Below are 55,498 nucleotides of genomic sequence, written 5' to 3' on the forward strand. Positions count from 1 at the left end.
TGATATTTTGCCAAATATCCACTTCAGAGTGGTCTACTTATTGGGGAAGCTTACGCGTGCATGTGGCATCTCCTTCTGATTGCGGTTGGTGAGAGGGCTGGCGAGGCACGCCGGTGGCGGGCCGTGGCTGGCGGGATGATTTCGGACCAAAGCAAATGATAACCATTCGCATTAAAAATGCAAGCGGCCTGCTGCCGGGCATGAAAAACGCGCCTGATGAGGCGCGTTTCGGTGTATCCCGGGTTGTGGCCGCTGACTAGAGCTGCGACTGGAGGTAGTTCTGCAGCCCCAGCTTCTCGATGAGGCCGAGCTGCTGCTCCAGCCAGTAGGCGTGGTCTTCCTCGGTGTCCTTGAGCAGTACCTCGAGGATCTCGCGGGTCTGGTAGTCCCGTTCGTCCTCGCAGATGGCGATGGCCTGCTTGAGGGCGGCATCCACGGCATATTCCACGTCGAGATCGCATTGCAGCATCTCCGGGACGGTCTTGCCGATGCGCAGGGGATCGATGCGGGACAGGTCGGGCGTTCCTTCCAGGAAGAGCATGCGGCGGATCAGCGCGTCGGCATGCTGGCCTTCCTCCACGGACTCGTGGCCGATGCGTTCGGCCAGCCGGGTGAGCCCCCAGTCTTCGTACATGCGGGCATGGGTCAGATACTGGTCGCGGGCGGCAAGCTCGTTGCGCAGCAGGATGGCGAGCTGTTCGAGTACTTTGGCACTGCCTTTCATGATTCCGGTCCTCCCTCGTTCTGTATCCGGCTCAGCTCTGGGACTGCAGGTAGTTCTGCATCCCCAGGTGTTCCATCGACCACTGCTGGGTCTCCAGCCAGTCGATATGCTCTTCGGTCTCTTCCAGGAGGTCTTCCACCAGCTCGCGGCTGATGTAGTCCTGCGCGGCCTCGCACTGGGCGATGATCTCCACGAGTTCGCCGCGGATGGCCCGCTGCAGGGCCAGGTCGTGGGCGATGATCTCGGGGACGTCCTCGCCGATCAGCAGCTTGCCGAGGTCCTGCAGGTTGGGCAGCCCCTCCAGGAAGAGGATGCGCTCGATGAGATGGTCGGCCTGTTTCATGGCCTTGATCGACTGGTGGTAGTCGCGCTCGTCCAGTCGGCCGAGCCCCCAGTTCCGGGCCATGCGGGCATGGAGGAAGAACTGGTTGATCGCCGTGAGCTGGGAACGCAGGGCCCGGTTCAGGGCGCGTACGATTTCCGCATCACCTTTCATTTGCAGACTCCTGTTATTAGGGCGGGGCAGGTCTGAGTCTGGTTCATCGGGCCAGTACTCGCCACCCCGCCATCGGGGATGGGTATGTTGACATGGCCGCGGACTGGATTATAATGAGAATCGTTCTTGTTCGCGTTATCTGTGGGGTGTCTTATGTATGTCTGCGTCTGCAATGCCGTGACCGACCGCCAGATCCGCAGGGCCGCCGCCCGCGGCGCGACCACGGTCGAGGACCTGAGCCGCGAGCTCAAGGTGGCCACCTGCTGTGGACGTTGCCGCGACTGCGCACGGGGTGTGCTCGAAGAGGCCCTGGACGCGCAGGACGTCCTGCCGATTGGCGCCCTGGCGGGCATGGCCCCTGCCTGAGGCCGGCCGCATGTCCCGTGTGATACGTCTGCTCTGCCGCATCTGCGCGGCATCCCCGAATGCCCGTCAGGCGCGCTGGCGTGAGCTGCGCCGGCACGCACACATGGCACGGCGCTAGTCGCGGCTGTTGCGCATCACTGCTGCGGTCGGTCCTGTGGCCTGACTCACGGGTCGGCGACCGCGCCGCTTCTTCCTGTCCTCACCCGCTGCTGTTGCCGGGGCCGCAGGCCTTCTCCCGACCGGTACACCGCCTTTTCAGAACTTCCAAGACACGTTGAAGGCCCCGAACGCGTCGCTCTCGTCCTGGGTCTCGAATTCGCGCGTGCGCAGGACGTGGGTATAGCTGAGGCGGATGCGCTGCCAGTCCACGACCAGGCCGAACTGGAAGTCGTTGACCACGGGTTTCCTGTCCACGCTGCGGCTGTCGTCCCAGGTGTTGCCGTCGAGGAAGATGTTGCGGGCGACGGCCCGTGCCTCGTAGCCGGCGAACAGGTACCAGCGGAAGTCGGTGGCGGGGGAGAAGTCGCCCGAACCCGGCAGGCCGGGCTGGATGCGCGGCGGGCCGTAGTCGTTGGGCAGGCGTTCTCCATAGCGCAGGGTGAGGCCGGCGTTGGCGTAGGTGAAGACGTTGCCGAGGGTGGCGCCGAAGTGGGGTGTGAAGTCGAGCTGGTTGCCGGAGAAGGTCTGGGTGACGAGGCCGCGCCAGCTGCGCTGGTAGAGCAGCACGACGCCGAGCTCGTTCTGCAGCTGGGTATCCCAGCCCTGGGGGTCGTCGCCGGCGATGTTGTCGTGCACGAATTTCTGCGTCTGTTCGGCGAAGGAGGCGGGGCCGACCATGCCGACGGTGAGACCGAACTGGTCGAGCTGCCGGCCCTGTTCCAGACCGAGACCGATGGTGCCGTAGAGCCAGCCGGCGTAGGGCCGGTCGTCGGGCGACGGGTCGGGGGTGCTGATGTCGCGCGGCGTGAACATGCTCTGGCCGAAGGCGTAGCCGTGTTCGATCCGCCCGTTGGCGGTGGAGAACCAGGGCGCCATCCCGGCCAGTTTCACGGCCCACTCGGGGGTGGGCGTATCCGAACCCGGCACCCAGAGGAAGCGCACGCCGTTGGTGTAGTGTCGGTCTACATCGTAGAAGACGTCGTTCTCCAGCACGAAGCTGAAGGTGCCGGTGCGCCCCGGCAGCTCCTCGGCCAGGGTAACGGCAGGGCTGGCGAGGGCGAGCAGCAGGATCAGGCGGGCCGGTTTCATCATATATACAGTGGAAGGGTTGCCCGGATCAGGCCGGTGGGGGAATGGGGAGCAGTGTACCGTCGTCTTCCGGTCGGCGCATGTCTGTCCGGGCCGACCGGGGCGATGGTATTCAGGATGAACAGCATTTTCATTTGCGGTGTACGGGATTAGTCTGTAATGAAACCGGTCTGCGATTCATTGCAGGCTGAGCCCGGGTGGCAGGAAGGCCGTGCCCTGCGTGCAGCGTTAGGATCTGAATGGCTTTCCGGATGCTCCCGATGAAGTTTGGTGATACCCCCGCCGAGATCGAGAACCGTCGCAAGACGCTCCTGATCTATACCTTCGCCACCCTTGGCAGTGTGTTTCTCATGACCTTCGCCCTGGCCTCGCTGCTCAGCGGCCGGCTCGAACTGGGCGGTATCCTGGTGCTCACCAGCGCGGCGGTACTGTCGCTGGCCTACGTGGCGCGCCGCCTGCGCTCGGCGCAGCCGGTGAGCCTGGCGCTGGCGGCCATCCTGCTCTTTCTCTCTTCCTATCTGGTGCTCACCGGCGGCGTAGGCGGCACGGGCTTCTACTGGTCCTACCCGTTTGTGATGCTGATGGTGCTGCTGGTCGGCCCCCGGGCCGGCACGGTGTATCTGCTGCTGTACCTGGCGATCATCGCCGCGGGGCTGGCGAGCGGCATGCCCTGGATCCATGACTACGAGCCACACCATGTGGTGCGCTTCATGGCCGCCCTGCTGGCGCTGTCCATCCTGCTGCTCGGCAGCGAGTGGATCCGGGTGCTCTCCTACGGGGCCATTACCGTGACCGCGGAGAACCATCGCCAGCTGGCCCACCGCGATGCCCTCACGGGCACGCTGAATCGCGCGGGCGTGGACCACGTGATGGCGGACTGGCCGGCGGATACGGACGCCGTGGTGGCGCTGGTGGACATGGATCACTTCAAGGCGGTGAACGACAGCCATGGACATGACGTGGGCGACAGGGCGCTGGTGAAGCTCGTCCGGTTGCTCAAGGGCAATACCAAGGGCCGTGACCTGGTGGTGCGCTGGGGCGGCGAGGAGTTTCTTCTGCTGTTGCCCCATACGTCGCTCGCCGCGGCCTGGCAGCTGGTGGACTCGATACGCCAGCAGCTGGAAAGGGAGCCGCTGCGTGCCGGCCGGCGGCAGGTGGCGCTCAGTTTCAGTGCCGGGCTCGCGGTCATGCAGGGGATCGACGGCTTCGAGGCCGCCGTGAAGGCGGCCGATGAGCAGTTGTATGCGGCCAAGCATGCCGGTCGCAACCGGGTGCTGGCCGGGGGGCTGCCGGCACCGGCCTGATCGTCGCGGGCCGTCCCGACTGCCCGGGGCTTGCCTGCCCCGCGTCGGCCGCCGATGATCGTCCTGTGAGCATGACCTTTCCCGACATCGCGGCGCTGGCCGCGGCCATGGCGCTGCTGGCGGCCGTGCCCAGCGTGAGCGTGCTGGCCGTCTCTTCCCGGGCGCTGGCCTTCGGCTTCTGGCAGGGGGCGGCCACCGCCCTCGGGGTGGTGGCCGGCGACCTCGTCTTCATCCTGCTGGCCCTGTCCGGCCTGGCCCTGCTGGCCGAGACGCTGGGCGGGCTGTTCTTCCTGGTGGAGTGGCTGGCCGGGGCCTGGCTCGTCGGGCTGGGGGTCGTCCTGTGGCGCCTGCCGCTGCGCACGCGGCGGGCCGATGCGCCGGCCGATGCCTCGCCGGGGTCGGGCCTGGCGCTGGGGTTCCTGCTCACCCTGGGCGACCAGAAGGCGGTACTCTTTTATCTCGGCTTCCTGCCGGCCTTCGTCGACCTGTCCGCGGCCGGCTGGGGCGATGCGGGCGTGATCGCGCTGGTGACCCTGCTTGCCGTGGGCGGGGTGAAGCTCGGCTACGCGGCCCTGGCCGCGCGGGCGGGGCGGGTGGTCGGCGCGCGGGCGGCGCGGGGCATGAACCGGCTGGCGGCCTGTGTCATGATCGCCGTCGGTGGCTACCTGCTGCTCGGCGCCTGGCCGCCGCCTGCCTGACGAGGATGATGGAAGACGATGCAGATCTGGGTCGATGCCGATGCCTGCCCCGCGGTGATCAAGGAGATCCTGTTCCGTGCCGCCGAGCGCGCCGGGGTGCTGGTGACGCTGGTGGCCAACCATGCCCTGCGCATCCCGCGCTCGCCGCAGATCCGGTTTCTGCAGGTGGCCTCGGGCTTCGACGTGGCGGACGACGAGATCGCGCGGCGCGTGGCGCCGGGTGACCTGGTGATCACCGGCGACATCCCGCTGGCCGCCGAGGTGATCGAGAAGGGCGGTCACGCCCTGAGCCCGCGCGGCGAGCGCTACACGCCGGACACCATCCGCGCCAAGCTCACCATGCGCGACTTCATGGAGACCATGCGGGCCAGCGGGGTGCAGACCGGCGGTCCGCCGGCCCTGAACCAGACCGACCGCAAGGCCTTCGCCGACCAGCTCGACCGCCTGCTGGCGGCGGCCGCGAAATCCTGAGTCGCCGCGGGGCCTTTCGCTCGCCGCGCAACCGGTTTGCTAAGCTCAGGCCGTCGCATTACCCATAGAGGAGAGCCCCATGCCGAATCCCGTGATTGCCGCCAACCAGCCGGCCAAGGTCTCGCTGACGAAAGGCAAGGAGTACTGGTTCTGCCGCTGCGGTCGTTCGAAGAGCCAGCCGTTCTGCGATGGTTCCCACGAGGGCACGGGGTTCGAGCCGCTGGCCTTCACCGCCCAGAAGGATGGCGACGCCTTCCTCTGCCAGTGCAAGCACACGGGCAATCCCCCGTACTGCGACGGCACGCACCAGCAGTTCACCGACGACCAGGTCGGCCAGGCGGGCCCGGGCGTCTGACGCCCGTCCCTCAATCACCCCTCACACCATAACGGAGTCCCCATGCCCGCCTGGCTCGTTCCCGCCCTGAAGGCCGTGCTGCCCCACGTCGGTTCCATCGTGGCCGCGGCCGCGCCGGTGTTCACGCAAAAGCGCGCGGGCGAGGCCTCGGCGGGGCAGGCCGCCGTGGTGCAGCAGCAGATCGCGGAGCTGCAGCAGGCCGCCTCGCAGAACGCGGTGCACGTGCGCGAGCTGGCCGAGCAGCTGGGCCAGACGGTGACGGCGCTGGAGCGTGCGGCCGAGCAGGCGGAGGCGCGCATGCGCCGCGCGGTCGGCCTCAGCCTGGTGGCGGTCGGCCTGGCGGGCGTGGCGCTGCTGCTCGCCCTGGTGGTGCTGCTGCGCGGCTGAGGACTGAACGATCCGCCGCCCGGCGGGTCCCAAGCCTGGATGGCCGCCCTGCCAGGAGCGTATACCGGCTGTGCATTTGCACGGCGACGACGAGGATCTTCTTCATGCTTGCTGCATTCCCAACGGGTGGTCGCGCCGCCCCCGCCGGCGCGACCACCCGTTGGGAATGCAGCAAGCATGAAGAAGATCCTCGTCGTCGCCGTGGTGCTGATCATCGGCGCAGGGGCCTGGTACTACCAGGCGACCTCAAGGCAGCCGGCCGGCGGCAAGCGCGGCGGCCCCATCCCCGTGGTGGTGGCGCCAGTGGTGCGCGACAGCTTCGCCACCACGGTGCAGGCGGTGGGCACGGCCCGGGCCAACGAGTCGGTGGACATCACCGCCAAGGTCACAGAGACGGTGGCGCGCATCAACTTCGAGGACCGCCAGCAGGTGCAGGCCGGCGACCTGCTGGTGCAGCTGTCCACCGACCGCCAGCTCGCCGAGCTCGAGATCGCCAAGGTGAACCTCGCCGAGCAGGAGCGGGAATACCGGCGGCTCTCCGGTCTGGTGCAGCAGCGCGCCATCCCCCAGTCCCAGCTCGATGCCCAGCTCTCGCGCCTGGAGTCGGCGCGCGCGCAGCTGGCCGCCGCCCAGACCAGCGTGGCCGACCGCCGCATCGTCGCCCCCTTCGACGGCGTGCTCGGCCTGCGCCGCGTGAGCCCGGGGGCGCTGGTCTCGCCCGGCACCGTGCTGGTGACGCTGGACGACATCGATCCCATCAAGCTGGACTTCACGATCTCCGAGGTCTTCCTGCCGGCGCTGCACCCGGGGCTGGCGATCGTGGCACGCAGCGCGGCCTATCGCGACGCCCCCTTTGCCGGCGAGGTGATGAGCGTGGACTCGCGCGTGGACCCGGTGACCCGCGCCGTGGCCGTGCGCGCCCATCTGCCCAATCCCGATGGCCGCCTGAGCCCCGGCATGCTCATGACCGTGCGCCTTCAGACCGACGCGCGCGAGGCCCTGGTGATCCCCGAGGCGGCCCTGGTGCCGCTGGAGGATCGCCAGTACGTGTTCGTGGTCGACGAGGCGGGCAAGGCCCAGCGCGTGGAAGTGGAGATCGGCCGGCGCCGGCCCGGCGAGGTGGAGATCCTCTCCGGCCTGGAGGAAGGCCAGCGCGTGGTGGTGGAGGGCACCATCCGCCTGCGTCCCGGTACCGAGGTGCGCATCGCGCGGGAGACCGGCAACGCCGGTTGATGCACCATGCTGATCACCGATGTCGCCGTCAAGCGCCCCGTCTTCGCGACGGTCATCAGCCTGCTGCTGGTGGCCTTCGGCCTGATCAGCTTCGACCGCCTGCCGCTGCGTGAATACCCGGACGTGGATCCGCCCATCGTCTCCATCGAGACGACCTATCCCGGCGCCTCGGCGGCGGTGGTGGAGACCAAGATCACCCAGCTCATCGAGGACCGCGTGAGCGGCATCGAGGGCATCCGCACCATCACCTCGCAAAGTCGCGACGGCCAGTCGTCCACCACCATCGAGTTCACCCTGGACCGCGACATCGACGCGGCCGCCAACGACGTGCGCGAACGCCTCTCGCGGGTGATCGACAACATCCCGGACGAGGCCGACCCGCCCGAGATATTCAAGGTGGATTCCAACACCGGCGTGATCATGTGGCTCAACCTGTCGAGCCCGGTGCTCAACCGCCTGGAGCTCACCGACTACGCCGAGCGCTACCTGGTCGACCGCCTCTCCGTGCTGCCGGGCGTGGCGCGGGTGCGCGTGGGCGGGCAGCAGCGCTACGCCATGCGCATCTGGCTGAATCGCGAGCAGCTCGCCGCCCACCAGCTCACCGTGGCCGACGTGGAGGCCGCCCTGCGCGAGCAGAACGTGGAGCTGCCGGCCGGACGGCTGGAGTCGGTGGACCGCGAGTTCACCGTGCGCACCGAGCGCGTATACAACAATGTGGACGACTTCCGCGGCCTGGTGCTGGCCCGCGGTGCGGACGGGCACCAGGTGCGGCTGGCCGACGTGGCGCGCGTGGAGCGGGCGGCCGAGGACCTGCGCAACGAGCTGCGCGGCAACGGCGTGAACATGGTGGGCCTGGGCATCACCCGCCAGTCCACCGCCAACACCCTGGAGGTGGCGCAGGCGGTGAAGGCCGAGGCCGAGCGCATCCGCGCCGAGCTGCCCGAGGCCATCACGCTCAGCCAGAGCTACGACACCTCGGTGTTCATCCAGGAGGCCATCGACGAGGTGTACAAGACCCTGGGCATCGCCACGGCGCTGGTGGTGCTGGTGATCTATCTCTTCCTCGGCAACCTGCGCGCCATGTTCGTGCCGGCGGTGACGGTGCCGGTCTCGCTCATCGCCGCCTCCATCGTGCTCTACGCCCTGGGCTTTTCCATCAACCTGCTCACGCTGCTCGCCCTGGTGCTGGCCATCGGCCTGGTGGTGGACGACGCCATCATCATGCTGGAGAACATCCACCGGCGCATCGAGCAGGGCGAGCCGCCGCTGCTGGCCGCCTATCGCGGTGCGCGCCAGGTGGGCTTCGCCATCGTCGCCACCACCCTGGTGCTGATCTCGGTGTTCGTGCCCATCGCCTTCCTCGAGGGCAGTACCGGTCGGCTCTTCACCGAGTTCGCGCTGGCCATCGCCGGGGCCGTGGCCTTCTCCAGCATCGTCGCGCTCACGCTCTCGCCGGTGATGTGCTCCAAACTGCTCAAGCCGCATGCCGCACCGGCCGGTTTCTACGGCTGGCTGGAGCGGGGCTTCGACCGGCTGGCCGCCGTGTATCGGGGCAGCCTCGAGGCGGTGCTCGACCGGCCGCTGTGGGTGGGGCTCACGCTGGTACTGATCCTGGCCAGCGTGCTGGGCCTGCTGCGCCTGGTGCCCACCGAGTTCACGCCCAAGGAGGACCGCGGGGCCTTCTTCGTGCTGGTCACGGCGCCCGAGGGCACCAGCTACGAGAAGACCGTGAGCTACATGCGCGAGATCGAGGCGCGCATGATGCCGATGCTCGAGAGCGGCGAGGCCACCCGCGTGCTGGCGCGGGTGCCCGGCAGCTTCGGTTCCACCGAGGTGGTGAACACGGCGCGCGGCATCGTGGTGCTCGCGCCCTTCGGCGAGCGGCGCAACGGCTACGAGATCATGGCCGAGCTGTCGGGCCGCTTCGCCGACGTGCCCGGCGTGCGCGCCATCCCGGTGATGCGCCGAGGCATCGGCGGCGGTGGCGAGAGCCAGGCCGTGCAGTTCGTCATCGGCGGCCCCTCCTACGACGTGCTCGCCGGCTGGCGCGACATCATCCTCGATGCGGCCGCGCAGAATCCGGGCCTCACGGCGCTGGATGCCGACTACAAGGAGACCCGTCCGCAGGTGCTGGTCACCATCGACAAGACGCGTGCCGCCGATCTCGGCATCTCGCTGGAGCAGATCGGCCGCACCCTGGAGACCATGCTCGGTTCGCGGCGCGTGACCACCTATATCGAGCGCGGCGAGGAATACGACGTGATCGTCGAGGGCGAGGAGGCCCAGCACCGCACGGTCGAGGACATGAGCAACATCTACGTGCGTTCCGAGCGCAGCGGGGAGCTGATCCCGCTGGCCAACCTCGTGACCACGGCGGAGACGGCGGCCTCGTCCACGCTCAACCGCTACAACCGCATCCGCGCCGTCACCATCACCGCCAACCTGGTGGGCGACTACACCCTGGGCGAGGCGGTGACCTTCCTCGAGGACCTGGTGCGCGAGGAGTTGCCGCCGGAGGCCCAGGTGGACTACAAGGGCGATGCCCTGGAGCTGAAGGAGTCCGGTGGCTCGGTGCTGTTCATCTTCGCCCTGGCCCTGCTGGTGGCCTACCTGGTGCTGGCGGCGCAGTTCGAGAGCTTCGTCCATCCCTTCGTCATCATGCTCTCGGTGCCGCTGGCGGTGGCGGGCGGCCTGTTCGGGCTGTATGTCACCGGGCAGAGTCTCAACATCTACAGCCAGATCGGGCTGATCATGCTCATCGGCCTGGCGGCGAAGAACGGCATCCTCATCGTGGAGTTCGCCAACCAGCTGCGTGACGAGGGCCGGGCCTTCCGCGAGGCGCTGGTGGAGGCCTCCGCCCTGCGCCTGCGCCCCATCCTGATGACGGCCATCACCACGGTGATGGGGGCGGTGCCGCTGATCCTGGCCAGCGGGGCCGGGGCGGAGAGCCGGGTGGTGATCGGCGTGGTGGTCTTCGCCGGCGTGCTGTTCTCCACCCTGTTCACGCTGTACGTGATCCCGGCCGCCTACCTCCTGCTCGCGCGCAATACCGGCTCGCCGGAGGACACGGCGCATGCCCTCGAACACCTGCAGAAGACCTCCGAGCACCGGGTCTGACCCGGTGCCCGCGCGGGTCGCAGACAATGCCCCGCCCGCGGGGTATGCTTGCCCCCCATGACCGCGACCCTCTCCCCCGATACCCTGCGCCGCTTCCGGCAGCTGACCTGGACGATCTACGTCGTACTGGTGCTCGGCTACATCTCCGTGTACTTCCACCGCATGGCCCCCGGCGTGGTGGCCTCGGACCTGATGGCGGCCTTTTCCACCACCGGCGCGGCGCTGGGCTCGCTGGCGGCCATGTATTACTACATCTATACCGCCATGCAGATCCCGGCCGGCGTACTGGCCGACACCATCGGCATCCGCGGCGCGGTGAGCGTGGGCAACCTGGTGGCGGGGGTGGGCTCCATCCTCTTCGGCCTGGCCGAGAGCTTCGAGGTGGCCGCGGTCGGCCGCTTCCTGGTGGGGCTGGGCGTGTCCGTGATCTTCGTCAGCCTGATGAAGAGCAACGCCGTGTGGTTCTCCGAGCGCATCTACGGGCGGGTGAGCGGGGTGACCCTGCTCATCGGCAACCTCGGCTCGGTGCTGGCCGCCGGCCCGCTGGCGGCGCTGCTCGGCTACCTCAGCTGGCGCACGGTGTTCGTCGCCACCGGCCTGTTTTCGCTGCTGCTGGCCGTGCTCTCCGTCTGGCTGGTACGCAACCGCCCCGAGGACGTGGGCCTGCCCTCCGTGCGCGAGCTGGAGGGCCGCGTCGCGCATGCCCCGCGCCGGCACCACTGGCTGCGCGAGCTGCGCTCGCTGTTGTTCAACCCCCGCATCTGGCCGGGCTTTTTCGCCAACTTCGGCCTGGCCGGCGGCCTGTTCGCCTTCGCCGGGCTGTGGGGCGTGCCACTGTTGCGCGACGTCTTCGGCCTGTCGCGGGGCGACGCCTCGCTCTACACCACGCTGAGCCTGCTGGGGCTCGCCTTCGGCGCGTTGGCCGCGGGCTGGTTCTCGGACCACCTGGGTCGGCGCAAGCCGGTGCTGGTCGGCAGCGCGCTCATCTACGGGGCCTGCTGGCTGGCCATGCTGTTCCTGCCCTGGGGGCCGGGCTGGTCGGGGATGCTGCTGTTCGCGCTGCTGGGCTTCACCGGTGCGGGCTTCGTGGTGACCTACCCCTGCGCCCGCGAGGTGAGCCCGCCGCCCTCGGCCGGCATGGCCATCAGCATCGTCAACACCGGCCTGTTCCTCGGCGCGGCGCTGATGCAGCCGCTGTTCGGCTGGGCGCTGGACCTGGCCTGGGACGGGGTGCTCGTCGACGGCGTGCGCGTGTACGGCGCGACGGCCTACGACGCCGGCCTGTGGCTGATGTTCGGCTTCGCCGTCATCGCGCTCGTCGCCACCCTGCGCATCACCGAGACGCGCGGGCGCAACATCACGGTGGCCGACTGAGATGACCACGCGTTGCGGCTGGTGCGGGGACGATCCGCTGTATGTGGCCTATCATGACCGGGAATGGGGCGTGCCCTCGCGCGACGATGCGCACCTGTTCGAGATGCTGCTGCTGGAGGGGGCGCAGGCGGGCCTGAGCTGGATCACCATCCTGCGCAAGCGCGAGAACTACCGCCAGGCCCTGCATGGCTTCGACCCGGAGCGCATCGCCCGCTACACGGCGCGCGACATCGAGCGCCTGATGGGCGACGCCGGCCTGGTGCGCAACCGTCTCAAGCTGGAGTCGGCGGTGCGCAACGCCCGTGCCTTTCTCGCGATGCAGGAGCGGCACGGCAGCTTCGCCGACTTCCTGTGGGGCTACGTGGACGGTACCCCGGTACAGAACCGCTGGCGCTCGCTGGCCGAGGTGCCGGCGCGTACGCCGCTCTCGGACCGCCTGGCCCGCGACCTGAAGAAGCTCGGCTTCAACTTCGTGGGCTCCACCATCTGCTATGCCTACCTGCAGTCGGTGGGTCTGGTCAACGACCACCTAACCACCTGCTTTCGCCACCGCGAGCTGCGCCGCGAACAGCCATAGGCCCGTCCGGCCGGACGGGCGTGTCGCATCGCCCGCCGGATGGTCCGACGGGCCTGATAGGAGGAATGACGTGAACAGCAAACCCAAGATCATCGTCTCGGAACAGGACTACGAGCGCCTGGACCGGCTGCTCGACTCCCTGCCGCCGGACGGTTTTCCCGGCAAGGCGGCCCTGCGGGCCGAGCTCGAGCGCGCGGAGATCGTGGACCCGAAGGACGTGCCGCCGGACGTGGTCACCATGAACTCCACGGTCCGCTTCCGGGTGTCCTCCTCCAACGAGGAGTTCCGCCTGACGCTGGTCTACCCGAAGGACCTGGACGCCAGCGGGGAGAAGATCTCCATCCTCGCCCCGGTGGGCAGCGCGCTGCTGGGGCTCGCCCAGGGCGACGAGATCGAGTGGCCGAGCCCGGGCGGCGGCATGCTGAAGGTGTGCATCGAGGAGGTGGTCTACCAGCCGGAGCGGGCGGGGGAGTACCACCGCTAGGCCCGGGGAGGGACGGAGCGGACGGGGTCTGGCGGCCCCGTTTGCCGTTGTGGAGCGACCGGCCCGCGTGGCGAGACCCGCCGGCAGGGCGCGCTGGGCCGCCATATCGGGCCCCCGCGGCAGGGCGCCGGGGGCTTTCTTGACAAAGCGCTGTGGGTGGACGAGAGTTACCCACCCTCAGTCTGCGCGGGGGCGCGCTGTGGCGACCTATAGATTTAAATCTATCCATTGTAAATAAAAGATCGATTGGATTAATGGATAGATCCTTACCTATGATTCATTCAACTATCAAAAGTTATTAACTGAACTGTCCATTCCAGCAACCGAACAGGAGTTGACCATGGCTCAAAAAAAGTATGACGCGGGTGTAAAAGAATACCGCGACATGTATTGGACGCCGGACTACGTTCCGCTCGACACCGACCTCCTGGCCTGCTTCAAGTGCACTGGTCAGCCGGGCGTCCCGCGCGAGGAAGTCGCCGCTGCTGTGGCCGCTGAGTCCTCCACGGGTACCTGGAGCACCGTGTGGTCCGAACTCCTGACGGACATGGAGTTCTACAAGGGCCGCGCCTACCGCATCGAAGACGTGCCGGGCGACTCCGAGTCCTTCTATGCCTTCATCGCCTACCCGATCGACCTGTTCGAAGAAGGTTCGGTTGTGAACGTGCTGACCTCCCTGGTCGGTAACGTGTTCGGCTTCAAGGCCCTCAAGCACCTGCGTCTGGAAGACATCCGCTTCCCGATCGCCTACATCAAGACCTGCGGTGGCCCGCCGGCCGGTATCACCGTCGAGCGCGACCGTCTGAACAAGTACGGCCGTCCGATGCTGGGTGCCACCATCAAGCCGAAGCTGGGTCTGTCCGCCAAGAACTACGGCCGTGCCGTGTACGAATGTCTGCGCGGCGGTCTGGACCTGACCAAGGACGACGAAAACGTCAACTCCCAGCCGTTCATGCGCTGGCGCGACCGTTTCGAATTCGTCGCCGAGGCCATCCAGAAGGCCGAGGCCGAAACCGGCGAGCGCAAGGGTCACTACCTGAACGTGACCGCTTCCACCCCGGAAGAGATGTACAAGCGCGCCGAGTTCGCCAAGGAATGTGGCGTGCCGATCATCATGCACGACTTCCTGACCGGTGGCTTCACCGCCAACACCGGCCTGGCCAACTGGTGCCGCGACAACGGCATGCTGCTGCACATCCACCGCGCCATGCACGCCGTTATCGACCGTCATCCGAAGCACGGTATCCACTTCCGCGTCCTGGCCAAGTGCCTGCGTCTGTCCGGTGGTGACCACCTGCATACCGGTACCGTCGTCGGCAAGCTGGAAGGCGACCGCGCCTCCACCCTGGGCTTCGTCGACCAGCTGCGCGAATCCTTCGTGCCGGAAGACCGCTCCCGCGGTGTGTTCTTCGACCAGGATTGGGGTTCCCTGCCGGGCGTGTTCGCCGTGGCCTCCGGTGGTATCCACGTGTGGCACATGCCGGCGCTGGTCACCATCTTCGGTGACGACTCCGTCCTGCAGTTCGGTGGTGGTACCCAGGGTCATCCGTGGGGCAACGCCGCTGGCGCCGCCGCCAACCGCGTCGCGCTGGAAGCCTGCGTCAAGGCCCGCAACGAAGGCCGTGAGCTCGAGCGCGAAGCGCGCGACATCATGACCGAGGCCGCCGCGCACAGCCCCGAGCTGGCCATCGCGATGGAAACCTGGAAGGAAATCAAGTTCGAGTTCGAGACCGTCGACAAGCTGGACGTGGCCTAAGGCCGCGTCCGCTCCCGGTCCGTAACCGCAACCGAATTCTTACGAGGAATAGAACATGGCAAACTTTGAAATGGGTGATTACCAGACCGCCCAGACGCTGGAAACCTTCGGCTTCCTGCCCAAGCTGAACCCGGAAGAGATCCAGGCCCAGATCGCCTACATCATCGCCCAGGGCTGGACCCCGGCCATCGAGCACGAGCATCCGAGCCAGTCCGGTAACCACTACTGGACCATGTGGAAGCTGCCGTTCTTCGGCCAGACCGACGTCAACTCCGTGCTGGCTGAGCTGGACGCCTGCCGTCGCAAGTATCCGGATCACCATGTCCGTCTGCTTGGCTACGACAACTACTCGCAGAGCCAGGGCTCCTGCTTCGTGGTTTACGAAGGTCGCAGCTAATCGATGAGTGGATTCACGGTCGCCCCGTTCTCGGGGCGGCCGCCACGATCAGAAACGAATTTCGACGCGACGGGGTTAACGATGACAGCAAATACCAACAGCAACAGTGCACGCGAGGCGTCTCTCGCCCGGCGCCGTGCCTTGTCGACCAAGGGCAAGGCTGCGCTTGGCGCTAGCTCCGCCACGGCCGGTCGCAGTACGCCTGCTTCGAGCGCGACTGCGGCTAGTGGTAGCAGTGCTCCGGTGGCTCGTCCGACGACGACTCCCGGCGGTTCGGCCCGTGCTGCCTCCCGGGCGCGTCGCCAGGCGATGTCCGTGCGTGGCAAGGCGGGTCTTGGCAACCGCGACCGCGTACGCAATCCCTCGGCCCCCAAGTCCGGTCCGACCCCGACGGCTGCCCCGGCGGCGAAGGGCGACTGTGGCTGCGGCTGCAAGGGTGAAGGCAAGGATCGCGCCACGGCGCGTGACAGTCAGCCTGCTGTCAGCACGACGAAGCCGCGGTTGAACCCGGCCGTGCTGAGCAAGGCCCCCAGGAACATCAATCCCACGCGTGCCGCCTCCCTGGCCCGTCGCCAGGCGATGTCCACGCGCGGGAAGGCTGGTATCAGCAAGAACGGTATGAGCGCCGCGCAGACCGCGCGTGCTGCCAACCCGAACATGACCAGCCGTGAACTGGCACAGGAGCTGCGCGCGCAGCGCAGCAAGAACGGCAAGACCGGCCAGCGTCAGCAGAAGAGTGAACCGGTCGGGCGCCGTCGCAGCAAGGCCGGTCAGGCCGGTGCGGCCGCCGATCAGCCCTGGAAGGTGGGTGTCAGCGAGACCGTGCGCGGTCAGGCCGTCACCGGCACCATGGTCGGTCGCAGCGCGAAGACCACCGGCGACGAGCCGAGCACCTGCCGTGCCGTGACCGGCACCGAATACATGGGTGCGGACATCTTCCGCCAGTTCTGCCAGAGCGAACCGGCCAAGACGCCGCGCAAGGTGCGGGTGAGCCCGACCAGTCACGGCAACCGCGTGACCGGTAACGAAGTGGGTCGCAGCGGCAAGGTGACCGGTGACGAGCCCGGTACCTGCAAGCGCGTGACCGGCTCCGAATACCTGAGCCCGAACCAGGTCGAGAAGTTCTGCGGCACCAAGCCCGAGGCCGGCCCGAGCAAGATCACGGGCGCCGAGACCCGCAAGGGCAAGGGCGTGACCGGCAACAACGTGGGCCGTTCCGCGAAGGTGACCGGCGACGAGACCGGTGCGGGTCGCGAACTGACCGGTACCCAGTACATGCAGAAGGGTGACGGCAAGGCCCCGGCCAAGGTCGGCACCAGCCAGACCCTGCGCGGTGGTGCCGTCACCGGCACCATGGTCGGCCGTGGCAAGAGCGTGACCGGCGACGAGCCGGGCAGCTGCCGCAACATCACCGGCGACGACTATGTCGGCCAGGAACAGTACAGCGGCTTCTGCGCCAAGACCCCGGCCCCGGCCCCGCAGGATCGCAAGGTGGGTATGTCCCAGACCCTGAAGGGTCGTCCGGTGAGCGGCACGCTGACCGGTCGTTCCGACAAGGTCACCGGTGACGAGCCCGGCACCTGCAAGGCCATCACCGGCACGCCCTACGCCGGCGCCGAGCAGTACCGCAGCTACTGCAAGCCGGAAGAGGCGACCATGGCCTCGGCGCGCACCCGCGTGCAGCGTTCCACGCCCGGCCCCGTGATGACCGGTATCCAGCCCGGTATCAACGGTCGCCTGACCGGTGCCGGCAGGGGTGCCTGCGAACCGGTGAGCGGCACGCCCTACGTGGGTGCCGACCAGTTCGCCGCCGCCTGCCCGTCGGTGCCGGCCGAGCCCGGCAGCCCGGACTACCCGCAGCCGCTGGGCGGCACCCCCTGGGGTCAGTTCAGCGTCGAGGCGCCGGTGCATGCCGCGCAGCCCGAGGCCCGTCGCAGCAGCGTGACCGGCAGCTCCTATGAAAAGGGCACCATCACCGGCCCGTTCGGCATGGCCAGCGGCAAGGTGACCGGTACCGAGGAAGCGCGCTTTGGTCGCGGCAACGGCAGCCAGGAGATGGCCGCGCCGATGCCGGAGACGGTGGAAGAGATCGATGGCCGCGTGAAGGGCCGCATCACCGGTGAAGGCATGGTGGCCGGTCTGAAGATCACCGGCGACGACTGGGATCGCGGCGACCGCGTGACCGGTACCGAGGGCATGTCCGCCGTGCGTCGCAATCCGACGCGTCGCGGTGCGCCGGTGGTGAGCGCCATGCAGCCGCCCAAGCGCAACGAAGACGTGCCGGCCCCGGTGAGCAAGGTGACGGGTGGCAGCGGTAACACCGAGAAGGGTTCGCTGATCACCTATTCCGGCGGCGCCCGCGGCTAAGCCGATAGCGCCCGATGCTGAATCGACGTCGCAATCAGTCGCGCACGCCGACCCGGCCCGCCGCGCCGATGCGCCGCCCCGGGGCGGTGGGTGGCGGGACGCAGCCGGTGGCCACGGCCACCCCGCGGCCCCCGGCCCCCGGCGCCGGCCGGCATCCGCTGGTGCGCAGCGACGAGAACGCCCGGCTGTTCGATTACGAGCAGCGTGTGAAGACGTCCTTCGATGCGATCGTGCCCGTGCTCAAGCGCATCTCGGGATTGCAGCACGAGCAGGACTTCGAGCTGCGCGCACAGCGCATCGCCCGCGACGAGCTCGGTTTCGAGCTGCCGCAGACGATCCTGGCGGACGCCTGGGTGGAACAGCTGGACATGCGTCGCCTGTTTGCCTGGTGCGTGTTCGAGACGTACCGGCGCTACTGCGACGACTTTTTCACCGCCGACCCCCTGCGCTCTACGGGCAGCGGGCCGACGGACGAGGCGGGCTTCGCGGCCTTCCTGCAGGACTGCGGCTTCCATACCCTGGATGTCTCGCCCTGTGCCGATGGCCGGCTGGCCCACGTGATCCGCTACGTGCTGCGCCTGCCCTATCGCCAGGTGCGTCGCAAGTCCTACGCGGGGGCGATGTTCGACATCGAGGACAGCCTCGAGAAGTGGATCGAGACCGAGATGCTGCGGTATCGCGAAGGCCGGCCGAACGCCGCCGACGCACCGACGCGCTACCTGAAGGCGGTGGTCTACCACCACAGCTCGGTGGATCCGCATCACGAGGGCTGCGCCGCGCACGGTTCCGACACCCGGCGTGCGGCCGAGGGTGGACTGGAGAAGCTGCTGGATTTTCAGCAGGCCGTCGAGAACAGCTTCTGCTGCGGCGCCTCCATCGACCTGCTGCTGATCGGGCTGGACACGGACACGGATGCGATTCGCGTGCACGTGCCGAACGGCCAGGGTGCAATCGACCTGGAGCGTTATGTCGACACGCAGGCGCTGTACGACGCCACGCGCGGCCTGAGTGCCGCCGAGGCGCAGGCGCGGATCGCCCAGGCAGTGCAGGAAGTGGCGCCTGACGCGCAGCCGGGCATGGCCCGACTGGTGGGGCAGCTGCTGGAGAACAACCTGTCGCAGGTCGAGTACGTGCGCCGGTTCCACAACGGCCACTACAGCGACATCGGGCACGCCGAGCGTTTCATCGGGGCGGGCATCGGGTTCGAGGAAGTGCAGCTGCGCAACCTCACCTACTTCGCCTACCTGGACACGGTGGAAGAGGCGACGCAGCACCTGGATGTCGGTGTGAAGATCTTTTCGGGACTGAACGTGGCGCATGGCCTGCCCATTCCGGTGGTGGTGCGCTACGACTATCACGGCCAGGTGCCGGGTGCCCGCGAGCGAGCCATCGAGCATTGCGAGCGTGTCACCAACGCCCTGAGCTCGCGTTACGCAGAACTCGCGGAACGCGGATTGCTGCACACGCTGCAGGTGGTACGTGACTGTAACGCCGGTGGCAGGATTGAGACGCTGGGCTGTTCCGCCAGCGGTGAGAACAACGCGCAGGAGGCTCACTGATGAAGATTTGCCAGGTTGAACGCCCGCTGGTGTCAACCAATCGCATCCCGGGCCTGGAGCACAAACACCTCCAGGTGGTGCGTGACGGCAGTTCCAAGGTGGTGGCGGTCGACGCGGTCGGCTGCATCCCGGGTGACTGGGTCATCTGCGTCGGCAGCTCCGCGGCACGCGAGGCGGCCGGCAGCAAGGAATACCCGAGCGATCTGACCATCGTCGGGATCATCGACCGCTGGCCCCCGGAAGGGGAGCAGGCCTGATGGAGATCCTGCAGGTCGAGATGCCGCTGGTGTGCACCCGTCGCATCGACGGACTGAAGCAGACCAGCCTGCGTGTCCTGCGGGATGGGAATGGCAAGCGCCAGGTGGCGGTCGACCCGGTGGGTGCCCGTGAAGGCAACTGGGTGTTCACCGTCAGCGGTTCGGCCGCGCGCTATGCCGCCGGTGACTTCGAGGTGCTGACCGATCTGACGATCGGCGGGATCATCGATCACTGGGAAGCCGACGCCTGACGCGGCCGGCTGGATTGGACAACGGTTTAGAAATCAACAAACGAGTCAGCAGGAGACATTGAGATGGCAGACGAAAACTACGGCATCGCACTGGGCATGATCGAAACGCGCGGGCTGGTGCCCGCCATCGAGGCGGCCGACGCCATGACCAAGGCCGCTGAAGTCCGCCTCATCGGGCGTGAATTCGTGGGCGGCGGTTATGTCACCGTGCTGGTCCGCGGCGAAACGGGTGCGGTCAACGCCGCCGTTCGCGCCGGTGCAGATGCCTGTGAACGTGTTGGTGACGGCCTGGTCGCCGCCCACATTATTGCTCGCCCGCATCGCGAGGTTGAGCCGGTTCTCAGCAAGAAGTAAGGCTAACTGAAAGACTTTTATTTCCGACGACGGAGACACGACGATGGCAAGCGAAAACTACGGTATTGCTCTGGGTATGATCGAAACCCGCGGTCTGGTGCCCGCGATCGAAGCGGCTGACGCCATGACCAAGGCGGCTGAAGTGCGCCTGATCGGCCGCGAATTTGTGGGTGGTGGTTACGTGACCGTGCTGGTCCGTGGCGAAACCGGCGCCGTTAACGCCGCGGTTCGCGCCGGTGCCGACGCCTGCGAACGCGTGGGTGACGGTCTGGTTGCTGCCCACATCATTGCTCGCCCGCACCGCGAAGTTGAGCCGGTTCTTCCGGCTGGCGGCCCGGCTGTTGAGTAACGAGCGCTTCAACACGAAATCCATTTGACAGGAGTTTCAACAATGGCCAACGACAATTATGGTATCGCGCTCGGCATGATCGAGACCCGTGGTCTGGTTCCGGCTATCGAAGCCGCTGACGCCATGACCAAGGCCGCCGAAGTGCGCCTGATCGGCCGCGAGTTCGTCGGCGGTGGCTACGTGACCGTGCTGGTCCGTGGCGAAACCGGCGCCGTGAACGCTGCCGTTCGTGCCGGTGCCGATGCCTGCGAACGCGTGGGTGACGGTCTGGTTGCTGCTCACATCATTGCCCGCCCGCATCGCGAAGTGGAGCCTGTGCTCTCTTCCACGGGCAATGGTCCGGCGCGCAGCTAAGTGGGTCTGGTCGGCCTGATCTAGGCCGGCCTGCCGACTGATCCGTCGTCTATGTTGTTTGCCAGCGCCGATCAGCGTGTATTCGGTTACCTCGGGCGGGCTCTGAGTCTGGAGCTCACTGCTGTACAGCAGTACAGCACCCAGGCGCGACTCGTCGCGACCTGGGGGCTGCCCGAGGCCGCCGAACACCTGCACAAGGAGGCAGGCGAAGAGATGGGCCATGTGGACCGTATCATCGGTCGCATGCTGGCCCTGGGCGTGGCGCCTAACGCCTCGCAGCTTCGTCCTGTACGCCTGGGCAGGAACCTGCGCGAACTGCTGCTGGAAAACCATGCGTTCGAGCTCGAGCTCGTGCGTCTGTATGACGATGCGACAAGGCATTGCGCCCGTATGGGTGATCACGACAATCGAATCTTTTTCGAGACCCTTCTCGAGGAAGAGCGCGCCCATGGCCGCGAACTGGCCGAATGGATCGCGCGTCTCGAAACACCACAGCAGAACGCCGCACAGCCCGCATCGCCGGGTCGCGCGACGTTTTAAGCGAGGTTGGCCATGGCCGCAACGGAATGGCAGGAACGTAATCGCCCGGTTCGACTGGAAAAACGCTACGAGTTTCCGGATTACGGCACGTTACGGGATTTTCTCGATCGTGCAGCCGAACTCTCCGAACGTGTGGGACTGTTCCCCGACATGGGCTTTGGTCGAGACTATGTGAATGTCACCATTCACCTCGACGAAGGTGCCGAGGAGATCAGCCCGGAACAACGCGAATTCGCCGAGCAGCTCGACGCGCTGTCTACGGCGGACAACGAACTCAATAACTGAGGATACCGCCATGCCCGTCATCGCTGTGGTGGGCAACAAGGGTGGTGCGGGTAAGACAACGCTGGCGGTGAATCTCGCCGCGGCATTGGCTCGTCGCGCATCCACCGTGGTGCTCGATGCCGATCCGCAGGGTTCTGCCCTTCAGTGGCGTGCCTTTGCCGACGGCCGTGCTGCCGTGGATGTCCTGTGTGCCACGGCGGGTATCGAGTCCCTGGTGCGCAACGCAGCATCGCGTCATTCCCACGTCATCATTGATTGCCCCCCTTCCGTACATTCCCCGCAAATGAATGCGGCACTGCGTATCGCGGATCTTGCCCTGATCCCGGTGCAGCCATCGCCGGTCGACCTGTGGGCCACGGTCCATGTCGAGGAGGCCGTCGCGCGGGCGCGCGAGTCGAATCCCGAACTGGACGCCCTGGTCGTCATCAATCAGCTGGAGGCACGCACCGTGCTGTCCCGACTGATGCGTGATGCGGTGTCCGAACTGGCGCTGCCGGTGGCGGATACGGCCATCCGGCGCCGTGCGGTGTTCCGCACCAGTGCGCTGGAAGGCAAGAGCGTGATGGACATGGGCAAGCGGGGCGAGGAAGCCGTCGCGGAACTCGACCAACTGATCAACGAGGTACTCAAGTCATGAGCGATACCGAAAAGACCCGACAGAAGCTGATGGACACCATTCGCCGCACCAAGGCGGGCGCCACCGGCGCGCCGGAAGAGGCCCCGCAGGCGGCCGCCGCGGCGGAAAAGCCGGCGCCTGCCGCCAGGCCCAAGACGGCGAAACCGAAGGCCAAGCCGAGCCCGAAGCCGGCTGCCAGCAAGAGCACCCCGGCGAAAAAGTCTGCGGGCGGCAGCCAGGGCGATGCCTATCAGAGCGGTCGCCGCGTCTGGCCGGACTGAGATTTAATCATTTATAATCGTCGATATATTCGTTTCATATAATCGATTTGAAGCAAAGAGTCAGGCACCGCATACTCAATCCATTGACGTAACGACAGGTCAATTCGGAGGAAGGCACCGATGTCCGCCCTCAGTAACCTGCTCATACCTGCGGTCCTGTTCTTCGCCCTGGGTTTTCTGGCCCGGGTCATCAAGTCGGACCTGCGCCTGCCGCAGGACCTGGCGAAGATGCTCTCGATCTACCTGCTGGTGGCCATCGGGCTGCATGGCGGGTACGAGCTGGGCCAGTCGGATCTCGGGGCGGCATTCAATGCCGTACTGTGGGCGGTGATCCTGGGTTTCGGATTGCCGCTCATCGGTTACGCCCTTCTCCTGTTCACCCGTCGTGTCGACCGGATGAATGCTGCGGCGATTGCAGCGCACTACGGTTCGGTGAGCGCCGGTACCTTTCTTACCGCCATCGCCTACCTGGACAGTGCCGGCATCACGTACGAGAGCTATCCGGTCATCATGCTGGCGGTGATGGAGTCGCCCGCCATCATCGTCGGCCTGTTGCTGGCCTCCTGGTCGCGACGCCAGCTCGTCGATGCGGGCGATGCCGACCCGGCGAACGGCAATGGCAGCGGCCGGCGGCAGTGGAAGACGCTGGCGCACGAGGCGCTGACCAATGGCAGCGTGGTGCTGCTGCTCGGTTCGATGGTGATCGGCGCTGTTTCGCGACCGGGCTCCATGGAAAAGCTCTCGCCGTTCATCGACGAGATCTTCATGGGGGTGCTCTGCCTGTTCCTGTTCGAGATGGGCATGGAGGCGGCGCGCCGCATACGCGAGTTTCGCAAGGTGGGCCCGGTGCTGATCGGCTTCGGCCTGATCATGCCGCTCATCGGTGGCGCCATCGGTATTGCGGTGGGTCACCTGGCGCTGGATCTGAGCATCGGCGGGACCACGCTGGTCGGTGTGCTCGGCGCGAGTGCCTCCTATATCGCGGTACCGCCGGCCATGCGCCTGGCCGTGCCCGAGGCGAATCCATCCTATTATCTAACGCTCGCACTCGGTATTACCTTTCCGTTTAATGTCGTCATCGGTATTCCTCTCTATCACCAATTGGCCATCATAGTGGGTGCCTGATACAGGACATAGATGCCATGCACGAGCTTTCGTCCGAGAAATTGATCACGATCATTACGACCGATGTTCTTGAAGACCGTCTGATCACAATCGTCAAGGCGCATGGGGCAAGCGGCTATACGATTCAGCGGGCTCGTGGTGGTGGTTCGAGCGGAGAGCAAAGCGGGATGCTGGATGTGGATACGAATATCACCTTCCACGTCGTGTTGCCGCCTGATAGGCTCTCGGGAGTACTTGCAGACTTGCATCGATTGATTCGGAAACATTATCACCTGACGGTTTGGGTGTCCGATGTTTCGGTGCTGCGACCAGAGAAGTTTTCTGACCCACTTGCCTGACCCGGTTATTACTCGTGTAGAGGCCTATAATTGATGCGGCGACTAAGCTCAAGGCTGTTCCCGTTTGTTGGTTGGTTTCCTGTCACGGCGGGTGGTTTGCGTGCAGATCTGATGGCGGGACTCGCCGTTGCGCTAGTGCTTATACCCCAGTCCATGGCATATGCGCAGCTTGCGCAGTTGCCGCCCATCTATGGCCTGTACGCAGCCTTTCTGCCGGTTATGGTTGCTGCGCTATGGGGCTCGTCAAGCCAGTTGGCCACCGGGCCAGTTGCTGTCGTATCGTTGCTTACGGGGACTGCGCTATTACCCTTTGCGGCAGCAGGCTCACCAGAGTTCATAGCGTTGGCTATTGCACTTGCAGCGCTTATCGGGGTGATTCAGCTGCTGCTCGGGCTCTTGCGCATGGGTGTGCTCGTCAGCTTCATTTCTCATCCGGTGGTGATTGGGTTCACGAATGCTGCGGCGCTTATCATCGCGCTCTCACAGCTTAATAAGCTGCTAGGCCTTCAGCGCGATACCGAAAGTGCTTTCCTGGTGGGTATCTGGGACATGCTGTTGAGGATCGGTGACTCACATGTTCCTACTGTGATGATGGGCGTGGGTGCAATAGCCCTGATGTGGTTGCTGAAGAAGTATCTCCCGAGGGCTCCGGGTGTTCTCATTGCCGTTGTGCTGTCCATCCTGATCAGCTGGTTGGCTGGTTTTGAACGCAAGACAAGCGTGTCAATGGATGCGATCGCAACTGAAGAAGTTCGCGCCTTGATCGAGGAGAAGCACGCTGTAAAGCTGGCTGCCGAGACGCGCGAAGAGGTAGTGCGTGATATCGATGAGCGACTTGTCGATATCACTGATGGTGAGGCGCTGATGCTGCAGCATCAGCGTAACGTCGCTGCCCATGAGGCCGAGGAGTTGCGGGAGAAAGCCAGGCTGATCGCTTCAGAGATACGCAGGATTGGCTTGCAACAGGCTGCCGGAGGTGTGGGTGTCTTCTACGCCGTCGATGTATCGCCGACAGATGTGGAGCTTGACAAGGGCATATGGCGATTCGTCGGTACCTCTGAGAACGAGGTGACGCTGAGCAGTGGCGGGGCTGTTGTCGGTACGGTTCCCAGGGGTTTGCCTGATCTCGCCTGGCCAAGCCTTGACTGGCAGGTGGTTACGTCGTTGATCACGTCGGCCTTCATTATTGCAATGGTCGGGTTCACTGAGGCGATTGCCATTGCCAAGGCGATGGCGGCGAAAACCGGTCAGCGCATCGACCCGAATCAGGAGTTGATAGGGCAGGGACTGGCGAATATGGTCGGCAGTATCAGTCAGGCTTATCCGGTGAGTGGTTCGTTCTCGCGTTCGGCTGTCAACCTGAGCAATGGTGCGCGCACGGGACTTTCGTCTGTGTTTACCGCGCTGATTGTGCTCGTGACATTGCTCTTCCTGACATCTCTGCTTTATCACCTTCCCCAGGCAGTGCTTGCGGCCATCATCATGATGGCGGTCTCGGGCCTGGTGAATGTCAAGGCAGTCAAGCATGCCTGGCAGGCAAGTCGACACGACGGGCTGGCCGCCATCGTGACCTTCGTTGTCACTCTGGTGCTTGCGCCCAATCTCGAATTCGGGATTCTCGCCGGCGTAGGCCTTGCCGTGGCGCTGTATCTTTATCGAACGATGCGGCCTCGTGTAGCCGAGCTTGCGCGCTACCAGGATGGCACCTTGCGTGATGCCAGGCTGTATGGGCTGGCGCCATTCAAGAGTGCCTGCATCATTCGTTTCGACGGCGGACTGTTCTTTGCCAATGTTCCCTATTTCGAAGATGCTGTGCTGAATGCCGTTGCGCGCAATCCCGAGGCCAAGTATGTCGTGATCGTCGGCAAGGGAATCAATGAGGTCGACGCGTCCGGCGAGGAGGTTATACGTCATCTCGTACGGCGCCTGCGCGAACGGGATGTCACGTTGGTATTTGCCGGCATCAAGGCGCAGGTGCTCGATGTGATGCAGCGTACCGGTCTTTACGAGGAGATTGGCGAGAAGTACGTTTTTCGCTCGACCCAGGGTGCACTGGATGCCGTGGCGGAATGGACGGGCGACGACTCCTTGCGAGACGCAAAGTCGGAGAAATCCGGCAGTGGACACCCAGTCGCAGATCCTGCCTGAGGGTTGGGGTGGAGAGCGGGTCGTGACGCATGTGGCGAATCGCCGCACCACGAGCCTGCTGCCATGGGTTCTCGTCCTGAGAACGAGGCAAGAATTATACATTTATAATGGTCTATAGTTTATTTAAAAAATATCAATTAGAATAAATCACTTGTTGTGGCCATACTCCGGTGTCCTGAAGGTTTACCCAATGACGCGACTGGTAAATTGCCCGGCACTGGGCCGCTGCCTGATTCACAGCGATATGCCGTGTCGCGGCGTCGTCGACTCTCGACTGACAACGACAGTCTGAAAGACCCGGAGTAACCCGATGCACTCGCTTCTTTACACGCTGTTCCCTTTCCTGCGCTGGTTCCCCATGAATTCGGCCGGAATACGTGCCGATTTCCTCGCTGGTCTCACTGTGGCATTGGTACTTGTTCCGCAAAGCATGGCCTATGCACAGCTTGCCGGATTGCCAGTGGTATACGGCCTGTATGCCTCCTTTATCCCCGTCATCGTCGCATCGCTGTGGGGGTCGTCCAGTCAGCTGCATACGGGTCCGGTGGCAATGCTGTCCCTGATGTCAGCAGCAGCACTTATCCCATTCGCAAGTCCAGAGAGCCCCAGTTTCATCGAGTTGTCGGTAATGCTGGCATTGATGGTTGGTGTGCTGCGTCTGGCGCTGGGTGTGTTCCGCCTTGGGGCGATCGTCAATCTGCTGTCGAGCCCCGTGATCGTGGGTTTCACGAATGCTGCAGCGCTCATTATCGGTTTGTCGCAGCTGAGTAAGGTTCTCGGTGTGCCATTTCCTCGCACGGATAATTACCTGGCTGACCTGTGGCGTGTTCTCGAACAGATTCCAGAGTTGCATTGGCCGACCCTGATATTCGGTGTGGGTGCATGGTTGGTGATATCTCTGATGCGCCGCGTAATGCCCTCTCTCCCAGGCGTACTCGTTGCCGTTGTGCTGGCCACTCTGGTGAGTGCGGTGGTCGGCTACGAGAACAAGAAGACGGTGTCTCTGGAACAGATTGAGGACCCGGTCATTGCTGAGGCGATAGATGCCTTCGGCAAGGTGCACATGCGTATCGGTGAGCTCACAAACGAGATTGCTGAGGTCAACCGTTATGCTGAAGAACTGAAGAAGCGTGGCAACGAGAAGGATTTCGCTGAGGCTGCCATGCTGGAGGCCAGTGCGGCGGTTTATTCGCAAAAGCTGGATAAGCTGAAATCGGAGAATACAGTGCGCCGCGTTGAACTGCATGCAATGCGGTTGACGCAGATCGCAGGTGATGACGGGGTGTCACGTTTCGTACCCGTCGCTGCTGTGGAGTCGACCGAGGGAGGTGTATGGCGTTTCCATGGTGTCGACAAAGATGGTGTCGTACTCTCATCGGGTGGTGCCGTTGTGGGCAATATTCCGGAAGGGTTGCCGAGTTTCGAAGTGCCTACTATCCAGTGGGAGCTCGTGATTGCGTTGCTGCCCGCCGCGCTGGTCATGGCACTGATCGGTTTCATGGAGGCAACCTCCATTTCCAAGGCCATCGCCACCAACACGGGTGAGCGAGTGGACACCAGCAAGGAGCTGGTGGGACAGGGTCTGGCGAACATCGCCGGCAGCTTCTTCGGCTCCTATACCGTTAGCGGCTCCTTCTCGCGCTCGGCCGTGGCTGCGCGTACGGGTGCGAAAACCGGTTTGTTCGCCATCATCAGTGCATTGGCCGTGATGCTGGTGCTGCTGTTCTTCACCGAGTATCTGTATCACCTGCCGCAGGCGGTGCTGGCGGTGATCGTGATGATGGCGGTGTTCAGCCTGATCCGTATCTCGCCGCTGGTGAACGCCTGGAAGTTCGATCGCATCGGCGCACTCATCGGCGTCATCACCTTTGTTGCCACCCTGTTAATGGCGCCATCGATTGCCAACGGAATCCTGCTTGGCGTGGCTCTGACCGTGCTTTACCACCTGGTGCGGATCATGAAGCCGCGTACCGAGATCGTCGGTCGCAAGGATGATGGCACCCTGGGCGGGATGCTCACGCATGGGCTCGAGCCGATCAGCGAGAACTTCGTACCGGTTCGTTTCGATGGCTCGCTCACCTTCATCAACGTGGCCTATTTCGAAGATGTGATCCTCGAGGCGCATAGCGATTTCCCGGATGCCAAGGCGATCCTCGTGATCGGCAGCAGCATCAACGAGATCGATGCCTCCGGTGAGGAGAAGGTACGCGAGGTGGCACAGCGCCTGCGCGAGGTGGGTGTGAAACTTGCCTTCAGCGGTCTCAAGCACCAGGTCATGCGAGTGATGGAGCGCAGTGGGCTGGTCAAAGAGCTGGGGGCAGATGCCTTCTATCCCGACAAGCAAAGTGCACTCGATGCAATGATCAAGCAATACGGTGCCGGCCCCGCGCCGGCGCGCAGCCCTGCCGCCGGCTAAGGCCGGGGCGGGCGACTGCCCAGGCAACCGGCGATGGCCAGGAAGGGGGAATACATGGGGGACGAGTCGTCCAGCCGCTCCAGACAGGGCTATCTGCCTGCCGTGGCCATGCCCGAGCACCTGATCCGGCATGCCACCCTGCGCCAGCTGCAGGTCTTCGAGGCGATTGTCCGCCTCGGCAGTTTCACGCGCGCGGCCGAGGAGCTGTTCCTGACCCAGCCCACGGTGTCCATGCAGATCAAGAAGCTCACGGATGCCGTGGGTCTGCCGCTGTTCGAGCATGTGGGGCGCAACGTGCAGCCCACCGAGGCCGGGCGCGAGCTGTACGATGCCGGCCGGCGCATGTTCGAGACCCTGGCCAACCTCGAGATGAAGATGGCCGATCTGCAGGGCATGAAGCGTGGTCGCCTGCGCCTGGGGGTTATCACCACGGCGCAGTATTTTGCGCCGGAGATCCTCGGTGAGTTCAGTGCGCTCTACCCGGGTATCGAAGTCGCCCTGAAGGTATCCAACCGCGACAGCATCATCGAACGCCTGCAGGGCAACGAGGACGACCTCTACATCATGGGCCAGGCCCCCGAGGGCGAGGTCGAGGTGGAGGCCTTTCCCTTCGCGCCCAACCCGCTGGTCGTGATCGCCCCGCGCAACCACCCGCTGGTCGGCGAGCGTGACATCCCCCTGTCCCGTCTGGCGGAAGAGCCCTTCATCCTGCGCGAACCCGGTTCCGGTATCCGCGATGCCATCACGCGCTACTTCGACGCCGAAGGCGTGCGGCCCAAGGTGCGCATGGAACTCGGCAGTAACGAGGCCATCAAGCACGCGGTGGTCGGCGGGCTCGGGCTGTCGGTGCTGTCCCTGCACACGCTGGCGCTGGAGGGCACCAGCGGTCCCGTGGCGATTCTCGACATCGAGGGTTTCCCGATCCTGCGGCGCTGGTACCTGGTGTATCCGAAGGGCAAGGAGCTCTCGCTACTGGCCAGCACCTTCCTCGAGTTTGCCAAGGAGAGCGAGACCAAGATCCGCGAACGCCTGTTCCGTATCTGGCCGCCGCTCAAGGAGTACGACCTCGACAAGGTCGAGCCCGCCACGCGGGTGAAGAAAAAGGCGGCGAGAAAGGGCTAGCGCACCGCTAGCCGAAGCAGGCCTGGATCGCGGCCTCCAGCGTATCGCGCATGTCCGCATCGTCTGTGAGCGGGCGCGCCAGGGTCATGCTGCAGGCGGACAGCGGTTCGATGCCCTGGGCGATGAGCCGGCCCGCATAGACCAGCAGCCGCGTCGAGATCCCTTCTTCCAGTCCATGTCCCTTCAGATGGCGTGCGCGTTCTGCGATGTGCACCAGTCGCGCCGCCGTATCTTCGTCCACGCCGCTTTCGGCAGCGACGATCTCCGTCTCGATGGCGGCCTCAGGGTAGTCGAAATCCAGCGCCGCGAAGCGCTGCCGGGTCGAGGGTTTCAGGTCCTTCATCAGGCTCTGGTAGCCCGGGTTGTAGGAGATCACCAGCTGAAAGTCCGGGTGGGCCTGAACCAGCTCGCCCTTCCTGTCCAGTGGCAGCGTACGGCGATGGTCGGTGAGCGGGTGGATCACCACGGTGGTGTCCTGTCGTGCCTCCACCACCTCGTCGAGGTAGCAGATGGCGCCGATGCGTGCGGCCGTGGTCAGGGGACCGTCCTGCCAGACCGTGCCGTGACGATCGAGCAGATAGCGGCCCACCAGATCGGCCGCCGTCATGTCCTCGTTGCAGGCGACGGTGACCAGCGGCCGACCGAGCCGGTGCGCCATGTACTCGACGAAGCGCGACTTGCCGCAGCCGGTCGGCCCCTTGAGCATCACCGGCAGGCGTGCGGCATAGGCGGCCTCGTAAAGCGCCACCTCGTCACCGACCGGGCGGTAATAGGGTGGGCTGGCAATGCGATGGGCTGTGGCAGGTGTGTCGCTCATGAACGCTCTCCCGGGGGTTTGGAACGACAACGCAAGTTCTGTTCCAGTTGCCCGGCCGGCGTGTACCGGCAAGGCGAGCCGCGCCGCATGCACTGCCACGGTGCAGGCGGTCTGTCGTGCCGTTCGGCGTGCACGGTTGGGAGTCATGCCGGCGGCGGGGGTTATATTCACGACCGGCCCCTTTTATAGTGGTGGGCGAATCCCTGCAGTTTCATCAATGGAAAGGCGGCGATGACCCGGATGATGCCCAAAGACTCCGTCTGGCTGGAACGCGAGAGTGCGGCCTCGCTACAACGGCTGCTGCCGCGCATCGAGGCGCGGTTTCGCGAGCGTACCGAGGCCGGTGACTGGGAGGCCTATGTCGAGCGTCTCACGCGGCACTTCCCGCGGCTCTTCAGTCGCCTGCATGCGCTGTATGGCGGCAACTACGATTTCTTCTATCACCTGGAGAGCATCCTCGCCTCCGCCACGCAGATGTGGCTGGAACGTCCGCAGGAGCTCAAGGCGCTGGATGCCATGCGCGAGGTGGACCCGCGCTGGTATCAGTCCAGCCGCATGGTCGGGGCGATGTGCTATGTCGACCGCTTTGCCGGCGACCTAGAGGGACTGCGCGAGCGTATTCCCTATCTCACCGAGCTGGGGATCACCTATCTGCACCTGATGCCGGTGTTCCGCACGCCGAAGGGCGACAACGACGGCGGCTATGCGGTGAGCAGCTACCGCGAGATCAACCCCGGGCTCGGCACCATGGACGACCTCGCGGCGCTGGCCACCGAGCTGCGGCACCATGGCATCTCGCTGGTGCTCGACTTCATCTTCAATCACACCTCCGACGAGCATGAATGGGCGCAACGCGCGCTCGCGGGCGAGGAGCCCTTCCGCGACTACTACCGCATGTATCCGGATCGCGAGATGCCGGATGCCTTCGAGCGCAGCATGGGGGAGATCTTCCCGGAGGATCACCCGGGCTCCTTTACCTACGTCAACCGCATCAAGAAATGGGTGTGGACGACCTTCAACACCTTCCAGTGGGATCTCAACTACGAGAACCCCGAGGTGTTCAACCGCATGCTGGAGGAGATGCTGTTCCTCGCCAACCAGGGGGTGGAGGTGCTGCGCCTGGATGCGGTGGCCTTTCTCTGGAAGCGGCTCGGTACCGACTGCCAGAACCTGCCCGAGGCGCACTGGCTGATCCAGGCCTTCAATGCCATCGCGAGCATCGTGGCACCGGCGGTGGTCTTCAAGTCCGAGGCCATCGTGCATCCGGATGAGGTGACCAAGTACGTGAGCCTGGATGAATGCCCCCTGTCCTACAACCCCGAGTTCATGGCCCTGATGTGGGAGGCCATGGCCACCCGCGACGTGCGCGTGCTGAATCATGCCCTGCACCGGCGCTTCGTCCTGCCGGAGGGCTGCGCCTGGGTGAACTATGCACGTTGTCACGACGACATCGGCTGGGCGTTCTCCAACAGCGACGTGCAGGCGGTGGGTTTCGATGCCGACGAACACCGGCGCTTTCTCACGCGTTTCTACACGGGACGTTACGAGGGCAGTTTCGCGCGCGGCCAGCCCTTCCAGGAAAACCCGCTGACCGGCGATGCGCGCGTCTCCGGGACCTGTGCCTCGCTCTGCGGTCTCGAGCAGGCACTGGCGGAGGACAGCGCGGAGTCGGTCGAACTGGCGATCCGTCGCATCCTGCTGTTGCACGGGCTGATCGTGACCATGGGCGGGGTGCCGCTCATCTATCTGGGCGACGAGATCGGCATGCTCAATGACGACGGCTACGACCAGGACCCGGGCAAGGCCGGCGACAGCCGCTGGCTGCATCGCCCGGTCTTCGACTGGGCACGCGCCGCCGATCGCAGCAACGCGGGCACCCCGGTCGGGCAGGTGTACCAGGGCATCCTGCGGCTGATCCAGCTGCGCCAGCAGAACCCCGCCTTCCAGCGCGCCGAGACCGATATCGCGGATACCGGCAATGCGCAGGTCTTCGGCTTCTTCCGCACCCACGACCAGCACAGCGTGTTCGTGCTCGCCAACTTCAGCGACCAGCCCCAGCGCTTGGAGGCGCGCCGTCTGCGCCAGATGGGCCTGCGCAAGACCATGGTCGATCTCTTCGCCGGCCGCACCCTCACCGCCACCCAGGAACTGGTGATGGAGCCCTACCAGTTCATGGTGCTGACCCGGGCGGTGTGAGAATGCCCGGGGTGATCCGGGCATGCCGTCGTGGCAGAAACTCTGCCTTGCCTCAGTCCTCGTCGCAGGCCACCAGCGCGGTGACGGTGACGGTCTTCCCCTCCACCCGCCAGCGAAGATCAAAATCGTACAGCCGCATGCCGTAGTCGGCCGCCGCGGTCTCCCCGCCGCGATAGGCGGGGCGCGGGTCCAGCTGCAGGAGCTCGGTGATCAGGGCGCGCAGGTCCGCCAGCCCGGCGGCCTCGCGCGCGGTGATCTCCCGGTCGGCGCTGTCCGTGAAGGCGATACCGAGTGTCCGGTCGGGCGGGGTGGGGGCGAAGCCGCCGCGGGCCTCGGGCAGGGCGTCGGCGTAGGGGAGGTAGGGCTTGATGTCGACGACCGGGGTGCCGTCCAGCAGGTCGATGCCGCTGACATGCAGGCTGACGGCATCGCCTGCGATCTCGATGCGGTCGAGCCGCACCACCGACAGACCCAGCGGGTTGGGCCGGTAGGTGGAGCGGGTGGCGAAGACGCCGACGCGCTCGTTGCCGCCGAGGCGCGGCGGGCGCACGGTGGCCCGCCAGGCGGCGCCGAGGTGGCGGTGGAAGAGGAAGCTGATCCACAGGTGCGAGAAGTCCTCGATGCCGCGAAAGGCCTCGGGCCGGTTGTAGGGCGCGAGGATCTCGATGCGCGCGCGGGCATGCGGCACGAGCCCCGGCTGGCGCGGGATGCCGAACTTCTCCCGGAAGCAGGAATGCACGTAGCCGATGGGCTGCAGGGTGATGGCGTGTCTGTTCCCGCCCATGTTGTCAGAGCCTGCCGCTGCGCTTGATGTCGAGGTAGCTGTTCACCAGCGCCACCGAGAGCCGGTCGGGCGGCACGTCGAGGCTGAGGATGCCGCTGGCCTGGACGTTCTCGAAGGTGCGGCGGCGCGAGGCGAGGTAGCGGTGGGTGCTGGCCACGCGGATGGCGTCGTCGAAGTCCTCGACCTCGTCCTGCAGCACGTCCTCCAGCGCGCGCTCCTGCATGCTGGCGAGCAGCACCAGGTGGCGCTTCTTCAGCAGGTGCAGGGCGGGCAGCAGGTCCTCGCTGTCCTCGTCGCGCAGGTTGGTGATCACGATCACCAGGGCGCGCTTCTTCTGCCGGGCGAGGAACTGGGTGACGGCCTGGGCGTAGTCCGGCGCCTGGGTGGTGGGCTGCAGGTCGTAGACGGTGTTGAGGATGTGGTTGAGCTGGGCCTGGCCCTTGGCCGGGCGCAGCCAGCGCTGTTCGCCGCTGAAGGTGCCCAGGCCCACGGCATCGCCCTGGCGCAGGGCGACGTAGCCGAGCAGCAGCAGGGCATTGAGGGTGTGGTCGAAGTGCGAGAGGGCGTCGTCGCGGGTGAACATGCGGTGTCCGCAGTCCACCAGGAACACCACCTCCTGGTCGCGCTCGTCCTGGTATTCGCGGGCGATGAGCTTGCGCATGCGCGAGCTGGCCTTCCAGTCGATCTGGCGCGGGGAGTCGCCGCGCCGGTATTCGCGCAGCTGGTGGAAGTCCTGGCCCTCGCCGCGGCGGCGGCGCTTGAGGATGCCCATCTGGCTCAGGCGGTTGTCCATGGCCAGCAGGATGTACTTGCTCACGGCGGCGAAGTTCGGATAGACCTGCGCGCGTCCCTCCAGCGGCACCCGCAGGCTGCGCTGCCACAGGCCCAGCGGCGAGGTGAGGCGCAGCTGCACGCCGGGAAAGACCAGCTCGCCCCGTTCGACGGGGCGGATCTGGTAGCCGAGCTCGACGTGCTGGTCCGGGGCCAGCGTCGCGCCCTGTGGCAGGCCCTCGGCCGTCACCGCCTCGGGGTGGTGGTCGTAGATCTCAAGACGCAGCCGCCGCCGGCCCGGGTTGTGCACCCGCAGGGTGACCGGCCGCCTCACCCCCAGCGGCAGCGAGCCGGCCAGCTCGCGCGTCACCGGCGGCGGGCGCATGCGCCAGGCGGCCAGGGCGTCGACGAGGACCACCCCCGCCAGGGCGGCCAGGGCCCAGCCCCAGGCAGGGGCGAGCACCGGCCACAGGGCGGCGGCCAGTCCCAGGGCGGCCAGCAGCCAGAGGGCGAGGAAGAGGCGGCGGGCGGGGATCATGTGCGCGGGGCGTCGACCCGGTCGATGAGGGCGGCGAGCACCTGGTCGGGGGTCTGGCCTTCCAGCTCCAGTTCCGGCGAGAGCACGATGCGGTGGCGCAGCGCGGGCCGGGCGATCTGCTTCACGTCGTCCGGCGTGACGAAGTCGCGCCCGGCCAGCAGGGCGGCGGCACGGGCCGCGCGCACCAGGCTGATGCCGCCGCGCGGGCCGGCGCCGACGGCGATGCCCTGCCAGTCGCGGGTGGTGCGGGCGATGCGCACGGCATAGTCGTTCACCTGCCGGTCGACGCGCACCTGGGCGGTGAGGCGCTGCAGGGTCTGGATGGCCTCGGGCCGGACCAGGGTCTGCACGGCGCTGACGTCGAGCACATCGCCGACGTGACCGCCGGTGATGCTCGCCACCATCTCCTGCTCCTCCGTTTCTCCCGGATAGTCGATCTGCACCTTGAAGAGGAAGCGGTCGAGCTGGGCCTCGGGCAGGGGATAGGTGCCTTCCTGCTCGATGGGGTTCTGGGTGGCCAGGGTCATGAAGGGCCGCGGCACCGGCATGGCCTGGCCCTCGATGGTGACCTGCTGTTCCTGCATCACCTCGAGCAGGGCGGACTGGGTCTTGGCCGGGGCGCGGTTGATCTCGTCGGCCAGCAGCAGGTGGGTGAAGACCGGGCCCTGGCGCACGTTGAAGCGCTCGCTCTTCATGTCGTAGATGACGTGGCCGGTGACGTCGCTGGGCATCAGGTCGGGCGTGAACTGGATGCGGGCGAAGCTGCCGTCGAAGGTGCGGGCCAGGGCCTGCACCAGCAGGGTCTTGCCCAGTCCGGGCACGCCCTCGATGAGCACGTGGCCGGCGGCGAACAGGGCGATGAGCACCTCGTCGATCACCTCGCGCTGGCCGACCACGGCCTTGCCGATCTCCTCGCGCATGCGCCGGGCGAGCTGGCTGGCCTTCATGAGCTGCTCGTCGGCGGCGGGCTGGCGAGCGGCGTTGCTGTCGTCGTGGATGTTGTCGTCCGTCATAGCTGCTTCCTGATGGTTTCGAGCGTTCGGATGAGGCGGGTGAAGTCCTGCGCCTGGCTGTGGTCGCGACGATGCAGGAGTTCGTGGATCTCGGCCGGCGGCAGGCCGGTGAGTCTTGCCAGGTGCTGCTGACGTTCCTCGACGGGCAGCTCGGCCCAGCCCGGGTGCACCCGGCACAGGCGCGCGTCCAGCGCCTGGCGCACGTCGTCCACCAGGGCCTGGCGGCGGTCGTGGCGCCACAGGTAATGGCCGGCGGCCTCGATGTGCTCGAGCAGGCGTCGGCGGGTCGGCGGCGGCACCGGTACCAGCGGGCCGAAGCGCTGGCCGGCGGCCAGCAGCCAGGCGAGGAACAGCAGCCCCAGGCTGAGGATGAGCGCGGGGGCGTGACGCCACAGCCAGACCGGCAGGCCCGGCATCTCGTCGAAGCGCACCAGCCAGACCTGCGAGGGGACGTGTTGCAGGTGCACGAGATGCCAGAGGAATTCGGCGTGGTCGTGGTCGCCGATGTACCAGTTGTTGATGAACTGCATGGGCCCGAGCAGGGTGATGCCGCCCTCGCCCAGGTGCCGGTGGACGAGGTGGGTACGGGCATCGCTCTGGATGACGCGGTCGTCGGCCTGTGCGCCGGTGAAGTGGATCCAGTTGTCGAAGTCGACCGCCAGCGGCTCGTCGGCGGCCTGCAGCGGCACCTCGACGGGGCCGGTGAGGTAGTCCGTGTGCTCGATGCCCAGGTCGAGGCGCGCGAGCAGCGGGTCCTGGCCACCCTGCAGCTGCCAGTCCTCCGCATCGCTGTCCCATGTGAAGTCGCGGCTGCGCACCACCAGGTGGCCGCCGGCGCGCACCCAGTCGAACAGGCGGTCGTAGTGGCTCTCCACCAGGGTGAGGCGCTCGGTGGTGATGACCAGCACCGCGTCGGTGGCCGGCAGCTGCTCGAGCTGCTGCAGCGAATCGACGTCCTCTGCCGGCACGCCCATGGCGCGCAGGAAGCGGCCGGCGGCCAGCAGCGGGTTGTGCCGGGCCTCGGCGCTGGGCCTGACCCATTCCTTCTCCGGCACCTGCTCGTAGTTTTTCAGGAACAGGGCGACGCCGCCGGCGACCAGCAGGATGAAGACGAGCCCGATCACCATGCCGAGACGGCTCATGCCGCGGCCTCCCCGTCGTCCCCGGCGAAGTGCGTCTGCCATTGCGCCAGCAGGCGCTGGCTTTGCGTGGACTCCGGCTCGCGGTGGGCGTAGGCGATGAGCTGCCAGACACCGGTGAGCTCGGCCAGGTACTGGTGGCGCGGGGCGGAGATGGCCTGGCGGGCCAGGGCGAGGATGTCGCCCTCGGTGTGGCTGTCGTGCAGGGCCAGGCCCTCGCGGTGGACCAGCGCCGCCAGGGCGCCGCGATACAGCAGGCTCATGGCCTCGCGGTGGCGGCCGGCCTGCCACAGGGCCCGGGCGGCGGCCGCGATGTCCTCGGGCAGCGAGTCGGCGCGCAGGTCCAGGCCGAACAGGGTGTCGGGCGGACGATAACCCGGCTGCCGGCGGCGACGCCCCGTGATCAGGCCCAGCCAGCGGTCACGGTAGACGATGAGCAGCAGGACGGCGAGGCCCAGCAGGAACCATAGCGAGGCCCGGGTGAGGGTGGCCAGGAGCTCGGCCAGGTCCTCGAAGAACTCGCCGAATTCGGGGCCGTCCTCCCGGGTGTTCTTGCCGTCGTCCTCGCGCGGCTTGAAGCGCCAGCGCAGCACTTCGCGCTGGTGACCGAAGTCCTTCGCGGCCAGCACGGCCTCGATGGTCCCGGCGGCGCGGTCCGCCGACAGGCGGGTGGGGTTGACGGTCTCGCCGACGGCGGCCGGTTCCTCACCCGGTTCCTCCCGGGTCGGCAGCTCCTGGGTCTGTTGCTCCTCGGCCTGTTGCTCCTGCGCCTGTCCCTCCTGGGCCTGGACCGGGGCCGGCAGGCCGAGGGTGAGCAGGGCGGCCAGCAGCAGGGCGGCCAGGGGGGCGAGGAACAGGGCCGCGGCCTGTGCGCGCAGGGCGGCCAGGCGCTGCGCCAGCCGGCGGAAGACGATCTCGATGTCCCAGCCCTCGAGCTGGGTGCGGCGATTGAGGTAGAGGGTGAAGCCGCCGGCCACGAACAGGGGCTCGATCAGGCTGACCACCAGGAAGTACATGCCGGCCTGCACCGCGCTCACCCAGTAGGCCGGGTCGTCGCGAAACAGCAGGTCCGGCAGGTCGAAGTCCAGGTGCGCCGGCAGCAGCAGCCAGATCAGGCCGTACAGTCCCAGCCAGACGATGAACTCGAAGCCCACGCAGACCAGGGTGAGCCACACGGCGTAGGGACGTGCCCGGATCTGCAGGACGCCCTGGCGGCGCCGGCGTATCCGGCCGCGCAGCCCCTCGAGCTGCCAGACGGGCAGGGTGAAGCTGCGCGTGAAGCTCGGGATGCGCAGCAGGGTGAGCTGGCTCAGCAGCCCGGTGCGCAGCAGGCCGGGCACGGCGCCGAGGGCCTGGCGGGCGGTCGTGCGCTCGTCGAAGATGGCCCGGCTGAGCACGAACAGCACCACGCGGTCGTAGAAGGGCTTGCACCACCAGAACAGGAGGGGCACCAGCCAGGGGTGGTCCTGGAGCGCGACGCTGAGGAACAGGAACAGCGGCAGGACGGTGAGAAACCAGGCGGTATAGATGTCGCGCGCGTGGCGGCGTACCAGGCCGAAGCCCAGGTCGATAGCCTCCCAGGGGCTGCGGCTGCGCAGGGCGATGTTGAGCGCCTCAAGCTGCACGGCGGCGCCCCAGGAAGAGGAAGTAGGCGATGACCAGCACCCAGAGGGCGATACCCACGCCCCACTTGATCGTCACCGGCGTGGCGGCGATGGACGACCAGAAGGCCTCGATGAAGGCGGCGATGAAGAACATGGTGGCGGCGCCGAAGACCAGGGTGACGGCGACGCGGCCGTTGTCCAGCAGGGCCCGCAGCCGGCTTTTGCGACCCGGCCGCACCAGGCCGGCGGCCAGCTTGAGCCCCGCCGCCCCGGAGATGACGATGGCGGTGAGCTCCATGGCGCTGTGGCCGGCGACGAAGCCCCAGAAGGTCTCGATGTAGCCGATGTGGGTGAGGTGGCCGGCCACGGCGCCGATCACCAGGCCGTTGTAGATGAGATAGAACAGCGTGCCCAGGCCGAAGACCAGGCCGCCGGCGAAGGTCTGGAAGCCGATGCTGGTGTTGTTGCGGATGTAGTAGCCGAACATCAGCACGTCGGAGTCGGCCTCGCGCTCGCGCCCCAGCCGCTCGTGGTTCTCCGGGTCGTACATCGACTCCATGTTCACCACGGTCCAGCCGTCGAGCACGGTGTAGACGAACTCGGGGGCGAACTGCACCGTCACCAGCATGCCGAAGAAGGGGCCATAGAACAGCAGGCAGGCGAGCAGCAGGGCACGCCACTCGCGGCGGACGGTGGCGGGGAAGTCGGCGGCGGCGAAGCGCAGCATGCGCCCGGCCAGCCCGCTGCGCGACTGGTACAGCCGCTGGTGGCCGCGCAGTACCAGGTCGTCCAGGCGTTCGATCAGCGGCTGGCTGTAGAGCCTGGCGCGGGCCAGGGCCAGGTGATGGCAGGCCTCGCGGTAGAGGCGCGGGAACTCGCCGGGGTCGACGGGCGGGGCGTCCGCCTGCGCCGGCCTGCCGCGGCCCGCTGCGAGCAGGTCCTCGAGGCGCTCCCAGTTCGCCTGGTGACGGGCGATGAACTGTTCCTGGTTCATGCCACCGGGCCTCCGTTGCCGTTACCGCTGCCATTGCCCCTGCCGTTCGGCGCGCGCCGCCCGGCGATCCAGCTGGCCATGCCCTGCAGCTCGGCGAGCGGCTGCGCGCTGCCGGCGACCAGCTCGCCGGTGAGCCCCGCCAGCTCCTCGGCCCGCTCCCGGGTGAGACGCGGGCTGCGCTCGGCGAAGCCCAGCACGGCCTGCTGTTCCTCCAGTTGCAGGGCGAAGGGCGGGGTGTGCGGGTCCGCCTCCGGCAGCTGCAAGGCCTTGTCGCGCTTCGTCACGTAGACCACCACCGTGCCGGCCACCAGGTCGCCCAGGCGCTTGAAGTCGCGGTTGAGCAGGCAGCTCACCAGGCCGAAGGCATAGAACAGGGGCAGGAAGTCGACCACCCGCAGCAGGTTGCGGGTCATGGCGCCGCCCCAGTTCACCGGGGTGGCGTCGTCGTTCAGCACGCGCAGGCCCATGGCGGCCTTGCCCGGGGTCTGCCCCTTGTTCAGCACCTCGAAGAACACCGGGTAGAACCACTCGGTGAGGAAGAACAGGATGAAGAGGATACCGACGCCGAAACGCCCGAGCAGCGGCAGGGTGTATAGCAACGCCATGTAGATGCCGGTGCGGATCAGCTGGTCGATGACGAAGGCCAGGGCCCGCGGCACCGGCCCGGCCGTGGCCAGGCCCAGGGCGATGCCCTCCGGCGTCTCGACGGTGTGGCGGGTATCGAAGCGTTGCGTGGCGCTCATCGGTCTCAGGCGTCCCTGCCGGGTTGCTGGGCCATGGGGCAGTCCACGGCATGGATGGTCACACCCTGCGGGTCCAGCCGTGCGGCGGTGAGCCGCCCGCCCCAGACGCAGCCGGTGTCCAGGGCGAGCAGCTTGTCGCGCTGCAGCAGGCCCAGCGTGGACCAGTGGCCGAAGACGATGCGCTGGTCGACGAGACGCCGCCCCGGCACCTCGAACCAGGCCATCAGCCCGCCCGTCTCCTCGCCCGGCCGGCCCTTGAAATCCAGGTCCAGCCGGCCCGTTGCATCGCAGTAGCGCATGCGGGTGAAGGCGTTGACGATGTAGCGCAGGCGCCCGGTGCCGGTGAGCGAGTCCTGCCATTCGGTCGGCTCGTTGCCGTACATCTGGTCGAAGAAGGCCGGGTGGTCGTCGCCGCGCAGCACGGCCTCGACCTCGCGGGCACAGGCCCTGGCGGTGGCCAGGTCCCAGGCGGGGGCGATGCCCGCGTGCGCGAGCACGACGCCCAGCCCGGCGTCGTGATGCAGCAGCGGGCGGTGGCGCAGCCAGTGCAGCAGCTCCCCGGCATCCGCGGCGGCCAGCAGTTCGGCGAAGCTGTCCTTGGGCTTCAGCGGCTGTGCGCCGGCGTGCACGGCCAGCAGGTGCAGGTCGTGATTGCCGAGCACCACGGTCGCCGCCTCGCCCAGCCCGCGGAAGAAGCGCAGGGTCTCGAGCGACTGCGGCCCGCGGTTGACCAGATCGCCCACCGACCAGAGCTGGTCGGCTTCGGGGTCGAAGCGCAGGTCGTCGAGCAGCCGCCGCAGCGCATCGAAACAGCCCTGGATGTCGCCGATTGCGTAGATCGCCATGGCGCTATCGCCCGCCGTCGTCGCGCTGGATGGGTGCGTGCGCTGCCATCAGCCGGCTCGCTGCAGACGGTGGATCTGGCGGTCGTGCAGGCGGGCCAGCAGGAGCTGGCCGGCCATGGCGCCGAGGAAGGCGAGGAACATGTCCCACTGGGTGTCCCAGTGATCGCCCTGGGTGCCGAGGAAGGCCGCGGCGGCCTCCTCGGAGAGCAGGGCCGCCCACCACTCGATGAATTCATAGAAGGCCGACAGCGCCAGGCAGAAACAGGTGACGAGAAAGAACAGCCACTTGCCGGGTTGCAGCGGCGAGCGGCGGATCAGGATCTCGCGGGCGAGGATGGCCGGGATGAAGCCCTGGGCGACGTGGGCCACGCGGTCGTAGTGGTTGCGCGAGAGGTCGAAGGCATCGCGCAGGTCGTTGAACAGCGGCACCTCGGCATAGGTGTAATAGCCGCCGAGCATCAGCATGAAGGCATGCAGGGCCAGCAGGTGGTAGGTGAGCGGCGTGAGGCGGAAGACGCGATAGGTGGGCACCAGGATGAGGATGCCGAGCATCACCGGCGCGGTCTCGAGGAACCAGGTCAGGCGGTCGGCCTCGGGGTCGATGCCCGAGAGGATCAGCGCGCCGAGCACGATGCCGAGCAGCAGTCCGGGATGCAGACCGTCACGCCACATGGCGCTTCTCCAGTTCGATGTGCCGGAACCAGCCGCCGGCCAGGGCCGGGCGGTCGTCGATGAGGGCGAGTTCGGGGACGGCGGCGAGCAGTTCCTCGAAGACCACGTCGGTGCGGGTGGCCAGGTGGCGCAGCAGCCGGCTCGCCGCCCGCCGCAGCGGGGCGCGCTGGCCGGGGGCGAGGAACTTGTCCAGGACCAGCAGCCGCCCGCCGGGGCGCAGCACGCGCGCGGCCTCGGCCAGCGCCTGTCCGGGGTCCGGTACCACGGCGACGATGAGGTGCATGACGACGGCATCGAACTGCCGGTCGGCGTAGGGCAGGCGGTGGGCGTCGGCCTCCTCCAGGGCGATGGCGAGGTCGTGACGCGCGGCCCGGCTGCGCGCGCGGGCGAGCATGGCGGGGGTGAGGTCCACGCCGGTATAGCGTGGGCCGCGGGGGAGATGGGGGATGTCGAGCCCGGTGCCGACGCCGATCAGCAGGACCTCGCCGCTGTCCGCCGGCAGCCGCTGCAGGCTGCGCTGGCGCAGCTCGCGGGTGGCGAGGTCCACCGCCAGGTCGTAGACCGGCGCCCAGAGGGTATAGGCGTGGCGCAGGCTCATGCCGCTGCCCCGAAGACGCCGCTACCCAGTCCCTGGTGGCGTGTCTTCCGTCCGCGCATCGCTTAGTGCAGCACCCGCGGCGCGGCCAGCGTGAAGGGGGCGATGGGGGCATCGAAGGTGGCCCCGTCGTCCGCCACCAGGTGGTAGCTGCCCTGCATGGTGCCCACCGGCGTGCCGATCATGGTGCCGCTGGTGTACTGGAAGGCCTCGCCGGGACGCAGGTAGGGCTGTTCGCCCACCACGCCCTCGCCTTCCACTTCCTGCACCCGGCCATTGGCGTCGGTGATCACCCAGTGGCGCGCCAGCAGGCGTGCCGGCACCTGGCCCTCGTTGTGGATGGTGATGGTGTAGGCGAAGACATAGCGCTCGTTGTCCGGGTCGGACTGCGCGGGAATGAAGTCGGTCTCGACCTCGACGCGGATCTGGTGCTCGGTTTGGTTGCTCATGCCGGCGATTATACGGGGACGCGAGGCCGTGTGTCAGTGGGGGCGGCCGGTCGTGCAGGCGTTTTTTCCACAGAGCGCACGGAGGCCACAGGCTGGATCCATCATCCGGTCATCTCCGTGTCCTCTGTGGCGCATCGACTCCGGGACAACGGACAACGGCCCCATCAAACCATCGTCGCGTCCTGCAGGGCCAGGCGGGTGGCGTGATGGGCGGCGCCGATGAGGCCGGCGTGCTCGTTGAGGATGACGTGCACCGGGATCTCGTCGAGCAGGGCGCTCATGGGCGGCCTGTGCCTGAAGGTCTGCATGAAGATGGGTTGTTGCAGGAAGGGCAGGAGCTTGGGGGCGATGCCGCCGGCGATGTAGAGCCCGCCGCGGGCGAGGTGGGCCAGGGCGAGGTCGCCGAGCTGGCCGGCATAGAGGCGCATGAAGAGGGCGATGGCCTGTTCGGCCAGCGGGTCGCGGCCGTTGGCCGCCGCGCTGCCGATGGCGGCGGCGGGATCGCCGGCGGCCAGCGCCCCGGCCAGGGCCTCCCCGGGTTCCTGGGCGCGGGTCTCGCGCAGGAAGGCAAAGATGCGGCGGATGCCCGCGCCGGAGAGCAGGTGCTCGCGGCTGCAGCGGCCCTCGCGTCCGGCCACCCAGGCCCACACCGCCGCCTCCTCGGCATCCGCCGGGGCGAAGCCCGCGTGACCGCCCTCGGTAGGCATGACCACCAGCTCGCCGGCGTGGGGCACGGCGGCACAGACACCAAAGCCCGTGCCGGCGCCGGCCACCAGCCGCAGGCCCTCGGCATGGGGGTCGCCGGCCTGCAGGGTCTCGAGGTCCCCGACCTTGAGCTGGTCGACGCCGTAGGCGATGCCGGCGAAGTCGTTGATCAGGCGCACGCGGGGGATGTCGAGGGCGCGCGCCAGCGCCACGCTGTCCAGGCGCCAGGGCAGGTTGGTCAGCGTCGCGGTCTGCTGTTCGGGGCGGTGATGCACGGGGCCGGCGATGGCGAAACAGGCGGCGACCACGGGCCGCTCGGGGCGGGCCCGCGCGAGGAGCTCGCCGACCATGGGCTCGAGGCCGCTGAAGGCGGCGCTGTCGAAGCGCTGCTCGATGCGGGTGTGGTGTTCGCGCCCGTCGCTCTCCACCAGGCTGAGGATGGTCTTGGTGCCGCCGATGTCGCCCGCGAGGATGAGCATGGGTCAGGGTTCCTGTCGTTCGTGCAGATCCTGTGCCGCCGCCTGGTCGAGCAGCCAACGCCCCCGGCCGGCGGCGAGCCGCGCCACGGGGTAAGGCGCGGCCGCCTGCGGGGCGGCCAGCACTTTCGCGAGGACCGGGGCCTTGGCCGCGCCGGCCACCAGGAACAGGCGCTCGCGCGCCCGCGCCAGCACGGGGTAGGTGAGGCTGATGCGCCAGCCCTTGCCCGGTACCGCCACGGCCGCCACCGGGCGGTCGTCGACCGCCAGGATGTCCGTGCCCGGAAACAGCGAGGCCGTGTGGCCGTCGTCGCCCATGCCGAGCAGCACGAGGTCGAGCACGGGCACGCCCGCTGCCGTGGTCAGGTCCCGGGCGAGCTGTTCGGCATAGGCCTGCGCATCCGTCGCCGGGTCGTCGGGGTGCTGGACCATGGGGTGGACCTGCGCGGCGGGAATGGGCACGTGGTCGAGCAGGGCCTCGCGGGCCATGCGGTAGTTGCTGTCGGCGTGGTCCGCCGGCACGCAGCGTTCGTCGCCGAACCAGATCTGCCAGTGCGTCCAGTCGACCCGGTCCGCCGGCGTGGCGGCCAGCAGCTGGTAGAGGCGGCGCGGGGTGCTGCCGCCGGCCAGGGCGAGGTGGAAGACGCCGCGGGTGGCGATGGCCGCCTGCGCCGCGGCCAGCACGTACGCGGCCGCGGCCCGGCTCAGGGCCTCGGCGTCGGCGTGGATCTCGGGGGTGACGGCCAGGGATTGCATGGGCTGACTATAAGCCTTTGCCCGTCGGCTTGCAGCGTCCTCAGTCCAGCGAGGCGTCGGCCAGGCGGACGAAGCCCTCCACCGGGACCTGTTCCGGGCGCTCGCCCGGGTCGATGCCGGCGGCGGCGATGGCCTCGGCGTCCAGCAGTTGCTTCAGGCTGTTGCGCAGGGTCTTGCGGCGCTGGGAGAAGGCCCGGTTGACGAGCTCCGCCAGCCGCTGCTCGTCGCGCGCGGGGAAGGGGAGTTCCGCGTAGGGGGTGAGCCGCACCACGGCCGAGTCCACCTTCGGCGGCGGCGAGAAGGCGCCGGGGCCGACGCGGAACAGGCCCTCGGCGCGGCAGCGGTACTGCACCATCACGCTCAGCCGGCCGTAGTCGCCGCCGCCCGGGGCGGCGGTGAGGCGGTCCACCACCTCCTTCTGCAGCAGGAAGTGCATGTCGGCGATGACGGCGGCATCGTCGAGCAGGTGGAAGATCAGCGGGGTGGAGATGTTGTAGGGCAGGTTGCCCACCACGCGCAGGGATTCACCCGGTGCGGCCAGGGCGCTGAAGTCGAACTTCAGCGCGTCCACGTTGTGCACCCGCAGCTCGCCCTTGCCGGCACAGGCCTGCTCGAGATGCGGGATCACGTCGCGATCCAGTTCCACCACGTCGAGCGCGCCGTGACGTGCCAGCAGCGGGGCGGTGAGCGCGCCCAGCCCCGGGCCGATCTCGACGAGATGGTCGCCAGGCTGTGGGCCGATGGCCGCGATGATGCGTTCGATCACGCCGCGGTCGTGGAGGAAGTGCTGGCCGAAGCGCTTGCGCGCCCGGTGGGGTGTCTGGGTCATGCGGATCCGCTGCAGGGGGCGTGTGGGCGGATGATAACGAAAACCGTGCGCCGGGCCCAATGCCCGGCGTGACCCACAGGGGCCAACGGATGCGGGGAGGTCACACGGTGCGGTGCAGCATCGTGTCGGCCCGAACCCACTCGCGGGTGGAGCGGCGGCGGTAGACGTTGCCGCTCTCGCCGATACGGAACAGGTGCAGCCAGCCGTTCTCGACCAGTTCGCGCACGGTCTCGTGCCGGGAAACGACGTCGTCGATGGCCGCCCGCGGTGCCTCGATGAACACACTCAGGCGCAGCGGTTCGTGCATCCACTGTTCACCATCGTGCAACGACTGCAGCGGCAGGCCGGTGCGCAGGTCGCCGCCATTGCCCTCGAGCACGCCGACGGCGCCGCCCACCACGTTGTGCAGCACCTTGTTGCCGCTGCCGAAGCGCCGGTTGTCCACCGTCGATCCGTAGTACTGCATGTTGATCCAGTGGGCGACGATCATGGGGGCGGTCATGATGAGTTCCAGTACCTGGAAGTCGGTGTCGTCCTGCCAGCGGTAGTCGTGGAGGAAGGCGCGTCCGTCGAGGTCGACGCCGGCAGTGCGCTCGCGCGGTGCGGCGATGAAGGCGGCATTGTTGGCCAATGCCCATTCGGGCCGTACCTGCGACCAGTCGCGGCTGCGACGCTCGAGCGCGGCTGCCAGCGCCGCGGGGTCCGCTCCATCCAGGCCGAGGCGTGCCGCCCGCTGGATGCGCGTCAGTTCACTGGCCTGTTCCAGCCCCTCCCGCAGCGACGCGAGGTCGGCGGCATGGGTCTCGGGCAGGGCCTTCGTATCGAACAGCGTCACCCGGTCGGTGGTGGTGTCGTGCAGGCCGGCGAGGAAGTGCGTGTCCTCGGGGATGACGATGCCGCGTTCGCCGAGGCGGCGGCGCACGCCCGGGTCGTTGAGCAGGGCGACCACCACCCGTGCGCTGGCCTCGCCGGACTGCCCGGCACAGGCACCGCAGTCCAGGCCCGCGGCATGCGGGTTGTTCACCGTGGTGGCGCCATGGCCGATCAGCAGCACGAGGCGGGCGAGGTGGTCGGTGAGCGACATGCCGCGCAGGATGCGTTCGGCCAGGTCGGCGCGCTCGATCTCGGGGATGCCACCACCGGCATCCATCGCCTCCAGGCTTGGCATCAGCCGGGCGTGGTGATCGGCATCCAGCCCGTGACGGCGGGGGTCGGGGACGGGGCGCGACCAGCCGAGGCTGTCGGACAGCAGTTTGTGTGCATACAGCATCCCGCTCGATTCCACGAACGAGAAGCAGGAGGCCGCCGAGAACTTGAACTGCTTCCAGACCTTGCCGAGCCCGATGCGCTCGCGGCGCCTTGCGCCGAGCCGGGCGGTTTCCTGTCGGTCGTGGCCACAGCATTCGTAGACCCGGTAGCCCGGTGTGAGCAGCACCGGCACATGCGGACGCCCCTCGGTGGCGCCCAGCGGTACGTATTCGATGGGTGCGCCGAAAAAGCCCGCAAAGCCCAGCGTCTGCGTGTGAGGGGCCACCGTTTCGAGGGCGCGGCGGAGGACCTCGGAGCGTACGTCGATGCAGAATGCGGCTTGCACGGCCGGCCGTTCGCTGAGGCCAGTCTTCGCCCGCGGGGGACGCCGGAGGCTGGTGATGACCCGGCGCTGGTAGGCGAACTCGGCGGCCGCCAGCAGCACCCGGTCGATCTCCACTGCACGACGCCATTCCGGGGTGGGTTCGCGCAGGGCGGCACCCACGGCTGCCTGCCAGGCGCGTTCGGTGGTCTCGCTCAGGCGTGCCCGGTAGATGAGGGCCTCCCAGGCCACGCGAATGGCCAGCAGTTCCATGACCGAGTCGTCCCGCTCACCGGCCAGCTCGGCCTGCCAGCCCCGATAGCGCATCCAGGCGGACCAGCCGCCGATGCTCAGCAGGGCAGCGTGGAGATAGCGCTCCAGCTGCGATTCGGGTATGCCGAGTGCGCGTACGGCCCGGGTGATGGCCTCGCGCGGGTCCGACGGCAGTGCCGCCACGTGGTGGTGAAAGTCCGCGAGGCCCGCGGCCGCCGGTGTCAGGTCGCGGGCTGCGAACTGGCACCAGGCGGTATAGAGCGGTTGGTCGCGCCAGGGCAGGGTGAAGTTTGCCTGTCCCTGGTCGGCGTAGGCCGCACAGAAACGGCTGATGGACTCGGTGACGAAGTCCGTCCAGACGTGGTCTTCCACCGCATCCAGGACCGCGGTGACCAGCGGCATGCCCGGGTCGGGCTCGGGGGCGGGCTCGGTGACGGCCTGGCGGATCGAGGCCACGTCCAGCCGGCTGCCGCAGCGCGCCAGTGCCAGTTCAATGTCGCGCTCGGCGATACGCCCGTCCTCCACGCGCGTGCGGTAGTAGGAACGTGGCATGTAGAGCCTGGCCCCCGCCACCCGCGCCAGCAGGTCGGCCGCATCGTGAAACTTCCAGTCGCTCAGACCCTGGAAGGGGTTCACCGCGACGAACTGCTGCAGGGGCCAGAGCGGGGCCATGCGCCGGCAGGCGGCCGTGATATGCGGGGCCAGTGCCCTGGGGCTGGTCGCCGCCGGCGCTGCCGCGAATGCCTGGGCAGTGGAGTCGTCGGGCATGGAGTCAGTGGAGGGCCGGAAGGCCATGGCATCGGTCGGGTTCATGCTCAACCTCCTTCAGGACGGTAATTGGCGAGGGCCTGCGGTGAGGGCGTGGGCCAGAGGCGATCGAGGGCGCGGGTGACCACGGTGTCGATGTAAAGGCCGTTGTAGAGGTGTACGTAAAGCGCCTCTGCCAGCGGTGTGGCGGTGAAGCGGAACAGCTGCTGGAAGACGAGCAGCAGCAGGAACACCACCACGGTGGTCGCGGTCAGCGCGAGCATCAGGGCACTGTGGGGCTCGGCGACCGGGAAGATGCTGTCGGCCAGGATGTGCTCGAACAGGCCGTGGAACAGGAAATAGGCCCCGGTGACGGCCACGCTGAGGCCCGCCGCCTGCAGCATGAAGACGGGGCGGCTGGCCTGTCGGCGTGCCTGCAGCAACAGCTGCGTGATGGCGATCGCGACCACGGCCGCGGCGGCAAGCAGTGTGGGCTGGGACTGCACGTCCAGGCCGAACGCCATGCTCATGGCGACGGTGATCGAAGCCGTCGCAGCGAGTGCCAGCAGCAGTTCCACGGGTCGGCAGCCCCCGGCCGGCTTCGGCATCACCGGGCCGCGGAAGGCATCCACGCCGCTGCCCGAGGACAGGAAGGCGTGGGCCTTGTACAGCGAATGGGCGACCAGGTGCAGCATGGCCAGGCTGTAGAGGCCGAGGCCGCATTCCAGCAGCATGAAGCCCATCTGCGCGGAGGTGGACCAGGCCAGCGAGACCTTGATGCTGGTCTGGGTGAGCATCACCAGCGAGGCCACGGCCAGGGTGGCAAGGCCGACGACCGCCAGCATTGCGAGGGCGATCTCGGCCTGGGCCATCACCGGACTCATGCGCAGCACCAGGAAGGCCCCGGCGTTCACGATGCCCGCATGCAGCAGGGCCGAGACCGGCGTGGGGGCCTCCATCACCTGCAGCAGCCAGCCGTGAAAGGGCAGCTGGGCCGACTTGAGGGCTGCGCTGATGACGACAAACACGGCTGCCCAGTGCAGTGTTGCCGGCAGGGGGCCCTGCATGTCCTGAATCGCGGCGAAGACCTCGCCAAATTCCAGCGTGTGCAGGGTGCTGCCGATGAGCAGCACGGCCAGCAGCAGGCTCAGGTCGCCGATGCGGCTGACCACGAATTTCTTGTGCGCGGCCAGCACGGCCGTGGGGCGGTGACGATAGAACACCAGCAGCTGGTGGAGGCAGAGGCTGGTGGCTATCCATGCCAGGGCGAACATCAGCAGGTTGCCTACAACGATGAGAGAGAGGATCGAGGCCAGGGTGAGACTCAGCCACCGGTAGAAGCGCCCCTGTCCGTGTTCACCGTCCAGGTAGTTGCGCGAGTAGCGCGCAACCACCATCCCGACGAAGGAGACGAGCAGCAGCATGATGACGGTGAGTGCGTTCACGTACACGGACAGCGACAGGGCGCCGACGTCTCCCGGCAGGGGGGCGGACCACAGCGTCCAGGAATGGGTGGCATCGTAGGCGTGGGCGGCGGCGGCCAGCAGGGCGCTGACGAAGGCCAGCCAGGCGGCGCCCTCGGTCAGTCGCCCCATGGCGGCGGGACGGCCCCGGGCGAGCCTCGCGGGCACGAGGCCGGCCAGCAGCAGGAGGAGGGGGGCGGCCAGCACCAGATGGGGTGTCAGGGTCTGGGGCAACAACATGTTCACCTCCGTCTTGCCGGCGGTGTCACGCGTGAGGCCTGCCGCCAGCGGTGGGTTTCTCGATGGCAGACAGTCTAGGGAAAGGCTGACAATAACGATAATGAATAGTTATCATAGTGACTATAGCAAAAAGGCTATAGTGATTACGGAGGAGTCCCATGTCGGGTATGCGCGTGACCCTGCGACAGCTGCGTTCCTTCGAGGCAGTGGCGCGACTGCGCAGCTTCTCGCGCGCCGCGGAGGAGATGCACGTGACCCAGCCCACGGTGTCCAAGCAGATCCGCCAGCTCAGCGAGGCGGTGGGCCTGCCGTTGCTGGAACAGATCGGCAAACAGGTGTTTCTGACCCAGGCGGGTGAGGAGCTCTATGCGACCTGCGCCGACTGGCTGAACACCTGGGGCCGCTTCGAGCAGTCCATTGCCAACCTCAAGGGGCTGAAGCAGGGCCGCCTGCGCATTTGCACCGTGACCACCACCCAGTACTTCATGCCACGGGTACTGGGCCCGTTTCGCGCCCAGTACCCGGGCATCGACATCGCCATGGAGGTGGTGAACCGCGACCGCCTGCTCGAGCGCCTGTCGCGCAACGAGGACGATCTCTACGTGATGGGTGTGCCGCCCGAGGGCTGGGAGATCGAGAGCGAGCCCCTGATCGAGAACCCGCTGGTGCTGCTGGCTTCGCCGGCTCATCCCCTGGTGGGGCGCCAAGGCATCCCGTTTGCCGCGCTGGCGGGCGAGGCGTTTCTGGTGCGCGAACAGGGCTCGGGCACCCGCATGACCATGGAGCGCGTGTTCCGGGAGCAGGGGGTGCCGCTTAACGTTCGCATGGAACTGGGCAGTAACGAGGCCATCAAGCAGGCCGTGGCCGGGGGACTGGGCCTGGCCGTGGTCTCGTTGAGCACGCTGAACCTGGACCCCAGTGCCCGCGAGCTGGCGGTGCTCGACGTGGAGGGCTTCCCCATCCAGCGCTATTGGTACGTGGTGCGGCCGAAGGGGAAGCAGCTGTCAGTGGTTGCCACGACCTTCCTGACGTTTCTGCGCAGCCACAGCCAGATGCTGCGCCCGCGCAGTTGAGTGTCTGCCCGCTCAGCGGGTGGCGGCGCGCAGGTCCGGCCGGCGCAGCAGGCGGGCGACGATGGCGAACGGCAGGCCGATCATCAGGCCGAGGCCCAGGCCGATGCCGATGATGAGGGTATAAAAGAACGCGGGAGATAGCCCGAGGTCCGCCGGTCCGACGGCCTCGAGCAGCGAGAACCAGAAATGGAAATGGATCCAGACGGCGAGCAGGGTGTAGGCCAGCGAGGCCCAGCTCATGCCTTCCAGGCTCAGGGCCGCCCAGCGACGATGCTTCAGCAGTGCGAGGCTGGCCCAGAGGGCGAACAGGCAGAGCAGCACATGGACGAGCAGCAGGGGGAGCAGCCTGGCCCCCAGCCAGGTCAGCGGTTCCATCCCGGGTAGCGGCGGCAGGGCGACCCAGCCGGCGAGCCACTCCCGGTACAGCGGGTAGCCGGCCAGCAGTCCCAGCAGGAGGAGCAGCAGGGTGCCGGCGTTGACCAGCCAGAACCAGCCGATGGCGGTGAGCAGGGCGGCGGGGCGGGCGGGGGTGGTCACGTCCCGCTCAAACGGACCGGGCGAGGGTGATGGCCAGTTCCAGGGCGGCGTGCAGGCTGCCGGTCTCGGCGCGGCCGCTGCCGGCCAGTTCCAGGGCGGTGCCATGGTCCACCGAGGTGCGGACGATGGGCAGGCCCAGGGTGATGTTGACGGCCTGGCCGAAGCCCACGTGCTTGAGCACGGGCAGGCCCTGGTCGTGGTACATGGCCAGTACCGCGTCGGCCTGGGCGAGGTGACGCGGGGTGAACAGGGTGTCGGCCGGCAGGGGACCGATGAGGTCCAGGCCCTCGGTGCGCAGCTGTTCCAGCACGGGGCCGATGGTCTCGATCTCCTCGCGGCCGAGGTGACCGCCCTCGCCGGCGTGCGGGTTGAGGCCGCAGACCAGGATGCGCGGGCGCTCGATGCGAAAGCGCTGGCGCAGGTCGTGATCGAGGATGCGCAGCACGCGCGCGAGGCGCTCGCGGGTGATGGCGGCGCTGACCTCGGCCAGCGGCAGGTGCGTGGTGGCCAGTGCCACGCGCAGGTTGCCGGCCGCGAGCATCATCACCGGGTGGTGGCCGCCGCTGCGCTCGGCCAGGAATTCGGTGTGTCCGGTGAAGGGGATGCCGGCGTCGTTGATCACGCCCTTGTGTACGGGGCCGGTGACCATGGCGTCGAAGTGGCCGTCGAGGCAGCCGTCCACCGCCAGGCGCAGGGTCTCGAGCACGTAGCCGGCGTTGGCCGGGTCGAGGTGCCCGCAGCGCACGGGGGTGGCCAGGGCCACGGGCAGCACCCGCAGCCGGCCGGCGACGTGGGCGGCGGGCGGGGCGCCGGGCGCGCAGGGATCGATGTCGAGCGGGATGCCGAGTTCGGCCGCGCGGTCCGCGAGCAGGGCAGGATCGGCGATGGCCACCAGTTCGGCATCGAAGGCCTGCTGCGCCAGGGCGATGACCAGGTCCGGGCCGATGCCGGCCGGCTCGCCCGGGGTGATCGCGATGCGCGGGATGGCGGCCATCCGGGCTAGCTGCGGGTGTCGACGACGGGGGCGTCGTCGAGGCGCAGCTCCACGTAGGCCTCGTCGCGCATGCGGCGCAGCCAGACCTCGAGCTCCTCCTCGCGCTTGCGGTCGCGGATGAACTCGCGGGCACGGGCACGCAGCTGCTCGCGGGTGTTGTCGTGCTGGCGGCGCTCGATCACCTCGAGGATGTGCCAGCCGAAGGGCGACTGGAAGGGCTCGCTGATCTGGCCGGGTTCGAGTGCATTCATCACCTCCTCGAACTCGGTGACGAACTGGCCGGGGTCGGCCCAGCCGAGGTCGCCGCCCTCACGGGCGCTACCCGGGTCTTGGCTGTTGGCGCGGGCCAGGTCGGCGAAGGACTCACCACCCTCGATGCGGCGTTTGAGCGACATGAGCTGTTCGCGCGCCTCGGTACTGGAGAGCACGGCCGAGGGGCGGATCAGGATGTGCCGGGCGTGGGTGCGCAGCACGCTGGACTGCTGGCCCCCGCGGCGGTCGGCCAGGCGGATGAGGTGGAAGCCCGAGGGGGAGCGGATGAGTTCGCTGACGTCGCCGATCTCCATCAGCGTGACCGGGCGCGAGAACAGCGAGGGCAGGCGCCCGGACGGGCGCCAGCCGAGGTCGCCGCCCTGCAGGGCGTTCTGGCCGTCGGACTCGGCGATGGCCACCTGCTCGAAGTCCTCGCCCTGCTCGACGATGCGCGCACGCAGGGCCTCGGCCCTTTCACGGGCCTGGCGGATGTCCTCGGGGCTGGCCGCCTCCGGCACACTTACCAGGATGTGGCTCAGGCGGTATTCCACGTCGCGGTCGACCGCGCCGGCCTGGCTGGCGATGAAGTCGTCGATCTCGCGGTCGCTGACGCTGACGCGGCTGTCCACCTGGCGCTGGCGCAGGCGGGTGATGGTCATCTCGTCGCGGATCTGTTCGCGGAAGTCGTCGTAGTCGATGCCCTCGGCCAGCAGCTGTTCGCGAAAGGCGGGCAGGCTCAGGTTGTTGCCCCGGGCGATCTCCTGCATGGTGCGGTTGAGGGTGCCGTCGTCGATGCGGATGCCGATCTGCTCGGCGAACTGCAGTTGCAGCCGTTCGATGATCATGCGATCGAGCACCTGGCGGCGGAGCACATCCATGGGGGGCTGGCGACCGTCCGGGAGGTTGCGGGCGACCTGCTGCAGGCGCGCCTCGAGCTCGCTGTGCGTGATCACGTCCTCGTTGACCAGGGCCGCGATACGGTCGAGCAGCACGCCGTCGGCGGGCGGGGCGGCCCACAGCGGGACGGCGAGCAGGCAAAGCAGCACGAGCAGCCCGGCGGCATGGGGCGCGCGGCTGCGGTCAGTCTTGAAGTTCATAACCCAGGATACCTTCTTCGAGTAATTCGTCGATCTTCTGGCCCACGCCGGTCAGTCCCTTGAGCACGAGCTGGAAGTAGATGGCGTCATTGTATTCGGTTCCGCCGTCGGTGACATAACTGCGGGCCACGAAGCGGGCCTTCCAGCAGCAGCTGTCGTATTCCACGCCACCGAGCATTTCCAGGTCGCGGTTGTCGTCCAGGGCGTAGATCCAGCGGCCGACGGCGTTCCAGCGCCGCGCCAGCGGCCAGCCGAAGGAGAGTTCGGCCTGTTCGATGTCGTCCTGGCGGTAGCGGTAGCCGAGATTGACCACGTGCTGGCCGTCGCGACGGTACTGGATACGAGTGCTGCCGCGCGCGGTTTGTTCCGTCTCCGGGTCCCACAGCAGGCTGCCGTCCATGCGCCAGTGGTCGCCCAGCCTGGCCCCCAGCTCGGCGGCCAGGTCCGACTGGCTGCGGCTGTCCTGCGGCTGGCCGGGCAGGGTGACCTCGCGGTCTTCGAAATAGAGGATCTGGCCGATGCTGGCGCGAAAGCGCTCGCGACCGCTGGCCGTGTCGAGGAAACGGCTGGTGAGCGCGAGGCTCAGCTGGTTGGCGTCCCCCACGCGGTCGGGGCCGCTGAAGCGGTCCTCGCGAAACAGCTGGGCGAAGGTGAAGGTGAGCTCGCCGGTGTCGAACAGCGGCAGGTCGTCCTGGTCGCGGTAGGGGGTGTAGAGGTAGAACAGGCGCGGTTCCAGCGTCTGCAGGGTGCGGGCCGAGGCCTCGCGCTCGAAGATCAGGCCGCCGGCGATGCTGGCGGTGGGCACGAAGCGGTCGGGCTCGCGTGCGTCCTCCGGCACGCTGTCGTCCAGCCGGTAGGCGGTGTAGCGGCCCGTCACGCGCGGTTCCAGGAAGCTGCCTGGGGTACGCAGCGGCAGGCCGATGGACGGCTTGAGGTCCAGTCGGCTGCCGGTGACGCGGTCGTCGTGGTCGAACTTCACCCACTCCGCGCGCAGGCCGTAATCCAGGCCCAGGGCGCCGTCCGGGATGCTGGCGTTGAGCAGCAGCTGGGGCATGCGCCGGTAGGGATACTGTACGGAGGTGAGGGTCTCGCTCACGGTCTGGTAGTTCTGTACCCGCAGCAGCAGGTCGCCCTGGTCGAAGTACCAGCGGGCATCGGCGCGCTGCTGCAGATGGGTGGTGCTCACCACGTCCAGCGAGGTGTCCAGGTCGTCGAAATACTGCTTGTCCGACACGCCGTTGAGGTCGATGTCGAGCCGGGTGCGGGCGCTCGGGCGCGTGATGTTGCGCCAGCGGCCCTGCCAGCGGTCGTCCTGGTAGAGGTCGTCATCCAGCCAGGCGAGCTGCAGGTCGCCGTTGCTGCGGGGTGTCAGGTAGCGAAAGCCGCCGTTGAGCTGCAGTCCGCGATCGGACATGTAGCGCGGCGTGAAGGTGGCGTCGTAGTTGGGGGCGATGTTCCAGTAATACGGTGTCTCCAGCTCGAAGCCGCGCTTGTCGGAGTTGCCGATGGAGGGGGCGAGAAAGCCGCTCTTGCGCTCCTCCGTGATGGGGAAGCTGATCCAGGGCATATACATGACGGGCAGGTTCGCCAGGCGCAGCACCACGTGGCTGGCACGGCCCTCGCCCTCGGGCTCGTCCAGGGTCACGCGGCTGGCCGACAGCAGCCAGTGGTTCTTGCCCGGGTCGCAGGTGGTGTAGGTGGCGTCGTGCAGCACCAGGGTATCGTCGTCCGGGCGATCGATACGCGTGGCCTCGCCGCGGCCGTGCTGGGGCGGCAGGTAATACTCGGTCTCGAGGATGCTGCCCTGGCCGGTGTCGAGATTGGATTCCATGCGGGCGCCGCGCACGGCCAGCTCCGGCGAGACCATGCTCAGATTGCCTTCGGCCTCCATCCGGCCGGTGGCCTCCTCGAACACCATGCGATCGGCGAAGACCGTCTGCTCCCCGTGGTGCATGACCACGTCGCCGGTCAGGGTCG

55 protein-coding genes (1 of these 55 cut by a window edge) are annotated in these 55,498 nt (G+C 67.4%); 31 read left to right on the top strand and 24 right to left on the bottom strand.

Annotation, left to right across the window (positions count from 1 at the left end; translation table 11 throughout):
• Positions 1 to 256: 256 nt before the first annotated feature.
• Positions 257 to 724, bottom strand: a complete 468-nt coding sequence (gene bfr, locus HUJ28_04450) for a bacterioferritin (GenBank protein MBD3618701.1) — start codon at positions 722 to 724, stop codon at positions 257 to 259.
• A gap of 31 nt (positions 725 to 755) precedes the next feature.
• On the bottom strand, positions 756 to 1,220 hold the full coding sequence (gene bfr, locus HUJ28_04455) for a bacterioferritin (GenBank protein ID MBD3618702.1): 465 nt from the start codon (positions 1,218 to 1,220) through the stop codon (positions 756 to 758).
• Between the two features lie 153 nt (positions 1,221 to 1,373).
• Here bfr (HUJ28_04455) and HUJ28_04460 point away from each other — a divergent pair, with 153 nt between their 5' ends.
• Complete coding sequence (locus tag HUJ28_04460) at positions 1,374 to 1,586, top strand: bacterioferritin-associated ferredoxin (protein MBD3618703.1); 213 nt, start codon at positions 1,374 to 1,376, stop codon at positions 1,584 to 1,586.
• 255 nt (positions 1,587 to 1,841) lie between these two features.
• Here HUJ28_04460 and HUJ28_04465 read toward each other — a convergent pair whose 3' ends face one another.
• Positions 1,842 to 2,834 carry a lipid A deacylase LpxR family protein gene (locus HUJ28_04465; GenBank protein MBD3618704.1) on the bottom strand — a complete coding sequence of 331 codons (993 nt, stop codon included), beginning with the start codon at positions 2,832 to 2,834 and terminating at the stop codon, positions 1,842 to 1,844.
• 260 nt (positions 2,835 to 3,094) lie between these two features.
• Between HUJ28_04465 and HUJ28_04470 the strand changes: the two genes are divergently transcribed.
• The 28 genes from HUJ28_04470 to HUJ28_04605 all read left to right on the top strand — a co-directional run bounded on the left by HUJ28_04470 (position 3,095) and on the right by HUJ28_04605 (position 29,349).
• Positions 3,095 to 4,138 (top strand): GGDEF domain-containing protein, encoded by a 1,044-nt coding sequence (locus tag HUJ28_04470; GenBank protein MBD3618705.1) that lies wholly within the window; start codon positions 3,095 to 3,097, stop codon positions 4,136 to 4,138.
• 71 nt (positions 4,139 to 4,209) lie between these two features.
• Positions 4,210 to 4,836: a LysE family transporter gene (locus HUJ28_04475; protein ID MBD3618706.1), complete on the top strand. Its 627-nt coding sequence runs from the start codon at positions 4,210 to 4,212 to the stop codon at positions 4,834 to 4,836.
• Between the two features lie 18 nt (positions 4,837 to 4,854).
• Complete coding sequence (locus tag HUJ28_04480; protein ID MBD3618707.1) at positions 4,855 to 5,307, top strand: YaiI/YqxD family protein; 453 nt, start codon at positions 4,855 to 4,857, stop codon at positions 5,305 to 5,307.
• 79 nt (positions 5,308 to 5,386) lie between these two features.
• A complete protein-coding gene (locus tag HUJ28_04485) occupies positions 5,387 to 5,662 on the top strand; it encodes a CDGSH iron-sulfur domain-containing protein (GenBank protein MBD3618708.1) in 276 nt (91 codons plus the stop codon).
• A 42-nt stretch (positions 5,663 to 5,704) separates the two neighbouring features.
• Positions 5,705 to 6,049, top strand: coding sequence for a hypothetical protein (locus tag HUJ28_04490; GenBank protein MBD3618709.1), 345 nt, complete (start codon positions 5,705 to 5,707; stop codon positions 6,047 to 6,049).
• 177 nt (positions 6,050 to 6,226) lie between these two features.
• Positions 6,227 to 7,282 carry an efflux RND transporter periplasmic adaptor subunit gene (locus HUJ28_04495; GenBank protein ID MBD3618710.1) on the top strand — a complete coding sequence of 352 codons (1,056 nt, stop codon included), beginning with the start codon at positions 6,227 to 6,229 and terminating at the stop codon, positions 7,280 to 7,282.
• A gap of 6 nt (positions 7,283 to 7,288) precedes the next feature.
• Entirely contained in the window at positions 7,289 to 10,399 is a 3,111-nt protein-coding gene (locus HUJ28_04500; protein ID MBD3618711.1) for an efflux RND transporter permease subunit, read from the top strand.
• Positions 10,400 to 10,456: 57 nt separating this feature from the next.
• The gene (locus tag HUJ28_04505; GenBank protein ID MBD3618712.1) at positions 10,457 to 11,773 is read left to right on the top strand and encodes an MFS transporter; all 1,317 of its coding nucleotides are present in this window, start codon (positions 10,457 to 10,459) and stop codon (positions 11,771 to 11,773) included.
• A 1-nt stretch (position 11,774) separates the two neighbouring features.
• Positions 11,775 to 12,350 (top strand): DNA-3-methyladenine glycosylase I, encoded by a 576-nt coding sequence (locus HUJ28_04510; GenBank protein ID MBD3618713.1) that lies wholly within the window; start codon positions 11,775 to 11,777, stop codon positions 12,348 to 12,350.
• A 70-nt stretch (positions 12,351 to 12,420) separates the two neighbouring features.
• Positions 12,421 to 12,834, top strand: a complete 414-nt coding sequence (rnk, locus tag HUJ28_04515) for a nucleoside diphosphate kinase regulator (GenBank protein MBD3618714.1) — start codon at positions 12,421 to 12,423, stop codon at positions 12,832 to 12,834.
• A gap of 340 nt (positions 12,835 to 13,174) precedes the next feature.
• On the top strand, positions 13,175 to 14,590 hold the full coding sequence (locus HUJ28_04520) for a form I ribulose bisphosphate carboxylase large subunit (GenBank protein MBD3618715.1): 1,416 nt from the start codon (positions 13,175 to 13,177) through the stop codon (positions 14,588 to 14,590).
• Between the two features lie 55 nt (positions 14,591 to 14,645).
• Positions 14,646 to 14,987, top strand: a complete 342-nt coding sequence (locus HUJ28_04525; GenBank protein ID MBD3618716.1) for a ribulose bisphosphate carboxylase small subunit — start codon at positions 14,646 to 14,648, stop codon at positions 14,985 to 14,987.
• 81 nt (positions 14,988 to 15,068) lie between these two features.
• Positions 15,069 to 17,354, top strand: coding sequence for a carboxysome shell protein (locus HUJ28_04530; protein MBD3618717.1), 2,286 nt, complete (start codon positions 15,069 to 15,071; stop codon positions 17,352 to 17,354).
• 14 nt (positions 17,355 to 17,368) lie between these two features.
• A complete protein-coding gene (locus HUJ28_04535) occupies positions 17,369 to 18,913 on the top strand; it encodes a carboxysome shell carbonic anhydrase (GenBank protein ID MBD3618718.1) in 1,545 nt (514 codons plus the stop codon).
• Entirely contained in the window at positions 18,913 to 19,170 is a 258-nt protein-coding gene (locus tag HUJ28_04540; protein MBD3618719.1) for a carboxysome peptide A, read from the top strand. The genes HUJ28_04535 and HUJ28_04540 overlap by 1 nt, the downstream gene beginning before the upstream one ends.
• Positions 19,170 to 19,421, top strand: coding sequence for a carboxysome peptide B (locus tag HUJ28_04545; protein ID MBD3618720.1), 252 nt, complete (start codon positions 19,170 to 19,172; stop codon positions 19,419 to 19,421). The genes HUJ28_04540 and HUJ28_04545 overlap by 1 nt, the downstream gene beginning before the upstream one ends.
• 63 nt (positions 19,422 to 19,484) lie before the next feature.
• On the top strand, positions 19,485 to 19,775 hold the full coding sequence (locus tag HUJ28_04550) for a BMC domain-containing protein (protein ID MBD3618721.1): 291 nt from the start codon (positions 19,485 to 19,487) through the stop codon (positions 19,773 to 19,775).
• 43 nt (positions 19,776 to 19,818) lie between these two features.
• Positions 19,819 to 20,124 (top strand): BMC domain-containing protein, encoded by a 306-nt coding sequence (locus tag HUJ28_04555; GenBank protein ID MBD3618722.1) that lies wholly within the window; start codon positions 19,819 to 19,821, stop codon positions 20,122 to 20,124.
• A 42-nt stretch (positions 20,125 to 20,166) separates the two neighbouring features.
• Positions 20,167 to 20,478 carry a BMC domain-containing protein gene (locus HUJ28_04560; protein ID MBD3618723.1) on the top strand — a complete coding sequence of 104 codons (312 nt, stop codon included), beginning with the start codon at positions 20,167 to 20,169 and terminating at the stop codon, positions 20,476 to 20,478.
• 51 nt (positions 20,479 to 20,529) lie between these two features.
• Positions 20,530 to 21,018, top strand: a complete 489-nt coding sequence (locus HUJ28_04565; protein MBD3618724.1) for a bacterioferritin — start codon at positions 20,530 to 20,532, stop codon at positions 21,016 to 21,018.
• A gap of 12 nt (positions 21,019 to 21,030) precedes the next feature.
• Positions 21,031 to 21,303, top strand: a complete 273-nt coding sequence (locus HUJ28_04570) for a 4a-hydroxytetrahydrobiopterin dehydratase (GenBank protein ID MBD3618725.1) — start codon at positions 21,031 to 21,033, stop codon at positions 21,301 to 21,303.
• 10 nt (positions 21,304 to 21,313) lie between these two features.
• On the top strand, positions 21,314 to 21,940 hold the full coding sequence (locus HUJ28_04575; protein ID MBD3618726.1) for an AAA family ATPase: 627 nt from the start codon (positions 21,314 to 21,316) through the stop codon (positions 21,938 to 21,940).
• The gene (locus HUJ28_04580) at positions 21,937 to 22,200 is read left to right on the top strand and encodes a hypothetical protein (GenBank protein ID MBD3618727.1); all 264 of its coding nucleotides are present in this window, start codon (positions 21,937 to 21,939) and stop codon (positions 22,198 to 22,200) included. The genes HUJ28_04575 and HUJ28_04580 overlap by 4 nt, the downstream gene beginning before the upstream one ends.
• Positions 22,201 to 22,320: 120 nt before the next feature.
• A complete protein-coding gene (locus HUJ28_04585; protein MBD3618728.1) occupies positions 22,321 to 23,325 on the top strand; it encodes a sodium-dependent bicarbonate transport family permease in 1,005 nt (334 codons plus the stop codon).
• Between the two features lie 17 nt (positions 23,326 to 23,342).
• The gene (locus tag HUJ28_04590; GenBank protein MBD3618729.1) at positions 23,343 to 23,663 is read left to right on the top strand and encodes a transcriptional regulator; all 321 of its coding nucleotides are present in this window, start codon (positions 23,343 to 23,345) and stop codon (positions 23,661 to 23,663) included.
• Between the two features lie 33 nt (positions 23,664 to 23,696).
• On the top strand, positions 23,697 to 25,811 hold the full coding sequence (locus HUJ28_04595) for an STAS domain-containing protein (protein ID MBD3618730.1): 2,115 nt from the start codon (positions 23,697 to 23,699) through the stop codon (positions 25,809 to 25,811).
• Positions 25,812 to 26,121: 310 nt separating this feature from the next.
• The gene (locus HUJ28_04600) at positions 26,122 to 28,227 is read left to right on the top strand and encodes a SulP family inorganic anion transporter (GenBank protein ID MBD3618731.1); all 2,106 of its coding nucleotides are present in this window, start codon (positions 26,122 to 26,124) and stop codon (positions 28,225 to 28,227) included.
• A gap of 108 nt (positions 28,228 to 28,335) precedes the next feature.
• Positions 28,336 to 29,349, top strand: a complete 1,014-nt coding sequence (locus tag HUJ28_04605) for a LysR family transcriptional regulator (protein ID MBD3618732.1) — start codon at positions 28,336 to 28,338, stop codon at positions 29,347 to 29,349.
• 7 nt (positions 29,350 to 29,356) lie between these two features.
• On the opposite strand, the gene HUJ28_04610 is transcribed toward HUJ28_04605, so the two are convergent.
• A complete protein-coding gene (locus HUJ28_04610) occupies positions 29,357 to 30,166 on the bottom strand; it encodes a CbbQ/NirQ/NorQ/GpvN family protein (GenBank protein MBD3618733.1) in 810 nt (269 codons plus the stop codon).
• A gap of 231 nt (positions 30,167 to 30,397) precedes the next feature.
• Here HUJ28_04610 and HUJ28_04615 point away from each other — a divergent pair, with 231 nt between their 5' ends.
• A complete protein-coding gene (locus HUJ28_04615; protein ID MBD3618734.1) occupies positions 30,398 to 32,362 on the top strand; it encodes an alpha-glucosidase C-terminal domain-containing protein in 1,965 nt (654 codons plus the stop codon).
• Between the two features lie 52 nt (positions 32,363 to 32,414).
• Here the strand turns inward: HUJ28_04615 and tsaA are convergent, their stop codons facing one another.
• The 16 genes from tsaA to HUJ28_04695 form a co-directional block, all read right to left on the bottom strand.
• On the bottom strand, positions 32,415 to 33,146 hold the full coding sequence (tsaA, locus tag HUJ28_04620) for a tRNA (N6-threonylcarbamoyladenosine(37)-N6)-methyltransferase TrmO (GenBank protein MBD3618735.1): 732 nt from the start codon (positions 33,144 to 33,146) through the stop codon (positions 32,415 to 32,417).
• 4 nt (positions 33,147 to 33,150) lie between these two features.
• Positions 33,151 to 34,455: a DUF58 domain-containing protein gene (locus HUJ28_04625; GenBank protein ID MBD3618736.1), complete on the bottom strand. Its 1,305-nt coding sequence runs from the start codon at positions 34,453 to 34,455 to the stop codon at positions 33,151 to 33,153.
• Positions 34,452 to 35,468 (bottom strand): MoxR family ATPase, encoded by a 1,017-nt coding sequence (locus HUJ28_04630; GenBank protein MBD3618737.1) that lies wholly within the window; start codon positions 35,466 to 35,468, stop codon positions 34,452 to 34,454. The genes HUJ28_04625 and HUJ28_04630 overlap by 4 nt, the downstream gene beginning before the upstream one ends.
• The gene (locus HUJ28_04635; protein ID MBD3618738.1) at positions 35,465 to 36,610 is read right to left on the bottom strand and encodes a DUF4350 domain-containing protein; all 1,146 of its coding nucleotides are present in this window, start codon (positions 36,608 to 36,610) and stop codon (positions 35,465 to 35,467) included. The genes HUJ28_04630 and HUJ28_04635 overlap by 4 nt, the downstream gene beginning before the upstream one ends.
• On the bottom strand, positions 36,607 to 38,232 hold the full coding sequence (locus HUJ28_04640) for a DUF4129 domain-containing protein (protein MBD3618739.1): 1,626 nt from the start codon (positions 38,230 to 38,232) through the stop codon (positions 36,607 to 36,609). The genes HUJ28_04635 and HUJ28_04640 overlap by 4 nt, the downstream gene beginning before the upstream one ends.
• Positions 38,222 to 39,205: a stage II sporulation protein M gene (locus HUJ28_04645; protein MBD3618740.1), complete on the bottom strand. Its 984-nt coding sequence runs from the start codon at positions 39,203 to 39,205 to the stop codon at positions 38,222 to 38,224. Before HUJ28_04645 ends, HUJ28_04640 begins: the two co-directional genes overlap by 11 nt.
• Positions 39,202 to 39,948 (bottom strand): RDD family protein, encoded by a 747-nt coding sequence (locus HUJ28_04650; protein MBD3618741.1) that lies wholly within the window; start codon positions 39,946 to 39,948, stop codon positions 39,202 to 39,204. Before HUJ28_04650 ends, HUJ28_04645 begins: the two co-directional genes overlap by 4 nt.
• Before the next feature lie 5 nt (positions 39,949 to 39,953).
• Positions 39,954 to 40,793: a symmetrical bis(5'-nucleosyl)-tetraphosphatase gene (locus HUJ28_04655; protein MBD3618742.1), complete on the bottom strand. Its 840-nt coding sequence runs from the start codon at positions 40,791 to 40,793 to the stop codon at positions 39,954 to 39,956.
• 48 nt (positions 40,794 to 40,841) lie between these two features.
• Entirely contained in the window at positions 40,842 to 41,465 is a 624-nt protein-coding gene (locus HUJ28_04660; GenBank protein ID MBD3618743.1) for a DUF2238 domain-containing protein, read from the bottom strand.
• On the bottom strand, positions 41,455 to 42,063 hold the full coding sequence (locus HUJ28_04665; GenBank protein MBD3618744.1) for a methyltransferase domain-containing protein: 609 nt from the start codon (positions 42,061 to 42,063) through the stop codon (positions 41,455 to 41,457). Before HUJ28_04665 ends, HUJ28_04660 begins: the two co-directional genes overlap by 11 nt.
• Before the next feature lie 62 nt (positions 42,064 to 42,125).
• Entirely contained in the window at positions 42,126 to 42,509 is a 384-nt protein-coding gene (gene apaG / locus HUJ28_04670; protein ID MBD3618745.1) for a Co2+/Mg2+ efflux protein ApaG, read from the bottom strand.
• A gap of 164 nt (positions 42,510 to 42,673) precedes the next feature.
• Positions 42,674 to 43,693, bottom strand: coding sequence for a glucokinase (gene glk / locus HUJ28_04675; GenBank protein MBD3618746.1), 1,020 nt, complete (start codon positions 43,691 to 43,693; stop codon positions 42,674 to 42,676).
• 3 nt (positions 43,694 to 43,696) lie between these two features.
• Positions 43,697 to 44,446: a 6-phosphogluconolactonase gene (gene pgl, locus HUJ28_04680; protein MBD3618747.1), complete on the bottom strand. Its 750-nt coding sequence runs from the start codon at positions 44,444 to 44,446 to the stop codon at positions 43,697 to 43,699.
• Between the two features lie 40 nt (positions 44,447 to 44,486).
• A complete protein-coding gene (gene rsmA / locus HUJ28_04685) occupies positions 44,487 to 45,275 on the bottom strand; it encodes a 16S rRNA (adenine(1518)-N(6)/adenine(1519)-N(6))-dimethyltransferase RsmA (GenBank protein ID MBD3618748.1) in 789 nt (262 codons plus the stop codon).
• Between the two features lie 100 nt (positions 45,276 to 45,375).
• Complete coding sequence (locus tag HUJ28_04690) at positions 45,376 to 47,886, bottom strand: DUF2309 domain-containing protein (GenBank protein MBD3618749.1); 2,511 nt, start codon at positions 47,884 to 47,886, stop codon at positions 45,376 to 45,378.
• 47 nt (positions 47,887 to 47,933) lie between these two features.
• Positions 47,934 to 49,568, bottom strand: a complete 1,635-nt coding sequence (locus HUJ28_04695) for an NADH-quinone oxidoreductase subunit L (GenBank protein MBD3618750.1) — start codon at positions 49,566 to 49,568, stop codon at positions 47,934 to 47,936.
• 167 nt (positions 49,569 to 49,735) lie between these two features.
• On the opposite strand from HUJ28_04695, the gene HUJ28_04700 reads away from it, so the two are divergent.
• Positions 49,736 to 50,641, top strand: coding sequence for a LysR family transcriptional regulator (locus HUJ28_04700; protein MBD3618751.1), 906 nt, complete (start codon positions 49,736 to 49,738; stop codon positions 50,639 to 50,641).
• Between the two features lie 12 nt (positions 50,642 to 50,653).
• Here the strand turns inward: HUJ28_04700 and HUJ28_04705 are convergent, their stop codons facing one another.
• The 4 genes in view from HUJ28_04705 to lptD are tightly spaced (at most 7 nt apart) and all read right to left on the bottom strand, a layout consistent with a single transcriptional unit that may run on beyond the window.
• On the bottom strand, positions 50,654 to 51,178 hold the full coding sequence (locus HUJ28_04705; protein ID MBD3618752.1) for a hypothetical protein: 525 nt from the start codon (positions 51,176 to 51,178) through the stop codon (positions 50,654 to 50,656).
• Between the two features lie 7 nt (positions 51,179 to 51,185).
• Positions 51,186 to 52,172, bottom strand: coding sequence for a 4-hydroxythreonine-4-phosphate dehydrogenase PdxA (gene pdxA, locus HUJ28_04710; protein ID MBD3618753.1), 987 nt, complete (start codon positions 52,170 to 52,172; stop codon positions 51,186 to 51,188).
• A gap of 5 nt (positions 52,173 to 52,177) precedes the next feature.
• Positions 52,178 to 53,521 carry a peptidylprolyl isomerase gene (locus HUJ28_04715; GenBank protein MBD3618754.1) on the bottom strand — a complete coding sequence of 448 codons (1,344 nt, stop codon included), beginning with the start codon at positions 53,519 to 53,521 and terminating at the stop codon, positions 52,178 to 52,180.
• Positions 53,505 to 55,498 carry the 3' portion of an LPS assembly protein LptD gene (lptD, locus tag HUJ28_04720; GenBank protein MBD3618755.1) on the bottom strand. It continues 199 nt past the right edge of the window, so the window shows 1,994 of its 2,193 coding nt (coding positions 200-2,193); its start codon lies beyond the right edge, outside the window; the stop codon is at positions 53,505 to 53,507. Before lptD ends, HUJ28_04715 begins: the two co-directional genes overlap by 17 nt.

Source organism: Chromatiales bacterium (assembly GCA_014762505.1).
Lineage (GTDB): Bacteria > Pseudomonadota > Gammaproteobacteria > SpSt-1174 > SpSt-1174 > SpSt-1174.

Excerpts from the sequence above, each read along its gene's own strand:
- bfr (MBD3618701.1), bottom strand. The coding sequence starts at position 724 with ATGAAAGGCAGTGCCAAAGTACTCGAACAGCTCGCCATCCTGCTGCGC.
- bfr (MBD3618702.1), bottom strand. The coding sequence starts at position 1,220 with ATGAAAGGTGATGCGGAAATCGTACGCGCCCTGAACCGGGCCCTGCGT.
- HUJ28_04460 (MBD3618703.1), top strand. The coding sequence starts at position 1,374 with ATGTATGTCTGCGTCTGCAATGCCGTGACCGACCGCCAGATCCGCAGG.
- HUJ28_04465 (MBD3618704.1), bottom strand. The coding sequence starts at position 2,834 with ATGAAACCGGCCCGCCTGATCCTGCTGCTCGCCCTCGCCAGCCCTGCC.
- HUJ28_04470 (MBD3618705.1), top strand. The coding sequence starts at position 3,095 with ATGAAGTTTGGTGATACCCCCGCCGAGATCGAGAACCGTCGCAAGACG.
- HUJ28_04475 (MBD3618706.1), top strand. The coding sequence starts at position 4,210 with ATGACCTTTCCCGACATCGCGGCGCTGGCCGCGGCCATGGCGCTGCTG.
- HUJ28_04480 (MBD3618707.1), top strand. The coding sequence starts at position 4,855 with ATGCAGATCTGGGTCGATGCCGATGCCTGCCCCGCGGTGATCAAGGAG.
- HUJ28_04485 (MBD3618708.1), top strand. The coding sequence starts at position 5,387 with ATGCCGAATCCCGTGATTGCCGCCAACCAGCCGGCCAAGGTCTCGCTG.
- HUJ28_04490 (MBD3618709.1), top strand. The coding sequence starts at position 5,705 with ATGCCCGCCTGGCTCGTTCCCGCCCTGAAGGCCGTGCTGCCCCACGTC.
- HUJ28_04495 (MBD3618710.1), top strand. The coding sequence starts at position 6,227 with ATGAAGAAGATCCTCGTCGTCGCCGTGGTGCTGATCATCGGCGCAGGG.
- HUJ28_04500 (MBD3618711.1), top strand. The coding sequence starts at position 7,289 with ATGCTGATCACCGATGTCGCCGTCAAGCGCCCCGTCTTCGCGACGGTC.
- HUJ28_04505 (MBD3618712.1), top strand. The coding sequence starts at position 10,457 with ATGACCGCGACCCTCTCCCCCGATACCCTGCGCCGCTTCCGGCAGCTG.
- HUJ28_04510 (MBD3618713.1), top strand. The coding sequence starts at position 11,775 with ATGACCACGCGTTGCGGCTGGTGCGGGGACGATCCGCTGTATGTGGCC.
- HUJ28_04520 (MBD3618715.1), top strand. The coding sequence starts at position 13,175 with ATGGCTCAAAAAAAGTATGACGCGGGTGTAAAAGAATACCGCGACATG.
- HUJ28_04525 (MBD3618716.1), top strand. The coding sequence starts at position 14,646 with ATGGCAAACTTTGAAATGGGTGATTACCAGACCGCCCAGACGCTGGAA.
- HUJ28_04530 (MBD3618717.1), top strand. The coding sequence starts at position 15,069 with ATGACAGCAAATACCAACAGCAACAGTGCACGCGAGGCGTCTCTCGCC.
- HUJ28_04535 (MBD3618718.1), top strand. The coding sequence starts at position 17,369 with ATGCTGAATCGACGTCGCAATCAGTCGCGCACGCCGACCCGGCCCGCC.
- HUJ28_04540 (MBD3618719.1), top strand. The coding sequence starts at position 18,913 with ATGAAGATTTGCCAGGTTGAACGCCCGCTGGTGTCAACCAATCGCATC.
- HUJ28_04545 (MBD3618720.1), top strand. The coding sequence starts at position 19,170 with ATGGAGATCCTGCAGGTCGAGATGCCGCTGGTGTGCACCCGTCGCATC.
- HUJ28_04550 (MBD3618721.1), top strand. The coding sequence starts at position 19,485 with ATGGCAGACGAAAACTACGGCATCGCACTGGGCATGATCGAAACGCGC.
- HUJ28_04555 (MBD3618722.1), top strand. The coding sequence starts at position 19,819 with ATGGCAAGCGAAAACTACGGTATTGCTCTGGGTATGATCGAAACCCGC.
- HUJ28_04560 (MBD3618723.1), top strand. The coding sequence starts at position 20,167 with ATGGCCAACGACAATTATGGTATCGCGCTCGGCATGATCGAGACCCGT.
- HUJ28_04565 (MBD3618724.1), top strand. The coding sequence starts at position 20,530 with ATGTTGTTTGCCAGCGCCGATCAGCGTGTATTCGGTTACCTCGGGCGG.
- HUJ28_04570 (MBD3618725.1), top strand. The coding sequence starts at position 21,031 with ATGGCCGCAACGGAATGGCAGGAACGTAATCGCCCGGTTCGACTGGAA.
- HUJ28_04575 (MBD3618726.1), top strand. The coding sequence starts at position 21,314 with ATGCCCGTCATCGCTGTGGTGGGCAACAAGGGTGGTGCGGGTAAGACA.
- HUJ28_04580 (MBD3618727.1), top strand. The coding sequence starts at position 21,937 with ATGAGCGATACCGAAAAGACCCGACAGAAGCTGATGGACACCATTCGC.
- HUJ28_04585 (MBD3618728.1), top strand. The coding sequence starts at position 22,321 with ATGTCCGCCCTCAGTAACCTGCTCATACCTGCGGTCCTGTTCTTCGCC.
- HUJ28_04590 (MBD3618729.1), top strand. The coding sequence starts at position 23,343 with ATGCACGAGCTTTCGTCCGAGAAATTGATCACGATCATTACGACCGAT.
- HUJ28_04595 (MBD3618730.1), top strand. The coding sequence starts at position 23,697 with ATGCGGCGACTAAGCTCAAGGCTGTTCCCGTTTGTTGGTTGGTTTCCT.
- HUJ28_04600 (MBD3618731.1), top strand. The coding sequence starts at position 26,122 with ATGCACTCGCTTCTTTACACGCTGTTCCCTTTCCTGCGCTGGTTCCCC.
- HUJ28_04605 (MBD3618732.1), top strand. The coding sequence starts at position 28,336 with ATGCCCGAGCACCTGATCCGGCATGCCACCCTGCGCCAGCTGCAGGTC.
- HUJ28_04610 (MBD3618733.1), bottom strand. The coding sequence starts at position 30,166 with ATGAGCGACACACCTGCCACAGCCCATCGCATTGCCAGCCCACCCTAT.
- HUJ28_04615 (MBD3618734.1), top strand. The coding sequence starts at position 30,398 with ATGACCCGGATGATGCCCAAAGACTCCGTCTGGCTGGAACGCGAGAGT.
- tsaA (MBD3618735.1), bottom strand. The coding sequence starts at position 33,146 with ATGGGCGGGAACAGACACGCCATCACCCTGCAGCCCATCGGCTACGTG.
- HUJ28_04625 (MBD3618736.1), bottom strand. The coding sequence starts at position 34,455 with ATGATCCCCGCCCGCCGCCTCTTCCTCGCCCTCTGGCTGCTGGCCGCC.
- HUJ28_04630 (MBD3618737.1), bottom strand. The coding sequence starts at position 35,468 with ATGACGGACGACAACATCCACGACGACAGCAACGCCGCTCGCCAGCCC.
- HUJ28_04635 (MBD3618738.1), bottom strand. The coding sequence starts at position 36,610 with ATGAGCCGTCTCGGCATGGTGATCGGGCTCGTCTTCATCCTGCTGGTC.
- HUJ28_04645 (MBD3618740.1), bottom strand. The coding sequence starts at position 39,205 with ATGAACCAGGAACAGTTCATCGCCCGTCACCAGGCGAACTGGGAGCGC.
- HUJ28_04650 (MBD3618741.1), bottom strand. The coding sequence starts at position 39,948 with ATGAGCGCCACGCAACGCTTCGATACCCGCCACACCGTCGAGACGCCG.
- HUJ28_04655 (MBD3618742.1), bottom strand. The coding sequence starts at position 40,793 with ATGGCGATCTACGCAATCGGCGACATCCAGGGCTGTTTCGATGCGCTG.
- HUJ28_04660 (MBD3618743.1), bottom strand. The coding sequence starts at position 41,465 with ATGTGGCGTGACGGTCTGCATCCCGGACTGCTGCTCGGCATCGTGCTC.
- HUJ28_04665 (MBD3618744.1), bottom strand. The coding sequence starts at position 42,063 with ATGAGCCTGCGCCACGCCTATACCCTCTGGGCGCCGGTCTACGACCTG.
- apaG (MBD3618745.1), bottom strand. The coding sequence starts at position 42,509 with ATGAGCAACCAAACCGAGCACCAGATCCGCGTCGAGGTCGAGACCGAC.
- glk (MBD3618746.1), bottom strand. The coding sequence starts at position 43,693 with ATGCTCATCCTCGCGGGCGACATCGGCGGCACCAAGACCATCCTCAGC.
- pgl (MBD3618747.1), bottom strand. The coding sequence starts at position 44,446 with ATGCAATCCCTGGCCGTCACCCCCGAGATCCACGCCGACGCCGAGGCC.
- rsmA (MBD3618748.1), bottom strand. The coding sequence starts at position 45,275 with ATGACCCAGACACCCCACCGGGCGCGCAAGCGCTTCGGCCAGCACTTC.
- HUJ28_04690 (MBD3618749.1), bottom strand. The coding sequence starts at position 47,886 with ATGCCCGACGACTCCACTGCCCAGGCATTCGCGGCAGCGCCGGCGGCG.
- HUJ28_04695 (MBD3618750.1), bottom strand. The coding sequence starts at position 49,568 with ATGTTGTTGCCCCAGACCCTGACACCCCATCTGGTGCTGGCCGCCCCC.
- HUJ28_04700 (MBD3618751.1), top strand. The coding sequence starts at position 49,736 with ATGCGCGTGACCCTGCGACAGCTGCGTTCCTTCGAGGCAGTGGCGCGA.
- pdxA (MBD3618753.1), bottom strand. The coding sequence starts at position 52,172 with ATGGCCGCCATCCCGCGCATCGCGATCACCCCGGGCGAGCCGGCCGGC.
- HUJ28_04715 (MBD3618754.1), bottom strand. The coding sequence starts at position 53,521 with ATGAACTTCAAGACTGACCGCAGCCGCGCGCCCCATGCCGCCGGGCTG.